This window comes from Allobosea sp. 05T439, from assembly GCF_056396005.1.
Genome location: NZ_JBFTKP010000022.1, coordinates 57,672 through 107,253, shown reverse-complemented (window position 1 = coordinate 107,253; position 49,582 = coordinate 57,672). Strand labels below are relative to the sequence as shown.

The 49,582-nt window shown below is 65.8% G+C and carries 45 protein-coding genes (1 of these 45 running past the window's edge); 8 read left to right on the top strand and 37 right to left on the bottom strand.

Annotated elements, in window-relative coordinates; genetic code table 11:
• The first annotated feature begins 200 nt into the window (after window positions 1-200).
• Window positions 201-952, top strand: a protein-coding gene (locus AC1DIO_RS23000; protein ID WP_476854120.1) for an IS5 family transposase whose coding sequence is annotated in 2 segments (ribosomal slippage) — window positions 201-537 and window positions 537-952 — 753 coding nt in all. Because the reading frame shifts where the segments join, the coding sequence is not laid out codon by codon here.
• A gap of 13 nt (window positions 953-965) precedes the next feature.
• Here AC1DIO_RS23000 and AC1DIO_RS22995 read toward each other — a convergent pair.
• Window positions 966-2,141 (bottom strand): hypothetical protein, encoded by a 1,176-nt coding sequence (locus AC1DIO_RS22995; RefSeq protein WP_441507917.1) that lies wholly within the window; start codon window positions 2,139-2,141, stop codon window positions 966-968.
• A gap of 269 nt (window positions 2,142-2,410) precedes the next feature.
• Window positions 2,411-3,298 (bottom strand): YghX family hydrolase, encoded by an 888-nt coding sequence (yghX, locus tag AC1DIO_RS22990; RefSeq protein ID WP_441507918.1) that lies wholly within the window; start codon window positions 3,296-3,298, stop codon window positions 2,411-2,413.
• Between the two features lie 520 nt (window positions 3,299-3,818).
• Here yghX and AC1DIO_RS22985 point away from each other — a divergent pair.
• Window positions 3,819-4,385 (top strand): manganese efflux pump MntP, encoded by a 567-nt coding sequence (locus AC1DIO_RS22985; RefSeq protein ID WP_441507919.1) that lies wholly within the window; start codon window positions 3,819-3,821, stop codon window positions 4,383-4,385.
• A 3-nt stretch (window positions 4,386-4,388) separates the two neighbouring features.
• On the opposite strand, the gene AC1DIO_RS22980 is transcribed toward AC1DIO_RS22985, so the two are convergent.
• Window positions 4,389-5,282, bottom strand: coding sequence for a LysR substrate-binding domain-containing protein (locus tag AC1DIO_RS22980; protein ID WP_441507920.1), 894 nt, complete (start codon window positions 5,280-5,282; stop codon window positions 4,389-4,391).
• A 467-nt stretch (window positions 5,283-5,749) separates the two neighbouring features.
• Between AC1DIO_RS22980 and AC1DIO_RS22975 the strand changes: the two genes are divergently transcribed.
• Window positions 5,750-6,919, top strand: coding sequence for a mandelate racemase/muconate lactonizing enzyme family protein (locus tag AC1DIO_RS22975; protein WP_441507953.1), 1,170 nt, complete (start codon window positions 5,750-5,752; stop codon window positions 6,917-6,919).
• A gap of 155 nt (window positions 6,920-7,074) precedes the next feature.
• The gene (locus AC1DIO_RS22970) at window positions 7,075-8,892 is read left to right on the top strand and encodes a chloride channel protein (protein WP_441507954.1); all 1,818 of its coding nucleotides are present in this window, start codon (window positions 7,075-7,077) and stop codon (window positions 8,890-8,892) included.
• A 142-nt stretch (window positions 8,893-9,034) separates the two neighbouring features.
• Here AC1DIO_RS22970 and AC1DIO_RS22965 read toward each other — a convergent pair whose 3' ends face one another.
• From AC1DIO_RS22965 to AC1DIO_RS22940, 6 genes are all read right to left on the bottom strand, one after another.
• Window positions 9,035-9,916, bottom strand: coding sequence for a hypothetical protein (locus AC1DIO_RS22965; protein ID WP_441507921.1), 882 nt, complete (start codon window positions 9,914-9,916; stop codon window positions 9,035-9,037).
• Between the two features lie 341 nt (window positions 9,917-10,257).
• The gene (locus AC1DIO_RS22960) at window positions 10,258-10,620 is read right to left on the bottom strand and encodes a hypothetical protein (RefSeq protein WP_441507922.1); all 363 of its coding nucleotides are present in this window, start codon (window positions 10,618-10,620) and stop codon (window positions 10,258-10,260) included.
• 299 nt (window positions 10,621-10,919) lie between these two features.
• Entirely contained in the window at window positions 10,920-11,051 is a 132-nt protein-coding gene (locus tag AC1DIO_RS22955) for an ABC transporter (protein WP_113517473.1), read from the bottom strand.
• A gap of 456 nt (window positions 11,052-11,507) precedes the next feature.
• On the bottom strand, window positions 11,508-11,945 hold the full coding sequence (locus AC1DIO_RS22950) for a GNAT family N-acetyltransferase (RefSeq protein ID WP_441507923.1): 438 nt from the start codon (window positions 11,943-11,945) through the stop codon (window positions 11,508-11,510).
• Between the two features lie 147 nt (window positions 11,946-12,092).
• Window positions 12,093-14,183 (bottom strand): catalase, encoded by a 2,091-nt coding sequence (locus AC1DIO_RS22945; protein ID WP_441507924.1) that lies wholly within the window; start codon window positions 14,181-14,183, stop codon window positions 12,093-12,095.
• 335 nt (window positions 14,184-14,518) lie between these two features.
• Entirely contained in the window at window positions 14,519-15,595 is a 1,077-nt protein-coding gene (locus AC1DIO_RS22940; RefSeq protein WP_441507925.1) for a D-alanine--D-alanine ligase family protein, read from the bottom strand.
• Window positions 15,596-15,842: 247 nt separating this feature from the next.
• Here AC1DIO_RS22940 and pdxR point away from each other — a divergent pair, with 247 nt between their 5' ends.
• Complete coding sequence (gene pdxR / locus AC1DIO_RS22935) at window positions 15,843-17,348, top strand: MocR-like pyridoxine biosynthesis transcription factor PdxR (protein ID WP_441507926.1); 1,506 nt, start codon at window positions 15,843-15,845, stop codon at window positions 17,346-17,348.
• 39 nt (window positions 17,349-17,387) lie between these two features.
• Here pdxR and AC1DIO_RS22930 read toward each other — a convergent pair whose 3' ends face one another.
• The 3 genes from AC1DIO_RS22930 to AC1DIO_RS22920 all read right to left on the bottom strand — a co-directional run bounded on the left by AC1DIO_RS22930 (window position 17,388) and on the right by AC1DIO_RS22920 (window position 19,324).
• The gene (locus AC1DIO_RS22930) at window positions 17,388-17,789 is read right to left on the bottom strand and encodes a GFA family protein (RefSeq protein WP_441507927.1); all 402 of its coding nucleotides are present in this window, start codon (window positions 17,787-17,789) and stop codon (window positions 17,388-17,390) included.
• Between the two features lie 92 nt (window positions 17,790-17,881).
• Window positions 17,882-18,142 (bottom strand): hypothetical protein, encoded by a 261-nt coding sequence (locus AC1DIO_RS22925; RefSeq protein ID WP_441488374.1) that lies wholly within the window; start codon window positions 18,140-18,142, stop codon window positions 17,882-17,884.
• A gap of 309 nt (window positions 18,143-18,451) precedes the next feature.
• On the bottom strand, window positions 18,452-19,324 hold the full coding sequence (locus tag AC1DIO_RS22920; RefSeq protein WP_476769754.1) for a DMT family transporter: 873 nt from the start codon (window positions 19,322-19,324) through the stop codon (window positions 18,452-18,454).
• A gap of 152 nt (window positions 19,325-19,476) precedes the next feature.
• Between AC1DIO_RS22920 and AC1DIO_RS22915 the strand changes: the two genes are divergently transcribed.
• Window positions 19,477-20,094: a TetR/AcrR family transcriptional regulator gene (locus AC1DIO_RS22915; RefSeq protein WP_476769755.1), complete on the top strand. Its 618-nt coding sequence runs from the start codon at window positions 19,477-19,479 to the stop codon at window positions 20,092-20,094.
• Window positions 20,095-20,183: 89 nt separating this feature from the next.
• Here the strand turns inward: AC1DIO_RS22915 and AC1DIO_RS22910 are convergent, their stop codons facing one another.
• The 9 genes from AC1DIO_RS22910 to AC1DIO_RS22870 form a co-directional block, all read right to left on the bottom strand.
• On the bottom strand, window positions 20,184-21,671 hold the full coding sequence (locus tag AC1DIO_RS22910; protein WP_441507930.1) for a mannitol dehydrogenase family protein: 1,488 nt from the start codon (window positions 21,669-21,671) through the stop codon (window positions 20,184-20,186).
• Between the two features lie 4 nt (window positions 21,672-21,675).
• Window positions 21,676-22,434 carry a glycerophosphodiester phosphodiesterase family protein gene (locus AC1DIO_RS22905; protein ID WP_476854118.1) on the bottom strand — a complete coding sequence of 253 codons (759 nt, stop codon included), beginning with the start codon at window positions 22,432-22,434 and terminating at the stop codon, window positions 21,676-21,678.
• Between the two features lie 31 nt (window positions 22,435-22,465).
• Window positions 22,466-23,356, bottom strand: coding sequence for a sn-glycerol-3-phosphate ABC transporter permease UgpE (gene ugpE, locus AC1DIO_RS22900; RefSeq protein WP_476854117.1), 891 nt, complete (start codon window positions 23,354-23,356; stop codon window positions 22,466-22,468).
• 15 nt (window positions 23,357-23,371) lie between these two features.
• A complete protein-coding gene (locus AC1DIO_RS22895) occupies window positions 23,372-24,376 on the bottom strand; it encodes an ABC transporter permease subunit (RefSeq protein ID WP_441488380.1) in 1,005 nt (334 codons plus the stop codon).
• Window positions 24,360-25,673, bottom strand: coding sequence for an extracellular solute-binding protein (locus tag AC1DIO_RS22890; RefSeq protein ID WP_113517495.1), 1,314 nt, complete (start codon window positions 25,671-25,673; stop codon window positions 24,360-24,362). The genes AC1DIO_RS22895 and AC1DIO_RS22890 overlap by 17 nt, the downstream gene beginning before the upstream one ends.
• A gap of 185 nt (window positions 25,674-25,858) precedes the next feature.
• Window positions 25,859-26,806: a sugar-binding transcriptional regulator gene (locus tag AC1DIO_RS22885; protein WP_441507932.1), complete on the bottom strand. Its 948-nt coding sequence runs from the start codon at window positions 26,804-26,806 to the stop codon at window positions 25,859-25,861.
• A 6-nt stretch (window positions 26,807-26,812) separates the two neighbouring features.
• Window positions 26,813-27,487 (bottom strand): HAD family hydrolase, encoded by a 675-nt coding sequence (locus AC1DIO_RS22880; protein ID WP_441507933.1) that lies wholly within the window; start codon window positions 27,485-27,487, stop codon window positions 26,813-26,815.
• A 76-nt stretch (window positions 27,488-27,563) separates the two neighbouring features.
• Complete coding sequence (xylB, locus tag AC1DIO_RS22875; RefSeq protein WP_441507934.1) at window positions 27,564-29,024, bottom strand: xylulokinase; 1,461 nt, start codon at window positions 29,022-29,024, stop codon at window positions 27,564-27,566.
• Window positions 29,025-29,233: 209 nt separating this feature from the next.
• Window positions 29,234-30,274: a zinc-dependent alcohol dehydrogenase gene (locus tag AC1DIO_RS22870; RefSeq protein ID WP_441488384.1), complete on the bottom strand. Its 1,041-nt coding sequence runs from the start codon at window positions 30,272-30,274 to the stop codon at window positions 29,234-29,236.
• A gap of 216 nt (window positions 30,275-30,490) precedes the next feature.
• Here AC1DIO_RS22870 and AC1DIO_RS22865 point away from each other — a divergent pair, with 216 nt between their 5' ends.
• Window positions 30,491-31,438, top strand: a complete 948-nt coding sequence (locus tag AC1DIO_RS22865) for a sugar-binding transcriptional regulator (protein ID WP_476854116.1) — start codon at window positions 30,491-30,493, stop codon at window positions 31,436-31,438.
• A gap of 20 nt (window positions 31,439-31,458) precedes the next feature.
• Here the strand turns inward: AC1DIO_RS22865 and AC1DIO_RS22860 are convergent, their stop codons facing one another.
• Window positions 31,459-31,695, bottom strand: a complete 237-nt coding sequence (locus AC1DIO_RS22860) for a DUF1127 domain-containing protein (RefSeq protein WP_441488386.1) — start codon at window positions 31,693-31,695, stop codon at window positions 31,459-31,461.
• A gap of 127 nt (window positions 31,696-31,822) precedes the next feature.
• Between AC1DIO_RS22860 and AC1DIO_RS22855 the strand changes: the two genes are divergently transcribed.
• Window positions 31,823-33,337 carry a winged helix-turn-helix domain-containing tetratricopeptide repeat protein gene (locus AC1DIO_RS22855; RefSeq protein ID WP_441507935.1) on the top strand — a complete coding sequence of 505 codons (1,515 nt, stop codon included), beginning with the start codon at window positions 31,823-31,825 and terminating at the stop codon, window positions 33,335-33,337.
• Window positions 33,338-33,365: 28 nt separating this feature from the next.
• On the opposite strand, the gene AC1DIO_RS22850 is transcribed toward AC1DIO_RS22855, so the two are convergent.
• The 15 genes from AC1DIO_RS22850 to AC1DIO_RS22780 form a co-directional block, all read right to left on the bottom strand.
• Window positions 33,366-33,755 (bottom strand): GFA family protein, encoded by a 390-nt coding sequence (locus AC1DIO_RS22850; protein WP_441488388.1) that lies wholly within the window; start codon window positions 33,753-33,755, stop codon window positions 33,366-33,368.
• Window positions 33,756-33,829: 74 nt separating this feature from the next.
• Window positions 33,830-34,621: an inositol monophosphatase family protein gene (locus AC1DIO_RS22845; protein ID WP_476854115.1), complete on the bottom strand. Its 792-nt coding sequence runs from the start codon at window positions 34,619-34,621 to the stop codon at window positions 33,830-33,832.
• Window positions 34,614-35,459 (bottom strand): phosphodiesterase, encoded by an 846-nt coding sequence (locus AC1DIO_RS22840; protein ID WP_476854114.1) that lies wholly within the window; start codon window positions 35,457-35,459, stop codon window positions 34,614-34,616. Before AC1DIO_RS22840 ends, AC1DIO_RS22845 begins: the two co-directional genes overlap by 8 nt.
• 92 nt (window positions 35,460-35,551) lie before the next feature.
• On the bottom strand, window positions 35,552-36,823 hold the full coding sequence (locus AC1DIO_RS22835) for an ABC transporter substrate-binding protein (RefSeq protein ID WP_441488391.1): 1,272 nt from the start codon (window positions 36,821-36,823) through the stop codon (window positions 35,552-35,554).
• A 108-nt stretch (window positions 36,824-36,931) separates the two neighbouring features.
• Complete coding sequence (locus tag AC1DIO_RS22830) at window positions 36,932-37,696, bottom strand: carbohydrate ABC transporter permease (RefSeq protein ID WP_441488829.1); 765 nt, start codon at window positions 37,694-37,696, stop codon at window positions 36,932-36,934.
• Window positions 37,697-37,806: 110 nt separating this feature from the next.
• On the bottom strand, window positions 37,807-38,730 hold the full coding sequence (locus AC1DIO_RS22825; protein ID WP_441507937.1) for a carbohydrate ABC transporter permease: 924 nt from the start codon (window positions 38,728-38,730) through the stop codon (window positions 37,807-37,809).
• 2 nt (window positions 38,731-38,732) lie between these two features.
• Window positions 38,733-39,914 (bottom strand): ABC transporter ATP-binding protein, encoded by a 1,182-nt coding sequence (locus AC1DIO_RS22820; RefSeq protein WP_476854113.1) that lies wholly within the window; start codon window positions 39,912-39,914, stop codon window positions 38,733-38,735.
• Window positions 39,915-39,989: 75 nt separating this feature from the next.
• Window positions 39,990-40,811: a metallophosphoesterase family protein gene (locus AC1DIO_RS22815; protein WP_441488394.1), complete on the bottom strand. Its 822-nt coding sequence runs from the start codon at window positions 40,809-40,811 to the stop codon at window positions 39,990-39,992.
• Window positions 40,812-41,318: 507 nt separating this feature from the next.
• Window positions 41,319-42,296, bottom strand: a complete 978-nt coding sequence (locus tag AC1DIO_RS22810) for a M24 family metallopeptidase (RefSeq protein ID WP_476854112.1) — start codon at window positions 42,294-42,296, stop codon at window positions 41,319-41,321.
• Complete coding sequence (locus AC1DIO_RS22805; protein ID WP_441488396.1) at window positions 42,293-43,513, bottom strand: M20 family metallopeptidase; 1,221 nt, start codon at window positions 43,511-43,513, stop codon at window positions 42,293-42,295. The genes AC1DIO_RS22810 and AC1DIO_RS22805 overlap by 4 nt, the downstream gene beginning before the upstream one ends.
• Window positions 43,514-43,530: 17 nt before the next feature.
• Window positions 43,531-45,153 (bottom strand): dipeptide ABC transporter ATP-binding protein, encoded by a 1,623-nt coding sequence (locus AC1DIO_RS22800; RefSeq protein ID WP_441488397.1) that lies wholly within the window; start codon window positions 45,151-45,153, stop codon window positions 43,531-43,533.
• Window positions 45,154-45,157: 4 nt separating this feature from the next.
• On the bottom strand, window positions 45,158-45,982 hold the full coding sequence (locus AC1DIO_RS22795; protein WP_441488398.1) for an ABC transporter permease: 825 nt from the start codon (window positions 45,980-45,982) through the stop codon (window positions 45,158-45,160).
• The gene (locus AC1DIO_RS22790; protein WP_441488399.1) at window positions 45,975-46,922 is read right to left on the bottom strand and encodes an ABC transporter permease; all 948 of its coding nucleotides are present in this window, start codon (window positions 46,920-46,922) and stop codon (window positions 45,975-45,977) included. The genes AC1DIO_RS22795 and AC1DIO_RS22790 overlap by 8 nt, the downstream gene beginning before the upstream one ends.
• An 89-nt stretch (window positions 46,923-47,011) precedes the next feature.
• Window positions 47,012-48,568, bottom strand: coding sequence for an ABC transporter substrate-binding protein (locus AC1DIO_RS22785; protein ID WP_441488400.1), 1,557 nt, complete (start codon window positions 48,566-48,568; stop codon window positions 47,012-47,014).
• A 34-nt stretch (window positions 48,569-48,602) separates the two neighbouring features.
• Window positions 48,603-49,582: the 3' portion of a M20 family metallopeptidase gene (locus tag AC1DIO_RS22780; RefSeq protein WP_441488401.1), read on the bottom strand. It continues 379 nt past the right edge of the window; only the last 980 of its 1,359 coding nucleotides appear in the window; its start codon lies beyond the right edge, outside the window — the gene reads right to left on this strand; the stop codon is at window positions 48,603-48,605.

The following is a 49,582-nucleotide window of genomic DNA, read 5'->3' as shown; positions in this document are numbered from 1 at the left end:
CCCTTGAGCAGCGGCCCCAAGGCACAAAACCCATAGGCGCTCGCGCCGGCGGCTTCGTTCAATCCGGCTTCAATGAGGTCGCGCGCCGCGCCTCGCTCCACGATCAGTGCCGCGCGACCTCACAGAACCCTCCAGATTCACAACTGGCGCGATGTCTGATTCATGGGGTTCCGTGTTGAGACGCGGAGCCAATGATGGGGATCAAGCGCTACGAGCTGAATGAGGCGCAATGGCTGCGGATTGCGCCCTTGCTGCCMGGCAAGTCGAGCGATCCAGGTCGGACGGGCTCGGATAACCGCCTGTTTGTGAACGGTTGTCTGTGGGTTCTGCGCTCTGGTGCCCACTGGTGTGACCTGCCCGAGCGCTATGGCAAGTGGAAGACGGTGCATCGGCGTTTCAGTCGCTGGTGCCATACCGGGGTGTGGGAGGCGGTGTTCAACGCGCTGACCGCCGACCGTGATAACCAATATCTGATGCTCGACAGCACCATCGTGCGCGCCCATCAGCAAGCGGCGGCGGGAAAAGGGGGGCCAAGGACCAGGCGCTGGGGCGTTCCAGAGGGGGACTGACCACCAAGGTCCACATGCTCGCCGACAGGCTCGGTCGGCCCTTGCGGTTGCGCATCACGCCCGGCCAGGCCAGCGACATCACAGCCGCTCCCGATCTCCTCGCAGGTCAGGAAGCCGATGCGGCGCTCGCCGACAAAGCCTATGACAGCAACGATTTGCGCAACCAGATTGCCGCAATGAAGGCACAGGCGGTGATCCCGTCCAAGCGCAACCGCAAGGTCTTCATCCCTCACGACGGCGAGATCTACAAACACCGCAACCGGATCGAGCGATGCTTCAATCGCCTCAAGCACTTCCGCCGCTTCGCCACACGCTACGACCGCAGAACCATCCACTTCACAGGCTTCGTCCACCTCGCCGCAGCAATGATATGGCTACGCTGAATGTCGATCCGCTCTAGAACTCGTAGGAGATCTTCAATTTGGCCTGGTGACGGGCGAAGTTGTCGAGATCGAGCCGCCGGCCTGGCGTGGCTTCCGACTTCCCGGCAATCTGGGCGGAGTAGGCCGCGGAGATCGACACGGTCTCGCTGAGCTTGGCGTAGAGGGTCGGGCCGACGAAGACGGCGTGTCCTTCGAAGCTGTTCAACCCGAGCCCGGCATAGGAGCGCAAATAGCGAACCTCGCCGCCGATAAAGACATTGGGGTTGATCTGGATCGCGAGTGCTCCCGAGAGCCCGAGGAGAGAGGACCGCTCCGCTGACTTGCGCCGCGCGGACGCGACGCATGTCTCCAGGGCGTCGTCCTCGGCATAGGGCTGGCACGGCCCGGATAACACGCCTTCCAAGGGCTCGGCTTCGCCATTGAACAGGTTTACGCCGCGCGGGCGGAATTTCTCCAATTCGTAGATCAGGTTGAGTCCACCGAACAACCTCCTGGGAACAAGTTCGGCATCAAGCGCGATCCGCCCCTCCAGCCCCACGCCCCGGCCACGCCCGCCAGCCTCCGCGTCGCGAAAGCTCGCGCCCGGCTCGACGATAAAGGTCAGGCCGACGGGCGAGGCGTCTCCCCGCTTGATAGCCTGCCATTTCAACTCGGCGGCAAAGCCACCGAAGCCGCCGCCGTGGCGATTGTCCAGTCCCGGTACGTCGCGGATCGAGACGCGGTTGCCGACCGCCCCCAACTCGATGCTGAGCCCGTCGACCGGGGCGAACGCAAAGCTGCCACCCAGGCCTCCCGTCCGATACCGGCCGAGGCGCTTGCCGAATGCACCCTCGCCGGCGCCGGAGATTTCGAACTTGCCCTTTTCGAGGATGCTGGTGCCCTCCGTAAAGCCGAACATGTCCTCGGTTTCGGCGCCCTCCTCGGCGTCATCGTCATCCCGGCTGCTCTTGCCGCCGCCACTGGCGCTGGCCTTGAGGACCCCGACACAGTCGTCGAACTGGCGTTCGCCKGCCTCCCGCTCCGCCCGGCGCAGCGTGCCGAGAAGTGTGTCCCGGTCGGGAGGGGCAGGTCTTGCAGCAGTCGCGCTGCGCAGGCGCGCGATGCCGGCGAGGCACTCGCTGCGCTCATCGGCATGGGTTGGGAGAGCCGTGAACAGAAGAGCGGCAGTCGTGGTCAAGACAAGGCGCATGGGACCTCGCGGGAACGATAGGCTGCAGCGCTCGGGATCATGAGGCTGATTCGGCTATAAACCGAGCCCAAGCGTCACGAACAGAATGTGCGCTCTCGCGGAGCACGTCCCCGAACAGCGCGTGCCCACCCTTGGCCCTTGCACGCCCAGGCGCAGTACTCCGCGCAGAGCGAACGGCCCATGGCCGTCCTACCCCGTGCGGAGACCGCGAATTCTGGCGCGCCCCGGTCGCTCTCACCCACGCTCGGGCGGGATGAGGCTCCGCTCGTTCAACTCAGGTAGCGCTTGAACCAGGCGATGGTCCGGTCCCAGGCCAGCTTGGCGGCCGCTTCGTCATAACGGGGGGTGGAGTCGTTGTGGAAGCCATGATTGGCGCCTGGATAGATATAGGCCTCATAGGTTTTCCCGCCCGCCTTCAAGGCCGCCTCATAGGCCGGCCAGCCGGCATTGATGCCGGTGTCGAGAGCGCCGTAATGGATCAGGAGCGGCGCCTTGATCCGCGGCACGTCCTCGGCGCGGGGCTGACGGCCATAGAACGGCACGGCCGCGCCGAGTTCGGGATAGGCGACGGCAGCCGCGTTGGCGACGCCACCGCCATAGCAGAAGCCGGTGATGCCKACCTTGCCGGTGGTCTGATCGCTCTTCATCAGGAATTCGATGGCCGCGAAGAAGTCATTCATCAGCTTCTCCGGATTGACCTGCTGCTGCAGTTCTCGGCCCTTCTCGTCATTGCCGGGATAACCGCCGACGGAGCTCAGGCCATCCGGAGCAAGCGCGATGAAGCCGGCCTTCGCGACCCGGCGCGCGACATCCTCGATATAGGGGTTCAAACCGCGGTTCTCATGCACGACGACCACCGCGGGGACGCGGCCGGATAGTTTTGCCGGACGCACCAGATAGCCGCGGACATCGCCATTCCCCTTCGGCGAGGGGTAGGTGAGGTAACTGGCGGTGATATCGGGGTCCGTGAACGAGATCTGTTGCGCGAGCGCGTAGTCGGGGCTCATCGAGGCCAGGATCGACGCCGCCGTCATGCCACCCACGGCGAATTTGCCGGCGCGATCGAAAAACTCGCGCTTGGTGATCCGTCCGTGCGCATAATAGTCGTACAGTTCGAGCAGTTCCTGCGGAAAATCCTTGGCGGTCAGGCGCGGCACAGTCGTTCTCCCCTGTGGTGTTATTGGCATCACGCGGCCGATCCTACGCGCCGGACCATTCCTGTCTTGGGAATTCCGGTTGCTGCCGTTTCAAGATCGCGTGTTTGACGTCCGGCAGGGACAGGACTGGTGCAAGCGCGATAGTCGAGAGGCACGAAATCGGCCTGGCGGATGTGCCCCTCCCCGCGTGATCTCACCAGCCGTAGCCTTCGACGCAGAGGTCGTCGAGCGCGCCCGGCGTCGCTTCGGCAGGGCCGCGGCATTCTTCTACATGCAAATGCGTCTCAATGCTAAGAATTTGAAATCGTTATCGAATTGACATCATGAGCGTGATTCACTAGGTGCAGACGCATCGGGGAGTAGCGGCGTGCTTCGGCGCGCGATCGCATCAACACGCTCGCGGCGAGGACTGCGTGGTGCGATCAGCCGGATGATTTCGGCCAAGCGAGACCGTGACGGAGAGGCCTTGCGGACAAGGCCCGAGATCCGTCTGGTCCTCCGTCCGCAATTTGAGACTGCCATGTCACCTGCTTCTATCGCCGTGCTCGCCGTGGGCATGTCCGTCGACGCCCTGCTGGCCTCGATCGGGCGGGGCGCCGCCTCCAGCCGCCCGCGTTTCACGCAGGCGCTTCGCACCGGTGTGGTCTTCGGCATCGTTGAGGCCATCACGCCGCTCATAGGCTGGGCCGCGGGGTTTGCCGCAAGCCAGTATGTCGCGGCCGTCGACCACTGGATCGCCTTCGTTCTGCTCGGCATCGTCGGCGGGCGCATGCTCCTGCATTCCATGAAGCCTGCGGCCGAGCGCAATGATGCTGCGCATGGCAACTCGCTCTGGGCCCTGATGGCGACCGCGATCGGCACCAGCATCGATGCCATGGCGGTCGGCGTGTCGCTCGCCTTCCTGGACGTGAACATCTTCGTCGTCGCGCTGGCCATCGGCTTTGCGACATTCGTGATGTCGACGGGGGGCATGATGGCCGGCAACCTGGTCGGCGCCAAATTCGGGCGCTGGGCCGAGCGGATCGGCGGTCTCGCCCTCATCGGCCTCGGCACCTCGATCCTGTTCAGCCACCTGATAGCGGGCTGAACCTCAACCCCGCTCGAATGCGGCCCAGACGGCCTCGGCAACGGGCCCCTGACGGGCCATGGGACGAAACAGCCGGATCTCAATCGGTATGGCCAGGCCGGGATCACCGGCCTGGACCAGTCGGCCGAGCGACATATCCTCCTCCGCCAATGTTCGGGGCAGCCATGCGACCCCGTCTCCGGCGCGCGCCATCGAGAGCAATGTGGCGGCGAGGTGCGATGTAAAGACCGTCTCCAGCGCAACATTTCGATCTGCAGCGCGCCGAAGCCCGGTAATGATCCGCCCCAGGCCGGACTGCTCGCTGTAACCGAGATACTTGACMGGCACAGTGCGCTCGAGCCGCCAGCGCGGCGCCCCATCCTGGTCGGGCGCACAAAGCGGCACGAGCGTATCGGCCCCGACCACGATGCTCTTGAACTGGCTGGTTTCGACCCGGCTGCCAATGCTGGGGTGATGGTGGCAAAGCAGGAACTGCACATCCCCCCGCAGCATCATCTGCTCGCAGGCCTGCATGCTGTCGGAGATCAGGTTGAGGGTCCCAAGGGCCAGGATCTTCTCATTTCCACGAACCCATTTCGGAAAGAACGTGAAGGAAAGGGCGTGGGTTGCCGCGATAGACAACGGACCGGCGCCACGTCCGGCAACCTCCAGGGTATCGCGCCGCAACTGATGCAACGCGCGTGTCAGAACCTCCGCCTGATTGCGGAACTGCTCGCCTGCCGGTGTCAGCGCGACGCTATGCGTGGTGCGGATGAACAAGGGCGCACCGATCCAATCCTCAAGCGCGCGGATCCTCCGGCTGAAGGCCGGCTGGGTCACGTGCCGTGCAGAAGCGGCCCTGGAGAAATTCAAGGCATCAGCCAGCGCCAGGTAATCCTCAAGCCAGATCAGTTCCATTGGTAATGCCTAAAACGCATGATCAATTCCGGCAACAGCATTGGCGTTTGCCGCAAAGCAGTTCTAACCGTCGCTCCCGTCGTCATCTGCGGCTGTTCCCGCCCCTCAGCGGAGGTTCCGCCGGACGGCGCCCGAACAGAGGCAAGCAAGCGCCTCGCGGAACGGAATGGGGCGCCTTATCGAATGGAAAACTGGTCAATAATCAGCAGGATCAGCGAATTCTGCCTCCGGCGTCGATCGACCTTCGAGCAGGTTCGGACGGGCCTCGCCCAAGGTCGACACCAGCTTGCAGCGGATCGCCCAGGCTTCACCAGGCGAGCGAATGTCCCCAGCCTCCCCTCTTCGGAAACATTCGCTGTCGGCATAGCCAAGCCGAGCGGTCCCACGGAGGCCAGCAGGCCGGGATCGCGCCGGGCCTGGCGCATTGACGCTCCACCAGCACAAAATCCAGAACCGAACGGAAGGACCTGACCATGCGTATCGTCGATGTCGTCGAGATCACGAAGCCCATCGCCTCTCCCATCCGCAACGCCTATATCGACTTCTCGAAGATGACGGCGAGCCTTGTTGCCGTCGTGACCGATGTCGTGCGCGACGGCCGACGCGTAGTTGGATACGGCTTCAATTCCAACGGGCGCTATGGCCAGGGCGGCCTCATCCGAGAGCGCTTCCGCAATCGCATTCTCGAGGCCGAGCCGAAGAGCCTGCTCGATGATGCCGGCACCAATCTCGATCCCCAGCGCGTCTGGGCAGCGATGATGTCGAATGAGAAGCCGGGCGGACATGGCGAGCGCTCCGTCGCGGTCGGCACTCTCGACATGGCGGTCTGGGATGCGGTCGCGAAGATCGCCGGCAAGCCCCTGTTCCGCCTTCTGGCCGAGAAGAAGGGCCGCGAAGCCGATCCGCGTGTCTTCGTCTATGCGGCAGGCGGCTACTATTATCCAGGAAAGGACAACTCGGCGCTCCAGGCGGAGATGCGGGGCTATCTCGATCGTGGCTACACTGTCGTCAAGATGAAAATCGGTGGGGCCCCGATCGACGAGGACCGCGAGCGCATCGAGGCGGCGCTGAAGGAGATCGGATCGCAAGCCCAGCTGGCGGTGGATGCGAATGGCCGTTTCGACCTGGAGACCGGCATCGCCTACGCCAAGATGCTGCGGGATTATCCTCTATTCTGGTACGAGGAAGTMGGCGATCCGCTCGACTACGCCCTCCAGGCCGCCCTCTCGGAATTCTATCCGGGGCCGATGGCGACGGGCGAGAACCTCTTCTCTCACCAGGACGCACGCAACCTGCTGCGCTACGGCGGCATGCGCCCGGATCGCGACTGGCTTCAGTTCGACTGCGCCCTGTCATACGGGCTTGTCGAATATCTCAGAACGCTCGATGTCCTCCAGCAATTTGGCTGGTCGCCGTCCCGCTGCATTCCCCATGGCGGGCATCAGATGTCGCTGAATATTGCGGCTGGCCTCGGCCTGGGCGGCAACGAGAGCTACCCCGATCTCTTCCAGCCCTATGGCGGCTTCCCGGATTCGGTTCGTGTCGAGGACGGCCACATCGTCATGCCGGACCTGCCGGGAATCGGATTCGAGGGAAAATCCGACCTGATCAAGGTCATGCGAGCGCTGGCTGAGTGAGCGCGCGCTGATGCAGCCAATGCAGCGCGATCGTCAGGGGCAGCGGATCGACGAGAACCGTCGGCGGGTTGACGCGCAGGGGGCGGGCCATCTAGCACGCGGCAGGTTGACACGGCCGGGGCGGCTCGATGCGCCTCGTCGTGGTTCCCAGCCGAATGCGGCTAGCTGGGGTGACAGGCGTGGTGGAGCCAACGGTCTTCGGAACCCTCGGTCGCAACCGTCTGCGCCGCAACGCGCGTGCGGCCTGGCTACGCTTCAGACGGGACCTGCCACGGCGGCTGCGCAGCGACGAGATCGCGCTCGTCGTCTTCGCCGGCCTGGTCGGCATCGCGGCCGGCCTGCTCGTCGTTGCGATGGTCGGGGCTTCGAAATTCCTGCACCTGTCCTTTTTTGCGACCCATAAGGGCGACGTCAGCGGCGCAGCCCTGGTCGATCCGCTCCGCGCGGTCGCAATACCTGTCCTGGGGGGCCTCTTGATGGGAGTGCTCGGCGTGGTGCTGGCTCGCCGCAGGCGGGGCTCCGTCGTCGACCCGATCGAGGCCAATGCTCTCCACGGCGGGCGCCTGTCGCTTCGGGACAGCCTGATCCTCGTGGCCCAGACGCTGGTCTCGAACGGTTTTGGCGCGTCCGTTGGCATGGAGGCCGGCTATACGCAGGGCGGTGCCGCCTTCGCCTCCAAGATCGGACGCCTGCTGCAGGTCCGGCGCGCCGACTTGCGGGTGCTGGTCGGCTGCGGCGCCGCCGGCGCGATCGCCGCGGCCTTCGATGCGCCGCTGACCGGCGCCTTCTACGCCTTCGAGCTCATCATCGCGACCTATACCGTCGCGATGCTCGCCCCGGTCGTCGTCGCCTCGCTCTGCGCCATAGGCGTGACCCGGCTCTTCCTGACGCCGATGCCGTTCCAGGTCGACATCACCGCGCCGCTCACCGGGCAGGACTATGTCCTCGTGATGGTGATGGGGGCACTCTGCGCCGGCCTCGGCATCCTGCTGATGCGGGGCGTATCGCTGGCCGAGTACCTGTTCAGGCAAAGCCGACTGCCGCTCGCCCTGCGTCCCGCCATCGGGGGGTTGATGGTGGGCCTGCTGGCCCTGCTGACGCCGACCGTCCTGTCCTCGGGACACAGCGCGCTGCATGTCGGCTTCGCCGCCGACTACACGGCGTCCTTCCTCCTCACCGTGATCCTGCTGAAATCGATCGCCTCGGCGGTCTCGATCGGCTCCGGCTTTCGCGGCGGCCTGTTCTTCGCCTCGCTCTTCATCGGCGCCATGTTCGGCAAGCTGATGGCTCTGGCCTGGACCGCCGGGTTCGGGATTCCGGCCGCTTCGACGGTCTTCGCCGTCGTCGGCATGAGCGCGATGGCAACCGCAGTCGTCGGTGGCCCGCTGACCATGGCCCTGCTCGCCCTGGAGACGACGGGGAGCCTGCCGCTCACGGTGGCGGTGCTCGCCGCCTCGGTCGTCTCCTCGATCACGGTGCGCCGCACCTTCGGCTATTCCTTCGCGACCTGGCGCTTCCACCTGCGCGGCGAGGCGATCCGCAGCGCTGCCGATATCGGCTGGGTTCGCGACCTCGCCGTCGGGCGCATGATGCGCCGGGATGTCCGGACGGTCGCGGAAGGCACATCCCTCGAAGGCTTCCGCCGCGCATTCCCGCTGGGCGCGAACCAGCGCGCCGTGCTGGTCGATGGACAGGGCCGCTATGCCGGCCTGGTGCTGGTATCCGAGGCGTATGGCGCCGATCTGGAGGTCGCCACGGTCGCTGAACTCGCCCGCAACCAGAAGGACGTCCTGCTGCCTTCGATGAATATCCGCGAGGCTGCGGCGCTGTTTGCCGCATCGCAGAGCGAGGAACTCGCCGTCGTCGACAGTCGCGAGACGCTGCAAGTGATCGGCCTTCTGACCGAGCAGTTCGCCCTGCGCCGCTACAATGCGGAGCTCGATCGCCAAAGCCGCGACCTGACCGGCGGCTGAGCGCAACCCAAACAGGGGGGCTCCCGCCCCTCCGCTGCCGCGATTGCGGAGCCCCTGGGCCCGAGAACGCAGAAGGGCCGCCAATCCCGGCGGCCGCTTCATCCCGAAACCCGGCGGGCTTCGACCTGTGGGAACGCCTGGATCAGAGACGGCGCCGGCCCCAACCCGGCATTTCGCGCTGCTCGTCACGGTGGCCACCTCCAAGCACCGCCCCGAACCAGCCCGCGGCAGCACCGACGAGAAGCACGGCGGCCGTCAGGAAGGCCGAGATGATGCCGACCTTCCGTGCCTTTTCGGCGGCCTGCTTCGCCGTCTCCTTGGCCTGGTTCAGTTTTGCCAGCGTGTCATCGACACGCTTTTCCGCCTCGGGCTTGCCGATCCCGGCACGGCTTGCCATGCGGGTCGCGATATAGTCGCGGTCCGCCGGATCGAGCGTGCCATTCCCCATCGCCGTCGACATCAGCCGGCTCAGCTCCGAACGCTCTTCGGGCGTCACCGGCGCACCGGCGCCGGGCGCCCGCAGGATGCCATCGATGGCCGAGCCGAGCGGATCCGGCTGCAGCTTCAGGAGCGAAGTCGCCCCCGAGGTTGCGGCTGCCGCGCCCTCAAGGGCTGTGCGGCCCGCGCCAACAGCCGATGACGTCGCGATGAAAGCCAGCAGGAGCGCCCCCGTTGCCCAGACCAGGAGGCCATGCGCTCCGTCACGCATCTCCCGTTCGTGGGCGGTGGCATCGGGAACAGGGCGCCGCATCCGGCCGGCCACATAGCCGCCGGCAATGCAGGCCGAGACGGTGACCCAGAGCGCCCATAGCGCTGCTGCGATGCCGAGCACGGCGAGCGAAGAGCTGCGCGAAGGCTCCGCCGAAACCAAGGAAAGCCCGATCGCCGATCCGAAGGCCGTCATGATCGAGGAGATGGCGGCTGCGAGCACCGCTCCCCCCAGGATGGGGGCCCATTCCAGATAGGAGGACGGAGCCGGCGCGACCGCGATCGAGACATCGGTTTCTGTGGGAAGAACAGCCATTCTCGCCTCCTCTCAACGCAGACCAAGGAACGAGAGGATGGCCATGACCACCACAATCAACCCGACGAGATAGATGATACCGTCCATTGCCCCCTCCTCCTGATTGCCCGTGGCCAGCGCCACAATCGAGCAACCTCCGGTGGGGCATTCGGTTCCCTGCGCTATGGGGCGGCCTCTCAGGCCAGCGAACGAGCGGCTACCATTGCTCAGGACGACCGGCTGAAGCTGCGCCGTGACGTCGCGATGCTCCCGGCTCCGCAGCGTGCTCTGTATTTCTCGTCCACGGGCATGTTGGGCTGATCCGCCCGCTCGTTGCTCCTCGCCCATACGATCGCGCGCAATTACGACCCCTGCCCGCACTTCGCGCCAATAAATCGTTTGGTCGATGCGGCGAGATGCTCGGTGCCTCGGTGGAAATCTCCGTCGTATAAAAATTCCTTGCTGCCCATGTGGAGAATAAATCTGCGGTATCCMACATAGGCGCCGAAGCTATTCTTTGAATCGATCCATCCGCAAAGGTATACGTTCTCAGACACAGGCCTGACATTTCTGATTTTAGTCGAAGTACCGTCGTTCATGTGCAGATCGATAGCCTCAATCAGGGTTGCTCGGTCTATCGGCTCCAGCTTGGCCAAACTGCCATCGATATCTTCGAATGCGACGACGCCTGTCACGAGCAGCGCCGCAATGACCACAATGGACATTCGCAACATCTGGCTTCAATCCTCTATGACAGGCCAAGTTCGCTGAACAGCAGGGTGTCGTTGCCAGCAGTTCGGATCGCGCGGTCGGCAGCCGATCATCCACCCCGCCCTCGATTATCGTCAACACCCAGCGGACGAGGCGCTCGGCCGTTMGGCAGCGGGTGCCACGCGCGGCTCGCTGTAGCGGCAGGTCGGGCCGATCCGCGGCAGGACCGGCACAGGCAGACAAAAAAAGACCCGCCGCCCCTTTCGGAGCAGCGGGCAAACTCGGGCGACCCGAGGGTCGCTGGATTCGGGCCTCAGCCCTTGGTCACGATCGGCGAAGCCACCGGCGGCGGGGCTTTGCCTTTGCCCTTGCCGTACATATCGGCGGCACAGCCACCAATGCCCATCAGCCCCACAGAAACGGCCAGAACCAGTATGGTTTTCATATCGGTTATCCCTCGTTGCCAGGACGACGACGCCGCCCATCCAATGTAGCATGACGGAAGGGAAATTCCCATTTCCCCGATCGGTTCCATCGATTGAGGAAGTTATCGTGCGAAGGTTAACGAAAAAGACCCACCATCTCTCTCGGGATGGCGGGCCAGTTCGTGGGAATCCTCGCGGATCACTGTGAAACGAACGGGCATCCCTCCGGTTCCCGATGGGCCGCCCTGGGCGCCCCGGTCGCCCGCGTCCTGGCCGGCACGGTGCCGGGACGCGACTGCTGACGGGTCAAGCGCAGGCCGGCTCTGCACATGCCGGATTGGCAAGGTTGCAGAGGCTAGACGAGCGATCCGAACCTTGTTGCCCGCGAATTTCATGAATTTCGTACCGAATTCAACGGCACCGGCTGAGCGCTCCGGAGACGGGCCAGTCGGCGGCGATCCGATGCCAGCGCGCGGCTAGAGCGTCTTGCGAAGAACCCATTCGCCATGGCGCGTGGTCTCATTCGCCTCTGTAAATCCAAGCGACAGGTAAAAGCCCAGCGGGCTGTGCTGGCCCAGAACAACGCTGGTGATCAAGGTATCGAAGCCGAGCGCACGCCATTCCGTAAAGGCCAATTCCATCGCGGCACGCGCATGGCCTTTTCCCTGGTGCTTCCTGTCGACCATGAAGCGCCAGAGATAAGCCGATTTCGGCTGTTCCCCGCTGCGCCACAGGATGAAGCCCACGGGCTCGTCATCCGCATAGATCGCTCGAAACATCGATGTCGGCTCGAAATGAGCCTGAGCTATCGATACCGCTACAGGCGCAACATAGGTGCGCTGTTCGTCGGCGACCTCCAGGCTGCAGATCGATCGAACGGTTGCGGCGGTCACTTCGCGCAGCTCGACGCCCATGCTTCGCCTATCCGCGTCCCACCCGATCTGCCGCATTCCTAGCAGCAAACCGCTTTGACGCCTCCTGCCCAACGGAAAGACCCACCACCGTTCTGCATGGTGGGCCCATCCCGCAGGCCGAGCCTTGCGGGTTCCCGACCTTCCGGCTCAAGCCAGGGTACGAACCTTTGGCTCGCGGCCCCATTGGCGCGTGCAGGCGGGGGCAAGAAAGGCCTGAGCCTTGGCACCGAGCTCCACGACGCCCGCATCCGCGACGATGCCCGCCTTGTCGAGGAGCGGTTTCGCTTCGGCGCTGAAGCCGATCGCCTTGAGATGGCCAAAGGCGTCCTTGGCGAAATCGATGGCTGCGCCCTCGCTGAGCAGGGCTGCGCAACCTGCTTCGGACAGCACGAGGGCGATAGCGTCGAACATCACCGACGGCGTGCCCGCCAGTTGACCGTCGGCCTTCAGCGTCCTGCCGCCCTTCAAGGTCACGCCGCCGATCCTTGGCGCGACGATCTTGACCGTGCCGCCCTCGCCCTCGACGGCCTTTCCAAGCATGTCGATCAAGGCTCCGTCCGCCCCGTCCGAAACCAGGACACCGACCACCCGGCCCTTCAGCGTCTCGGGATACTTGCCGACGATGCGCAGGGCTGGCGAAACCTCCATGTCCTGCGGGGCCACGGCCGGCGCCGATGCCTTGGGCAGCGCCATGTTCATCCCGTCCGCGACGCGACCGGCCAGTGTCTCGTCGACATTGCGTAGATTGGAGAGAACCCGCAAGCGGACATGGTCGAGCGAGACCTTCGACAGCTCGAAGACCAGCGCGCTGGCGATGTGGGCCTGCTCGATCTCCGTCTGCGATCGAAAGAACAGTCGGGCGTGCGAGTAATGGTCGGCGAAACTCTCCGAACGCAGCCTGAGCTTCGTCTCCTCCACCGGCAGGGCGAAGGTCCGGAAGCCGCCGTTCGGATCCTCGCGCGGCCCGCCGTCCTCGCCGGCCTCGCTGAGGCTGTTGGGCTCGTAATTCGCGCGCCCCGTGAACACCTTTGTCTGCATCTGCCCGTCGCGCTGCAGATTCTGGAAGGGACAGCCCTTGGCCTTGTTGATCGGGATCTGGTGGAAGTTGACGGTGCCAAGGCGCGAGAGCTGCGTGTCCTGATAGGAGAAAAGCCGCCCCTGCAGCAGCGGATCCTCCGAGACATCGATGCCCGGCGGCATGTTGGTCGGCAGGAAGGCGACCTGCTCCGTCTCGGCAAAGAAGTTGTCCGGGTTGCGATTGAGCACCATGCGGCCGATGAAGCGGATCGGCACGAGCTCCTCGGGTATCAGCTTGGTGGCATCGAGAATGTCGAATGGCAGCGCGTCCGCCTCCTTCTGGCTCAGGAGCTGGACACCGAACTCCCATTCCGGAAAATCACCCGCAGCGATGGCTTCATGCAGATCGCGACGGTGATAATCGGGATCGGCACCGGCGATCTTCACGGCCTCGTCCCAGCAAGTCGATTGCGTGCCGAGCTTCGGCCGCCAGTGGAACTTGACGAAGGTCGGCTCATCCTTGTCGTTCAAAAGCCGGAAGGTGTTGACTCCAAAACCCTCCATCATGCGCAACGAACGCGGAATGGCCCGGTCCGACATCGCCCACATGATCATGTGGGTGGCCTCGGGCATCAGGCCGATGAAATCCCAGAAGGTGTCATGGGCGCTGGCGGCCTGCGGATATCCGCGATCGGCCTCCATCTTCACGGCGTGAATGAGATCGGGAAACTTGATCGCGTCCTGGATGAAGAAGACCGGGATGTTGTTGCCGACGAGGTCCCAGTTGCCCTCCCGGGTGTAGAACTTGACCGCAAAGCCACGCACATCGCGCGGCGTGTCGACAGAACCGGCGCCGCCCGCGACGGTCGAGAAGCGCGTGAACAGCTCCGTCTTGACGCCGACTTCGGTGAGGATCCTGGCGCGGGTGAATTCGGCCAGCGACTCAGTCAGCTCGAAATAGCCGTGCGCCGCCGAGCCGCGTGCATGGACGATCCTCTCGGGAATGCGCTCGTGGTCGAAATGCTGGATCTTTTCCCGGAGCACGAAATCCTCGAGCAGGGTCGGGCCACGCCGCCCCGCCCTGAGCGAGTTCTGGTTGTCGCTCACCGGCACGCCGTGGTTCGTCGTGATCCGCTTGTCCGGAGCAGAAGCAGTCTGGTGCGTCTCGCCCCCGTTGCCGGGGTTTGCCCTTGGCGTTCCCGTCGATCTTGATTTGCTCATGATGGCTGCCCGTCGCTGGCTTGCAAGTCGTCGGGGCCAGGTTTGGCGCCGCCCGGATCTTGCATGTGCGGCTCCAACGTCCGAGCCGGCCGCCCGTTCCCACCGAGACCGCTCCCGAAGCCCTGGTCCGGCGCCGACAGCGCGGGATCGAGTGCTCGCCTGCGCTGACGGTTGCTCGCCCCGGTTCCTTGCCAAAAGCTCGCCCTCAGAGGTATCGAACTGCCGAACGGCGGCCAGAGTTGTCGGCAATGATCCGCTGAGAACAGCGACGCCGATCGGTCGGTTGCTCCAACCGCTGCTCGCCTCGGCCGCCCCGATCCCGTTCACCGGCAATGTCAGCCGGCCCGACCGGCGCGCGCCAGGCCATGCGAGACGAGACGATCGATGATTTCGGCATAGCTCACGCCGCTGGCGGCCATCGCCTTGGAATACATGCTGATATTGGTGAAGCCCGGAATCGTGTTCACCTCGTTCACGAGAGGCTGCATATCCGCCGTCAGGAAGAAATCGACGCGCGCCATGCCATCGCAGCCGAGAGCCCTGAATGCCCTGGCGGCCATCTCCCGCATCTGCGCCTCGACCTCTGCGGGCAATTCCGCCGGTACCTTCAACGCCGCACCGTTCTCGTCGATATATTTGGCGTCGTAGCTGTAGAAGCCATGGCTCACGGCCGGAACGATCTCTCCGGGCCGGGATACGAACAATCCGCCCCTTTGATCTTCCAGCACACTGAATTCKATCTCGCGCCCCTGGATGAATTCTTCGGCAAGCAACTTGCGGTCATGCCGGAACCCCTCGCTCAGCGCCGGCCTGAATTCCTGGCTTCCGGAGACCTTTCTGACGCCGATCGAAGAGCCCTGCCGCGCCGGCTTGATGAAAAGCGGTAGCCCAAGTTCTCGTTCCAAAGCAGGAAGGTCAGGTGCAGCATCGTCGCTAATGGTCACGGATCGGGCGACCGGAAGGCCGGCTGCCCGCAGCAGGCGCTTGGCGATATCCTTGTCCAGCGCCGCCGCAGAGCCGAGGATGCCGCAGCCCGCGAGCGGCACGCGCGCGACTTCCGCAAGCCCCTGTATCGAACCGTCCTCGCCATAGAGCCCGTGCAGGACGGGAAACAGGATGTCGATCGTCCCGGCGTCGACCATCCTGCCGCCGGCCTCGATCGCGATCATTCGCCCGCGTCCGCCCGGGACGAGGGAGACCTCCGTACCGCTCTCGGGTTTGGCGAGCATGCCCCCCTCGAGGCGGCTCAGCAGCCATTGCCCTTCGCGCGTCACGAAAATCGGTACCGCGTCATATTTCGCGGGCTCCAGGGCATTCATCACATTGGTGGCCGACAGCACGGACACGTCATGCTCGGCAGAGCGTCCGCCGAACAGCACGGCAATCCGCAATCGGGGCGAAGACATCGACATCAGGAACTCCAGGAGATTCGCTTTGCAGAAGGCTCAAAAACCGACCGCGAAGCCGTGATGGGCGAAGACGCGGTCGAAGAGGGCCTGCAGCGGCGTGGCGCCTGCATCTCCATCCCTGCTTCTCCTCGTCGATCTGCGGCGGCACTTTGAAAGTGGCTCAATCAGAATGCATTATTGATTCATTTTACAGAGCCACTATACGATTCCACCCTGAGCCACTTGGTGAGCCATTTGGATGGGAGGCTTGATGAACCTGAAGCGGCGCAGGGAAAGCCCATCGGCTCGCTTTCAGCCGGGTATCAATCCATCCTCCCCGGCATCCCTGGCGCGGCAGCTCTACCTTGCCCTGCGCGGTGCGATTGCCGACGGCCGGTTGGATGCGGGACAGCGCCTGCCCTCGACCCGCCTGGCGTCGCAGGAGTGGAAGCTGTCGCGCGGCACCATTGCCGAGGCCTATGAGATCCTGATCGCCGAGGGCTATGCCATCGCCCGCCACGGGTCGGGCACCTATATTTCTGCAGGCGTTCCGGATGGGCTCTTGAGAGCCGGTGAACGCAAGGAGCCAGCGGCTCATGCGACCAGCCGCGCGCTCTCGCAAGCGGTCACGCGGGTTCTGACCTGCGGACCCAGCCTCGAACCACAAAAGCCCCTGCCGTTTGTGACCGGCCGGATCGCCCATGATGAGCGGACCGCAGGCCTCCTGAGCCGCATTGCCGGCCGGCACATGAACTACGCCTTTGAAGGCTATGGCGATATTCAGGGGGAGCCCGCGCTTCGGGCCGCGATCGCCGCTCACCTGGCCGTTTCGAGGGGGGTGCGCTGTACGCCTGATCAGTTGTTCATCACGGCCGGAACGCAGCAGGCGCTCGACCTGGCTTTTCGCGTGCTGGCCTCACCTGGCGACAGCGTCGTTGTCGAGGACCCGTGTTATCCGCCGGCCAGACAATGCCTGACTCTCAATGGCGCGCAGATCGTCGGCCTGCCCGTGGATCACGAGGGGGTCATGACGGAGGTCTTGGCGGCCGGCTCGCTGCAACCACCGGCGCTGTTCTATGTGACGCCGTCAAACCAGTATCCGGTCGGCTCCGTTCTTTCCCTGCCGCGGCGGCTCGAGCTTCTCGCCTATGCAAGGGGGCATGGCTGCTGGATTGTCGAGGACGACTATGACAGCGAATTTCGCTATGACGGTCATCCGATCGCCTCGCTGCAAGGCCTGGATCAGGCCAATCGTGTCCTCTACACCGGCACGTTCAGCAAAGCCCTGCTGCCGAGCCTGCGGCTTGGCTATCTCGTGGTCCCGGCCGATCTGGTGCCGGTGTTCCGGGCGGTGCGCCCGGCGCTTGACCGCTGCCCGCCGACTTTCCAGCAACGCGTCGTCGGCGATTTTCTCAATGAGGGCTATTTTCCAGCCCATCTGCGCCGCCTCAGGGAGCGACTGCGCGCGTCGCGGGATCTGCTGACGGGCCTCCTGAGGGACCGTGCCAGCGAGCATCTTGCCGTCGTCGTTCCCGATCAGGGCATCAATCTCACCGCACGCAGCACGGGGACCTGGAGCAACGACAGGGCTGTCTCCGCGGCCGCCCTGGCGAAGGGCGTCGTCGTCATGCCGCTGTCCCGGATGAACGTCGCATCCTCCGATACATCGAGACTGCTGTTCGGATTTTCCGGGCTTTCCGAGGCGGAAGCCGATCTGGGAACGCGGCTTCTGGCGGAGGTGCTCGACGGTACGGATTTTCGCAAGGCGCCCGATTGAGGCGGCAATCCGGGAGGCGCGAGGCCGGTATCCGACCGCTCAGTCCGGGTCTCGCGGAAACGCCTGGATGCCGGTGGGCAGCGCAACCCATCCATGCCGCCGGATGTCGTAGACGGACACCTGGGGCAGCGGGAAATCCGGGTCGCCGAAGGCGCCGACAGCAACCGAGACCGCCCCGGTCGCCCCCTCCTCGCTGTGGAAGAGATTGCTCCCGCAGACCGGACAGAAGCGGAATTTGAACGCCGCTCCCTGGTCGCCGGTACGAACATATTCGAACGCCCGCCCGGACACCGTGTAGGGAGCGGCAAAGCTGGCCAGATAGGCGAAAGCGCTTCCCGTTCGGCTCTGACATGCCAGGCAATGGCACAGGCCGACCCCACGCGGCTCGCCTTCGACGGTGATGCTCAGCTGGCCGCATGTGCAGGAGGCGACGCGTTGCATGGGATCTCCCGAGCGTCAGAGCCACCTGCACGCAGCGGATGCCCGTTCGCCGCGTGGCATCCTGTTGCAGCGCGCTACGCGCCCGCGGGGGCTCAGTGCTTTGACGACCGGTGCTGGCCCGACTGGCGCTGCATCTCACCGGCCAGGCTTGTCTCGGAAGGGTGCCGCGTATCCGTCAGGGGCCTGCCGTCCCGCACGCAATAGCCCTGGGCCCGGCCGGCCAGTATCCATTGCTCGATCTGCTTGCCCAAAGCGTCGCCCTCGTCGTCATGGCCTGCGAGATAGTGCTCGCGCTGGGTTCGCTCCATGCGCTCCAGCACGGCCATCCAGTCTGTGTAGGTGGCTTTCGTCATCCCGGCCTCCCCTGCTGCAATCCCCGCGAAGCATGAATTGTGCCTGTCCGATATTCCTCCAGCCCGCCCGCGATCGAGCGCCGCAATCCATCCCATCTTTGCCCATTCCCGGACGACAGGGTCTGCCATATCCGACCACGCGTCCACGCCCGGTCAAACAAAAATCCGTGTTGGTTCATGGCCCGCCGATCGGGCTCGCTGATCACCGGACATTCCAGGGCCTCGGGATGATAAGGGGCCCGATCCGCAAGCGTAGCCAGACCCGGCGTTTCGAGCCGACCTGAACGACCGGGCTGGCCGCATGTCACATCAGGAACGGCTCAGCCGGCGGGTCCGCGTCAATTCGATCGCCGTATGGCAGACGACCGCTGCGAAGATGACCGCGCCCCCGATGACCGTGGCAACCGGCGGTTTCTCGGCCAGCAGGAGCCAGACCCACAAGGGGGTCATCACGATCTCCGTGGTCCCGATGAGCGCCGCCTCGGCCGGCGGCAGGTGACGTGCGCCCATGATGAAGAGCACCAGGGCTATCGAGAAATTCGTGGCGCCGAAGGCCGCGAGCACGACCCAGTTATGGAGGTCGAGCGAACCAGCCGAGCCGAAAGGGGCAAACAGCACGAAGGTCAAAAGCGCGCTGACGATGATGGGCGGCAGCGCCGGCAGGTCCGGGTTAAGCCTTGGCAGCACGATGACCATTGCGAACGAGGCCGTCATGACGAGGGCAAGCAGGTCTCCGACGACCCGCCCGCCGCCGATCGACGACGCCATGATGATGCCGACCCCGACCAGGCAGACCAGGCCCGTCGCCAGCGTACGCCAGGACGCGCGCTCCTTCAGGAGTAGCCAGCCCAGGAGCGCGGCAATGAACGGTGCGGTTGCATAGATGGCGGCGACGTTGGCGACGCTGGTCGTGTAGTAGGCGCCGATGAAGCTCGCCTGGCTGATCGTCTGGCAGGCGATCATGGCCAAACCCGCCGGCTGCACGACCGCCCGCCAGTGCCGGCGCGACAGGCCGCCGCCGAGCATGAGCAAGGGCCCAATCAGGAAGAGACCGGCGAACAGGGAGCGCCATCCGATCGCCGTCCAGACATCGGTGGTCAGCAGGCGCGAATAGAGCCCGCTGGCGCTCCAGCAGATCGTCGCCGCCAGGACGAGGAACGTCCCCCTGGAGCGCTCACTCATGTGTGTCGAATGCTGGGTCAAGCGCTGTGTCTGCCGGTGCGTCGGGTTCGGGGTCGTGGCGGGTCTTGTGGCGCGGGACTATGCGATTGTATAGCTACTATGCAAGCGCATAATATTGATCTGCTGACCCTGACTGCATCGGAGGCACAGTGATGACGGCGACATTCAGGCGGGCCCCCGACTTCAACCGACGCGCCGACCTGATCGAAGCCGCGCTCGACTGCATCGCGGAGCTCGGCATCCAGGGCACGACGGTACGCGCCGTGGCTGCCCATGCCGGCGTCAGCAACGGCCTGATCCGGCACCACTTCGCGTCGAAGGACAATCTGATGGTCGAAGCGTACCGTCGGACGATCGAGATCATCACCGGACCGCCTCTCGCGATCGTCGAGACGGAGGGCAGCGCGCATGAGAAGCTGCGCCGTTTCATCCTCGCGAGCATCAGCGGGCCGGTCGCCGATCCTCGCGTCCTGTCGCTATGGGCGACCTTCATCAGCCAGGTTCCGATCAACCCTGCCTTCGCCGAGGTGCATCGCGACAAATATCTCGCCTACCGATGCGCCTGCGACCACCTGATCGGAGAAGTGCTGACGGCCGAGCAGCGCAATCCAGGCCCATCCGAGCGGCAACGCCTCAGCATCGCGCTCAACGCCGTGATCGACGGCCTCTGGCTTGAAGGATGCCTCAGCGCAGAGGAGATCGACGAGAGGCTCCAGGCGGAGACCGGGATCAGGACGATCGAAAGCCTGCTGGACATCAAGCTTGCCTGATAAGCCAGATTCCCGCCCCGTTCCGCGAACCGGACTAGCCTGATGCCCCGAGTGTAGCCTGGCAGCGCGGCGCCCGAACGCCGACGCGCTCAGCCCTGGGCGCTGCGGGCCAGATAGTGGTCGAGGCTCGCCCGCGTGCCGACGTGCCAAATTCGTTGCAGGGTCTGACCAAAAGCCTCCCGGAAGCGCGCGTCGTCCGCCAGATCGCCATAGACATCCCGCATCGCGAGCCAGGACTCCGGCTGGATTCTGGCCTTGCGGGCCTGCTCCGTCAGCCTTTGCCAGCTCGGATCGTTCGGCGCGATCGCCTGCCCGCTTTCGGTTTCGCCATAGCAATAGCGGCACCAGAGCGCGGAGACGAGCGCGAGACCGTCGATGGGGCGGCCTGCCCCGAGCGCGTCGCGCAGCGTCGGCAGGATGAACTTGGGCTGGCGGTTCGACCCGTCCAGGCAAAGCCGGCGGATCGTGTCGCCGATCTTCGGATTGGCGAAGCGCCGCTCGATCGTCCGCCGATAAGCCCCGAGGTCGGTATTGGGCACAGGGGGCACGAGCGGGATGATCTCGTGATCGAGCAGGGCCCGGAGGAAACGCGCGATCTGCGGGTCCTCCATCGCCTCATGTACGAAATGGATATCGAGCAGGCCGGCGGGATAGGCGATCGCCGCGTGCCCGCCATTCAGGATGCGGATTTTCATCAGCTCGAAGGGCGCGACATCGGCGACGAATTCGACACCGACCTGTTCGAGCCGCGGCCGCCCGGCGGGGAAGCGATCCTCCAGCACCCATTGCCGAAAATCCTCGCAGAAGACCGGGCGCCGGTCGTCGATGCCGAAATCGCTGCGCAGGGCCGCGCGCTCGCGCTCCGAGGTCGCGGGCGTGATGCGGTCGACCATCCCGTTGGGAAAGGCGACGCTCTCGCGGATCCAGTGCGCGTCGGAACGGTCGACCAGTTCCACCAGCCCGGCGACGGCATTCTCCGTGACATGGCCATTGCCCGGCAGGTTGTCGCAGGACATCACCGTGAAGGGCGCAAGGCCGGCGGCGCGGCGCTGCAGAAGGGCGGCGCCGATCAGCCCGAAGGCGGTCTTTGGAGAGGCGAGCCTATCGGCGGCATCCGCAATGATATCGGGGTGGTTCGCGTCGAAGGCCTGCGTCGCCGGATCGATGTAGTAGCCGCCCTCGGTGACGGTGAGCGAGACGATCCGCGTGCGGGCATCGACGAGGCGAGCGAGCAGCCCTGCCCTGTCGCCGGGCGGGATGAAATCGATCATCGCACCGGTGATCCGCGCCTGCGCGGAGGTCGCTTCCTGCGCGACGACCGTGGTCAGGAAGTCCTGGGCGGCAAGCTCGCGCCCCATCGCCGCATCGCTTTCCTGCACGCCGGTGCCGATGATCGCCCAGTCGCGATCGAGCCCGCTCTCGAAGAGTTCGTCGAGATAGCAGGCCTGATGCGCGCGGTGGAAATTGCCGACGCCGAAATGGACGATGCCGGCGCTCAGATCCTCCGGCCGATAGCGCGGCCGGGCGACCGCGCTGCCGATTTCGCCGAGCCGGGCCCGCGACAGAGTGACGGCCATCGCCTCACCCAGCCTTCGCGGCCAGCAATTGCAGGGCGAGATCGGGGCGATCGCTGGTGATCTGCGCGATCGGCTGCCCCAGCCAGTAATCAAGCTCGCGCAGGGTGCTCGGCACCCAGACACCGAGTTTCTCGCGCCCGACAATGCCCAGCGCACGATCGAGTGCCAGCCGCAGCAGCGACTGCTCGACCGCGATGATGCAGCCGAGATCGACGAAGCGCCGCAAGGTGGCATCAACGCCGCCGAAGGCTTCGCAGGAGCGGCGATCGACCGAAGCGAGGCGGCGCATGTGCGGGGCCTTCGCCCGGATCTCCTCGATGACCTCGGGAACGAAGCAGGTCAGGACGACGCGCGAGGCCATGCCTCTGGCCTCGACCAGGGCGATGACCTTCTCCAGCAGTCCCGCATGGGGATTGCCGAGCGCGTCCATCTTCATCTCGATCTCGAGCTCTATGCCGGTCGGCGCGAAGACGTCGAGCACGGCCGCCAAGGTCGGGATCGTCTCGCCCAGCGTGTCGTTGAGCCGAACCTTGCGCAGCGCCTCGCGGGAGAGCCCGGCGACCGGCCCCTTATGGTCCGTGGTGCGCTCGAGCAGCGGATCATGGATCACCATGATCTCGCCATCGGCGGAGAGATGCACATCTAGTTCGACCGCGTCGACCTTGAGGTCGCAGACGTTCTTGAGGTCGCAGACTTGCCGGAAGCCGCTGAGACTGTTCTCCGCCCAGATATTGCGCGCGCCGCGATGTCCGATGATCCGCATGATGGTCGCCTTGGTTTTATGGTGCTGGCCGCTACTTGCCGCTGTCGACAAGTCCCTTCACGAACCAGCGCTGAAGGAGAAGGATGACGAGGGTCRGCGGCAGCATCGTCAGCAGGGCCGCGTTCATCAGGAGATGCCAGGTCGGCAGCGAGTCGGCCTGCGGCATCAGCTTCTTCAGCCCGATCACGGCATTGGCCATGGCGGGCTCGGTGGTGAGCAGCAGCGGCCAGAGATACTGGTTCCAGCCCATCAGGAAGAGGATGATCGCGAGCGCGACGATGTTGGAGCGCGAGAGCGGCAGCAGGATCAGGCGGAAGAACTGCCAGGGGCTGGCGCCGTCGATACGGGCGGCCTCGCAGAGTTCGTCCGGAATGGTCAGGAAGAACTGGCGGAACAGAAAGGTCGCGGTGGCCGAGGCAATCAAGGGCAGGATCAGGCCGGAATAGCGGTTGACCATGTTCCAGTCGAGATCGACCAGGACCTGCATGCCGAGCCATGAGCCGAGGATGTTGAGCGGCAGGGCGACATTCGCCGCCGATTCATAGGTCGGGACGATGCGGACCTCGATCGGCAGCATCAGCGACATGAAGATCAGCCAGAACACGGTCAGCCGGAAGGGAAAACGGAAATAGGTGACGGCGAAGGCCGCGATCACCGAGACCGAGAGTTTTCCGATGGTGATGCCGCTGGCGATGATGAAGGAGTTGAGCAGGAGCCGGCCGAAATTGGCGCTGCTCAACACGGTCTCCAGATTCGTGAAATAGGCGTCGCCAGGCAGCCAGGACATCGGCACCCGCATGACCTCCTGCTGGGTCAGCGTTCCCGTGACGAAGACGAAATAGAGCGGCAGGCAGACGAGTGCTGCGCCGACCAGCAGGATGAGATGGCAGACGACGTCAAGGACGGGCGTGCGCTCGTTCATGCTCAGGCGCTCCCCTTACACGCTGTAGTTCACGCGCCGCTCGATGAAGCGGAACTGCGCATAGGTGAGGAGCAGGGCCAGCCCCATCAGGATCACGGACTGGGCGGCGGACGAACCGAGATCGAGCGTGACGAAACCGTCCTGATAGACCTTGTAGACCAGGATCGAGGTCGCTCCGGCCGGGCCGCCGCGCGTCGTCGCGTCGACGATGGCGAAGGTCTCGAACAGCCCGTAGACGAAATTGATGACGATCAGGAAGAACAGCGTCGGCGCGATCATCGGCAGCGAGATGCGCAGGAACCGCTGGATCGGCCCGGCCCCGTCGAGATAGGCGGATTCCAGGATCGAATGGGGCACCGAAAGCAGCGCCGCGACCAGGAAGATGTAGTTGTAGCAGATGTGTTTCCAGGACGCCGCCATGACGATCAGGGCGAGCGCATGCGAGGAATTGCGGTTCGGATCCCAGTCGAAGCCGAGCCCCTGCAGCATATGGGCGACCGGGCCGACGCGCGGGTTGAACAGGAAGGCGAGCATGATGCCGGCGATCGCGGGCGCGATCGCATAGGGCAGCAGCAGGATGGTGCGGTAGGCACCGCGCCCGCGCAGGATGTGGTTCGAGGCGAAGGCGAGCAGCAGCGCGAGCGACAGCGTCAGCACGTTCTGCGCGACGGTGAACACGACCGTGACCTGGACCGAGGACCAATAAACGCTGCTGCGGAACAGCCGCTCGAAATTCTGGAAGCCGACCCATTGCGTCGTCGCGCCGAACGGATCGGTGAGCTGGAACGCCTGGATCAGCGCCCTGACGGAGGGGATGAAGAAGAACAGCAGGAGGATGAAGAGCTGCGGCGCCAGCAGCCAGAAGGGCAAGCGCCATTCCGTGAAATGGGCCCGCTTCAACCCGCTCTCGGCCTGCCCGTCGGAGAAAGCCGGAGCAGTCCGGCGCCGCAGCGGCCAGCGCAAGCGCCAGCCGCCGGCAGCCGCCGCGGGAAGCTCCGCCGCGCTATTTCTTGCCAGCATTGAGCTGCTCGTAGCGGCGCAACGACTCGTTGCCGCGCGAAACGGCATCGTCGAGCGCCTGCTGCACCGGCTTGCGGCCGAGGAAGGCGGCCGAGACCTCTTCCATGATCGCGACATTGATCTGGTTGCTGTTGCCGATACGGAAGCCCAGAGAATTGTCGCTCGGCGTGCCGCGCATCAGCTGCACGACCGCGATCTCGCGCGTCGGGTTCTTCTGGTAGTAGCCCTGCGCCTTGGCTGCGTCATAGGCAGCGACCGTGACCGGCACATAGCCGGTGGCCTGGTGCCACCAGACCTGCGTGTCGGTCTGGGCCAGGAAATTGTAGAAGGCGCCGATCGCCTTGTACTTCTCCGGCGTGTGCCCCTTCAGGGTCCAGAGCGCCGCGCCGCCGATGACGCTGTTCTTCGGCGTCACACCCTGCTCGAAGGGCATCTCGGCCGCGCTCCAGTCGAATTTGGCAGCGGCGACGACGGCGGCATGCGAGGCAGTCGAGGCGATGATCGTCGAGCATTCACCCGAGGTGAAGAGCTGGATCGGGATGACGCCCTGCCCCGCGAGCTGCATCACGCCGGGGCCGATCAGGCGCTTCATCCGCTCGACCTGGCCGACGAGCTTGCCCTTGTTGAAGACGAAGCTGGTGTCGAGCCCGTCCATGCCGTTGCGCTTGGTCGCATACGGGATGTCGTTCACGGCGCTGTAGTTTTCCAGGAAGCTCCACTCGTAGTCGCCCGGCAGCACCATGGCGCATTTCGACACGCCCTTGGCCTTGATCGCTTCGAGCTGCGGCTCGAGCTCCTGCCAGGTCGCGCCGGGCTTGTCGAAGCCCGCGGCTTTGAAATGGTCGCGGTTGTAGAACAGGATCGGCGTCGAGGAGTTGAACGGCATCGCCTGGAGCTTGCCGTCGATGGCGTAGTAGCTGACGACCGGCGCGATGTATTTCTTGACGTCGATCGGCTGGCCCTGCTGGGCCATCAGTTCGCTGGTCGGGATGATCGCCCCCGAATTGACCATGGTCAGGAAGGAGCGCTCGTTCGACTGCACGATCTCCGGCTGGCGCTTGGCCCGATAGGCGGCGATCGTGCCGTTCAGGACCTCGTCATAGGTGCCCTTGCCGACCGCCTTGACGACATAGTCCTTCTGCGAGTCGTTGAACTTCTTGACCAGCTCGTCGACGCGTTCGCCGAGCGTGCCGCTCATCGCATGCCAGAACTCGATTTCGGTTGCCGCCTGGGCGCAGGACAACCCCGCCAGAAGCATCGCACCCGCACCAGCGAGCGCACCAAAGACAGGTCGCATTCAAAGCCTCCCTCGTCGGTTTATATGAGCATCTGCTCTTGATTGAAGCATATGCTCGCACACTCCGCTTCTATGTCAACCATCGATGACAAAGCGATGACGGCCGCCGGCAATCGGGGGGCACGGGCCGGACATCAGGACGAAGCGGGAGTGACGCGATGGACGCAGGGAGCTGCTGGCCGGCCTCAGAGCGCCAGCAGGGCGCGCGCCGTATCCTCGTCCGTGACGAGGCCATTGATGAGACGACCGCTGAGCGCGGCACGCAGAGGAGCGACCTTGGCGGTACCCTGTCCGATGCAGATCCGCAGCCGGTCGCTGCCGGGCTCCGGCGGCACGGAGGTGACCCGCAGATTGGTACCGCGGTCGAGCAGCCTGCCCTCACCGTCGAAGACCCAGCCGGTAACCTCGCCGACCGCGCCGTGGCGCACCATTTCGAGCAATTCGCTGCGCGTCATGAAACCGTCCCGATAGAGCACGGCGTCCTCGCCGATCTGGCTGATGCCCATTAGCCAGAGATCGGCCTCGCCGGCGATCGCGCGGATACGCCGGATCGCCTCGATCTCGATCAGCTGCGCCCGCTCCTCGGGGCTCGAGACATAGAGCGGCAGCGGCATCGGGAAATGCTGGGCCTTGGTGATCTCGGCGAGCTTGACCAGCGTGTCGAACGGGCTGGCGGAGCCATCCGGCGAGATCGTGCCGACCAGCGAGACGAGCCGGTGCAGCGGGCAGGACATCGGCGACACCCGCTCGATGCTGGCGCGCATCGAACGCCCGGTACCGAGCGCCATGACCAGCGATTTGCGCGAGCGCAGCCAGCGCTCGATCAGCACCCCGCCGAGCGAGGCGACGCCGGCCGCAGCCGTCTCGGCCGAGCCGTCGGAGGGCGCGATCTCGCAGTGCTGCAGCTCGAAACGATCGCGCAGCCGTGCCGCAAGCTCCATGCAGGCGCCGATCGGATGGTTCATCTGGAAGCTGATCAGCCCCTCGCTGCGGCTGAGCGAAACCAGCCGCTGCGCGGCGGGGCGCGAAATGTTCAGGATCCCGGCGATGTCGTCCTGGGTGCGGCCGGCAATGTAGTAGAGCCAGCCGGCGCGGGCGGCATCGTCGAGGCGCGCGCTGTCATTATCGGCCATGACGCCTCAGCCCGCCGTTGCAGGCAGCGCGAGCTCGCGCCAGGCGCCGAGCAACCTGTCGGCGCCGGCCTCGACCAGCGCGCGCCGCTGGTCCAGCACCGCAAAATGACTGCCTGCGGTCAGGCCATAGGCGGTCATTCCCGCCGCCTTGGCGGCAAGCACGCCGCTGACGCTGTCCTCGATGACGAGGCAACGCTCGGGCGCTACGCCGCGCTCGCGCGCCGCAAGCAGGAAGAGGTCGGGCGCGGGCTTGCCGCGCTGGACGCGCGTCGTGCTGAAGATCCGCCCCTCGAACAGATTCCAGAGCTCCACCTTGCGCAGGCAATGCTCGATGCGCTCCTCGTCGCTGGAGGACGCGACGCAATAGTCGACATCGAAGGCCTCGACCGCCTCGCGCACGCCGGCAACGGGTTGCAGCGCCGCGCTGAAGGCGGAGAAGAGCCGCGCCCGCCAGTCCTGCCTGAAACTCTCCGGAGCCGGCCGGCCGGTCATGCGCTCATAATCCTCGACGACTGCGCTGGCGGGGCGCCCGAGATAGCGCCGCATCACCGCTTCCAGATCATAATCCGGGTCCAGTGGCGAGAGAATATCGACCAGGGTGCGGCAGCTGATCGTCTCGCTGTCGACGAGCACGCCGTCGCAGTCGAGGATGATGAGGTCGAAGCGTGGAAGCGGAGCCATGAGACAGCAACAATCTTGAACGGATGCTCCGATCAAGAGCATCCGCTCGCATTCCTGTCAAATCCTGCAACCGCGCCTACTGCAGCGCGCGACTGAATTCAGCGGCGCTCTGCCAATCGTCGTAGCGCTCCCGATAGGCCGCAACGAGATCCCGCTGCGGATTGAAAATCTCGGGGCTGCCCAGGGGTTGGGTACAGATTTCGCCGGAGTTCTCGCCGGTGCAGGCCAAGCGGGCGAGCCGCGCCGCCCCGAAGGCGGCGCCGGTCTCGGTCTGAGGATAGCGATGCAATCTCATGTCCAGGACGCTGGCGAGGATGGAGAGCCACAGGCCCGAACGCGCGCCGCCGCCAATGACCACGGCTTCCATGATCGGCCCGCCCGCGCTTTCCAGCGCCGCCTTGCCGTCCCTGAATGCGAAGGCGACGCCCTCCAGCACCGCCTGCGTCATGGCATTGCGGCCGGTTTCGTGACCGAGACGGGCGAAGCCGCCGCGCATCTGCGGGTCGTTATGGGGCGTGCGCTCGCCGGAGAGATAGGGCGTGAACAACACCGGCGATGGCGCCGTGACGGTCTCGCCGAGCGCCGCCAGCAACTCGGCCTCTGTATGCCCCGTCACGTTCGCCCACCAGTTCAGGCTCGCGGCGGCGGAGAGATGGACCGACATCTGGTGCCAGAGGCCGGGCAAGGCATGGCAGAAGGCATGAACGGCCCTGTCAGCCCGCGGCTCGAAACCGGCGGTGGTACGCCAGAGCACACCGGATGTGCCGAGCGACAGGAAACTCGCCCCGGCGGCGACGGCGCCCAAGCCAACCGCGCCGGCCGCATTATCGCCTGCCCCTCCGGCAAAGAGCGGCGGTGAATCAAAGCCGAGTTCGCGGGCGAGATCCGCGCGCATCCGTCCGGCGGGCTGCGAGCCCTCGACGAGGGCTGGCATCTGGCTGCGATCGAGCCCGGTCGCAGCAAGCATCCTCTGCGACCAGTCGCGGGAACCGACATCGAGCCAGAGCGTGCCTGATGCGTCCGACATCTCCTCGATCGCTTCCCCCGTCAGCACAAGGTGCAGATAGGCCTTCGGCAGCAGGACTTTTCGGATGCGCCGGAAGAGAGCGGGCTCATGCCGGCGGACCCAGAGCAGCTTTGGCGCGGTGAAGCCCGGCATCGCGATGTTGCCGGTGATGGCGCGCGAGGCCGGCTCGGCCGCCTCGAGCGCGGCGCATTCCGCGCTGGCGCGGCCATCATTCCAGAGGATGCAGGGACGCAGCGGCCGGTCGGCCTCGTCCAGGAGTACGGCGCCATGCATCTGCCCTGACAGGCCAATGCCCCTGCAGAGACGAAAGGCGGAGGGCGCAGCGTCCCTCAGGTCGTGCAAGGCGCCCAAGGCGGCGGCGACCCAATCGCCCGGCTCCTGCTCCGACCAGAGCGGCTGCGGACGATGCACGGTGAGCGCGCGCGCCGTATCGGCGACGACGCGTTGTTGCCCGTCGACCAGGATGGCCTTGAGCGACGAGGTGCCGAGATCGATGCCGATGAAGCTCACGTCAGGCGCCACCTCGCCAGTGTCGGACGCCCGTCATGTTTCCACGAGCGCTTCGGTCATCGGACCGGATATCGTGTCCGGTCTGATGATCTAAGCTTATGTGTTTGCATCGGCTTTCCCGAAAACCGCGATCCACTTTTCGGGCCGATGCTCTTATGTGCTTGCATCGGCTCTTCCGAAAACCGCAATCCACTTTTCGGGCCGATGCCTTAGCGCGCGTCATCAGCGGGCCCTCGCGGGTAGATCAGGCTCTTCACCATGCCGGGCTCGTTGGCGGCGTGGCGACGAAAGGCGTCGGGCCCGTCGGCAAGCGAGAAGCGGTGGCTGACGACCGCATCGACATCGACCTTGCCCTGCGCGACGAGTTCGATCGCCCGGGGATAGACATGGCCCATGCGCCGCGAGAACTTGATGGTGAGGCCGCGCCGGCGGGCTTCGGCGGCGGGAACGACATAGCTGTCGCCATCGGGAATACCGACGAGCACGACCCGCCCGCCGATGCGCGCGGCGCGAATGGCATCGCGAAAGCCTTCCGGTGCATTGGTGGCCTCGACCACCAGCGGCATGCCCTCGCCCTTCGTCCAGTCCGCGATCTCGGCCACGCTGGCGCCGGCCTTGCTCGCGCCGAGCTTGAGCGCCAGCGCGCGCCGATGCTGCTGCGGATCGCAGGCCAGAATCTCGCCGACGCCGACGGCCCGGAGCACCTGCAGGATCAGGAGCCCGATCGGGCCGCAACCAATCAGCGCGACGCGTTCGAGCAGGCGGGGCTTGGCGAGGTCGACCGCGTGGATCGCGACGCCGAGCGGCTCCAGCATCACGGCATCGCTCGGCGTGAAGCGTTCCGGCACGGGAACGATCTGCGATTTCGGCACCCAGATCCGCTCGGTCATCGCGCCATCATGCGGGGGCGCACCGATGAACACGACCTCGGGGCAGAGATTGGGGTGGCCGTCACGGCAATGCTGGCACTGGCCGCAGGCCTGATTCGGATCGACCGCGACCAGTGCGCCCCGCGCCAGGCCAAGCTCCGGCAGGTCCTCGGTCAGCCAGCCGCTGAACTCGTGGCCCGGCACGAAAGGGGTGGCAATCACGGCCGAACCGATGCCGCCATCCTTGTAATAGTGCAGATCGCTGCCACAGAGGCCGACGGCCGCGACATCCAGCAGGGTTTCACTGGCAGCCCCCTCGCGCAGGTTGAACGGCGCGAAGCGCGCGTCACCCGCGGCGTGAAGAAAGATGGCGTGGGACATTCTGCAACGCACTCCGGCTTCGCTGGGTCTTCTACAAATGTATTTGTGTATTTACATTAGTGAAGGTCAAGGCAAATCCGCAGCGGCAGGCCGCATCGCTGTGCGTTGTCGCAGCAAACGAAAGCGATGTAAGCCCGGTGCAGGAACGCAATCTCGACCGATTCCGCCGCGAAGGGCTGGCGGTCTCGACGCCGCTCTCGCCCTTGGGATGACGCGATGCCGGAGGATCCGCAAACCCAGGTCAGGGCCGCCTGGCTCTATTACATGGAAGGCCTGACCCAGGCGGATATCGCCGACCGGCTGAAAATGACGCGGCTGCGGGTCAACCGCCTGCTGAACGAGGCGCGCAGCAGCGGGCTCGTGAATATCACGATCAATTCGCGGCTGGAGAGCTGCGTCAGGCTGGAACAGGCGCTGGTCGAGGCGTTCGGCCTCAAGGACGCGATCGTCGTGCCGACGCCGAGCGACCCGGCACAGATCTCCGCGCAGATCGGCAAGGCGGCCGGCGAGCTGGTCTCGCAGATCATCGACGAGCATCCCTCGGGCGTCTTCGGCGTCGGCTGGGGCGGGACGCTGCGCGAGACGATCCGGCATGTGCGGGCCGGCCAGTATCGCGACCTGACCGTGACCTCGATGATGGGCGGGCTGACCTATGGCATCGAAATCAACACGTTCGAGATCGCCAGCCATTTCGCCAGGCTCTGGCAGGCGGAGTGCCATTATCTGGCGGCACCGATCTATGCCGGCACGCCGCAATCGCGCCACACCATCCTGGCGCAGGACGTGTTCGAGGCCGCCTTCGCCCGCATCCGCGCGACCGATGTCGCGATCCTCAGCGCCGGTGATCTGAGCGAGCGCTCGCTTTTGGTGCGCTACGGGCTACCCGGCGATGTCGGCCCCAGGGAATTGGCGGAGCATGGTGCGGTCGGCGACATGCTCGGGCAGTTCATCGACGCTGAGGGCAACGCGATCGACCACCCGATCAACCGCCGCGCCATCGCCCTGCCCCTGGACGGCCTGCGCCGCATCCCGACCGTGATCCTGGCATCCGGCGGCACGAACAAGGCCGCGGTGATCGCAGCCGCACTCCGCGCCAGGCTGGCGTCCGTGGTGATCACCGATGAAGACGCCGCCGCGGCGGTGCTGGCGCTGCATCGTGGCTGACGCGTGAGCGCGCGAGGCGCTCATCGCCGCCAGAAGGGCTTGGCGATCTCGGCCTCGACCTGCCATGTCGTCAGGCCGATATCCCTGATCAGACGCGGATTCTCCTGCAGGTTCCGCGCGAGCTGCCAGCGGAAGCGCAGCCGCCAGCGCCAGGTCGTGAGAATGCTGCGCAGGCTCGCCAGACTGGACTGCAAACGCGACATGCCCGGCGGCGCGGCCCGGTGCGGGACTGAGGCAAGGGTACAAGATCCGTCCATGACAACCTCCATCCGGTTTGAGGGGTCGGGAGCCCTCGGCCTGAATGAGGTTGAAGACTGCGGGAGACGAGCAGCGTCGTACTTAAGCCAGCCCAAATAGTTCCAAAAACTTCCAAACGGGCTATAAATGCGCCGCATGCAGGGATCGCGCTTTGCCTTTGGTCCGTTCGTGCTTGATTCAGGTGCGGGAACGCTGCTTCGCAACGATGTCCCCGTTGCCCTTGGCCAGCGCGGGCTGAAACTGCTTGCGGCGCTCGTCGAGCGGCCCGGCGAAATCCTGGAGAAGGCCGCGCTGATGGATGCGGCCTGGCCGGGTACGGCCGTCGAGGAAGGCAATCTCACCGTCCAGATCGCGCAGTTGCGGAAGCTGCTGGGCCCGGGCGCCGATAGCGGCGAATGGATCGTGACCGTTCCGCGCGTCGGTTACCGCTTCACGGGGGCGATCGAACAGCTTGACGGCGCGAGGCGCGCCCCTTTGGCGCTGCCCGGGAAACCCTCGATCGCCGTTCTGCCCTTCGTCAATCTCAGCACCGATCCCGAGCAGGAATCCTTCGCCGATGGCTTGACCGAAGACCTGATCACCGACCTGTCCCGCAATGCCGGCCTGTTCGTCATCGCCCGCAACTCGGCCTTTGCCTATAAGGGCAAGGCGATGGATGTGCGCGCGATCGCAAGCGATCTTGGCGTGCGCTACCTGCTGGAGGGCAGCGCCAGACGCGCCGCGGGCCGCGTGCGCATCAACGCACAGCTGGTCGACGCGGTGAGCAGCGAACATCTCTGGGCGGAGCGCTTCGATCGCAGCCTGGAGGATATCTTTGCCGTCCAGGACGAGGTCACCGGCAAGATCGTCGAGGCCCTGCTCGGCCGGCTCAGCGCCCCGCCGCCGCGCAACCGGCCCAAAAACCTCGAGGCCTATGACCTCTGCGTGCGGGCGCGCAAGCTGATCGATGAATCCCCGCAGACGGCGCGGGAAGCGCATCTGATGCTGACGCGCGCGGTTTCGCTCGATCCGGACTACGCCGAGGCCTATCGCTGGCTGGCCATGAACCACTGGATGGGCTGGGTGCATTGGGGCGAGCCGATGGAACCCGCCCGCAGCACCGGCCTGGCCCTGGCGCGCAAGGCGGTGGCGATCGACCCCAATGATGCCGGCTGCCGCTGGGTCCTGGCCTATCTGCTGGCCTATGACCGCAGCTTCGCCGAGGCGGATGCGGAATTCGCCCGGGCGATCGAACTCGACCCGAACGAGGCCGATATCTTTGCGACATTATCCGACATCGCGGTCCTCGCCGGGCGGACCGAGGACGGCCTCGCGCATATCGGCAAGGCGTTCCGGTTGAACCCGTATCCGGCGGGCTGGTACTATCTGACGCTCGGCCAGGCGCAATATGCAGCGGGCGACTACGAAGCCGCCGTCGAGACGCTGCGCAAGGACGAGACCTATCGCACGAGCTCACGCCGCTTCCTGGCGGCAAGCCTGGCCCAGCTCGGCCGGCTCGACGAGGCCGGCTCCGAGGCCGCGCTGTTCCTCGTCGGCAATCCGCATTTCACGACCAGGCACTGGGCCGCGACGGAGCCCTTCCGCGACGCCCGGACGCTCGCGCATTTCGTTGATGGCTTCCGCAAGGCCGGTCTGCCCTGACGTCGCTGGCGTGCACCGTTCCTGCGCCCTATTCCTCACGCCCCGGGGCGTCGCGATCGCGCTCGTAGCGTCTCGCAAGCGGAAAGGGCGGCAACCAGGATTCGCGCCGGATGATCCAGCTTTCATAGGTCGGCATCAGCTGGTCCGGGGCATCGAGCGAGCCCAGATTGACTTCGATTTCATCGCCGCTGCGTCCGAACAGGGGCGAACCGCAACGGGGGCAGAAGAAGCGCCCGCGATAGTCGCGGGTTTCGCCCTCGACCGTCACCGCATCCTCAGGAAACACCGCGGACGCATGGAACAGGGCGCCATGATATTTGCGGCAGTCGAGACAATGGCAGAGGCCGACGCGGTAGGGGCGGCCCGAGGCCACGATCCGGACATTGCCGCACCGACAGCCGCCCGTGAAACGGTCCATGCTGCGTCTCCTCGCGAGGTCAAGCCGCCGGAATGGTTACAGCGATCCCTGGGAAGCGTCCATGCGAGTGGGGCTCAGGCGCCCCTGATCGCCTCCAGGAGCTCCTCATGGATCAACCCGTTCGAGACGACCTTCTCCAGGTCCTCGTCGCGTGAATCCTGTCCGCCGACCGTCGTGACCTTGCCGCCGGCCGCGCGCACCAGCGGCATGGCGGCGGCGTGCGAGACGATGTCGGCCTTCAGCCCGATGAAGGCATCGAGCCGGCCTGCCGCCACCAGCGACATTTCAAGCCCGCCGGAGACGATGACGCGCACGCCGCGGCAGAGGCCCGACAGCCGCCGGATGACGGCGCAGGTCCGCTCCGTATCCTCAATCGAATAATGCGAGGTCAGGCAGATCGAGACGACCGCGTCGGCAAGGCTCTTGGTCCGGGAGACGGCGGCAGGCTCTCCATTGATGCTCGCGACGGAACCTTCGGCATAGCGCGCGACCAGCCCGGCGAGCGGGGCATGGGTCAGGCCGAGCACGGTGCGGCCCTCTTCCTGATAGGCGAGCGTCACCKAGAACCAGGGCAGGCCGCCGGCATAGTTCACCGTGCCGTCGAGCGGGTCGATGATCCAGCAGGGCGCGTCGKACGCGCCGGAGAAGCCGGCCTCCTCGGAGAGGATCGCCGCCTCCGGCGTCAACCGGCGCAGGCCCGCGATGACGAGACGCTCCGAGGCGAGATCGGCGGCGGTGACGACATCGCGCAATTCCTTGCGCGTCACGGAAAGCTGCTCGCCCTGCATCGCGACCAAGAGATCGGCGGCCTCGCGCGCCAGCGCGCCGGCCTGTTCGAGAAGGGAAATCAGGCGCTGGTCAGACATGGGCTGCCACCGCCTGCTGCTTGCCGGGATAGGCGGGGTCGAGCACGAAGGGCCGGCGCGGGCCGAAATCGCCGATCGGCTGGAGATGGCTGACCAGGCCGGTCTCCGGTTTCCAGACATGGATCGCGAGCGCGGGCGGCTCCATGACGAACCAGTTCTCCGTGCCCGGGCACAGGTCGAGCGCGACCTGATGGGCGGTGCCCGGCGCGACAAAGCCGATCGTGCCGGCGAAACGAAGCTGGATCGGGCGATGGTAATGGCCGCAAAGCACCCGCTCGATCTCGGGATGACGGGCGATCAGCGCGACAAAACCCGGCGAGACCCGGCAGGGCATGATGTCCATGCCGTCGACGCCGACCGCGAAGGGCGGGTGATGCATGAAGATCAGCGTCGGGCGGCCGCGCCCCTCGGCAAGGCGCTCAGCGAGCCAGGCCTCGCGCTCGGCACAGATCTCGCCGCCATCCTMGCCGGGAATGACCGTATCGAGCCCGATCAGCCGGACCGGGAAGTCCTCGATTACGTAGTGCAGGAAGCCGCTCTTCGGCAGGTAAGAACCGCCCTCCCCGAGCACGGAAGCGAAGACCTCGCGCCGGTCATGGTTGCCGGGCACGGCATAGACCGGCATCGGCAGCCGCGCGAGCTCGGCGCGGACGATCTCGTATTCCTCCGGCAGCCCGCAATCGCAGAGATCGCCGGTGACGAGCACGCAATCCGGCCGGGGCTCCAGCGCCAGCACCGCGTCGATCGCCCGTCGCGTCGCAGCATTGGTGTCGACGATGCCATAGGCCGGCTGGCCATGCGGGCGCACATGGAAGTCGCTGAGCTGGGCGATGATCATGAGGGCTCCGTAGGGCCAGGCAAGGATGATCGAAAGGATTTGCCGCCCGGCTGGCGCCGGGCGGCGTGGAGCGAAGCGTCAGGCGCGCCTGTTCACTTCATCAGCGCTTCGGTCTCGGAGACGATGCGCTCGATGCCGGCCTTGGGCTGGATGTCGCCGCGCATCACGCCGGAGATCACCTCGCGCTGTTGGCGCCAGATGCGGACCGAGTTGCCGCCGGGATAGCCTTCCCAGGGAGCAGCGCGCTGGACCTGGCCGTTGATCGTCCGGAAATTGGCGTTGTCCTTGTAGAACGGACCGAGATACGCGTCCCCGCCGGCGCGCAGGTTGGTCGGCATGTAGCCGGCGGTCTCGACGACGATCTTCTGGGCCTCGGGGCCGGTCACGAACTTGATGAATTCCCAGGCCGCCTTCTGCTTGGCTGAATCCTTCGCCGTGATCAGCGCGGCGTTGCCGCCGGTCGGCAGCTTGCCCTTGGCCTTGTCATCGACCGGGAAGAGCGCGGTCTTCAGGGTGAAGCGGTCGCCGATCAGGTCGGTGACCTGGCGCAGCCGTGCCGGCGTGTCGAAGAAGATGCCGATCTTGCCGGCGATGAACTGCTGGCGCGACTGGTCCCAGTCGATCACCGGCATGCCGCCTTCCGTGACGAGACTGCGCAGCAGGCCCAGCGTCTTCTCGCCCACCTCGCCGCCGAAGGCGACTTTCTTGCCGTCGGGCGACAGCATGGAATGGCCGCCCTGCAGGATCACGCCGCGCCAGAGCCAGTCGTCGGGCCAGTCATGGATATTGTAGGCGAGACCGGCGGTGTCGCCGCTACGGATCTTTTTGGCGAGCGCAACCACCTCGGCCCAGGTGTCGGGCAGTTTGTCGGGGTCGCCGCCCGCCTTCTTCACCAGCTCGGCATTGACATACATCAGCGGTGTCGAGGCGTTGAAAGCAAGGCCAGCCTGCTTGCCGCCGACCTGGCCGAGCGCGAGCAGCGCGTCGGAGTAATTCGCCTTGCGCCAGTCTTCCGGCTCCCCCTTCAGCAGCGGGCCGAGATCGACGACCTGCTTGCGCTTGTCGAGCGTCTCGACCAGTTCGCTCAAGAGATGGAAGCCGGAATAATAGACATCCGGCAGCTGGTTGGTGACGGACTGACGCAGCATCGCCTGATGCCCCTCGTCATAGCTCGCCGCCGGCGCGCGGAAATTGATCTTGATCTTGGGGTGCGCCTTCATGAATTCCGCGGCTATCGGCTCGTGGAACTTGGCGAAGGCCGGGAAGGCATAGAGCACGTCGAGCGTGACATCCTGGGCGCGGACGGCCGTGGATGCGACGAGGGCGAGCGCTGCCGCAGCAAGCGCCTTGCCAAAGGGTTTCATGTTTGATCTCCGTGACATGGACAGCGAAGCTGCCGGGTTGAATCGATGCGTCAGGCCTGAGCGTCTTGCGGTTGGAGCTTGGCAGTGCCGGTCCTTGTCGGAGCCTGCCTACTTCACCCCGGTCATCGTGATGCCGTCGATAAACCTCCGTCTGGCGATGAGGAAAGCGAGGACGAGCGGCGCGGTCAGGATCGTCGCCGCGGCAGTGAGCGCGCCGTAATTCGAGCCGGTCTCGGCATCGGCGAAGAACATCATCCCGAGCGGCGGCGGGGCGAGCTTGGCATCGGAAATGACGATCAGCGGCCAGTACAGGTCGTTCCAGTGCGCCACCGCCGAGAAGACCGAGAAGGCGGCGATGGCCGGCCAGGCGCTTGGCGTCACGATGCGCCAGACGATCTCGAACTCGCTCATGCCGTCGAGCCTTGCCGCGTTGATGATGTCGTCCGGGAAGCTGCGGAAGAACTGGCGGAACAGGAAGATGGCGAAGACCGAGAGGAAGAACGGCACCATCATCGAGAAATAGGTGTTGAGCAGGCCGAGCTGGGCGAGCGCGATATAGAGCGGCATGGCCGGCACCTGCACGGGGATGCAGAGCCCGAGCAGCACCAGGACGAAGAGCGCGTTGCGGCCGGGAAAGTTCAGCTTCGCCAGGGCATAGGCGCAGGGAATGGCCACCAGCAGTTGCACGACGAGGATGCCGGCGCAGAGGATGACGCCGTTCAGCGCGAAGCGGAGCAGCGGCGCCTTCTCCATCGCGAAACCGTAATTCTGCAGGCCGTAGAACTGCTTTGGCCAGAGCGAGATCTCGGCGCTGAAGATCTCGGCCGGCGGCTTGATCGAGGTCACCAGCATCCAGATGAAGGGCGCCAGCATGAAGATGGCGCCCGCGATCAGCACGCCATGGACCAGGGCGAGCGAAAGGAAACGGCGCAGCACCGAATGCACGGGCGTGACGGCGGCGGGGGCAAGCGCAGGAGCGGCCATCAGTAATGCACCTTCTTGTCCAGCGCGAAGGTCTGCACGGCCGAGAAGACGAGGATGAAGGCGAGGAAGATGAAGGTCAGCGCCGCGGCATAGCCGGTGTGGAAATACTGAAAGCCTTCGAGATAGATGTTGTAGAGCAGCACCTCGGTGGAGCCGACCGGGCCACCGCGCGTCATCACCGCCACCGTGTCAAAAATCTTGAAGGCGGTGATCATCGTGGTGACGAGCACGAACATCGTTGTCGGCCCGAGCAGCGGCCAGGTGATGGTAAGGAAGCGGTCGATGCCGCTGGAGCAGCCATCGATATCGGCCGCCTCGTAGAGATCGCGCGGGATCGCGGTCAGCCCGGCGAGGAACAGGATCATGTTGAAGCCGAGCAGCTGCCAGATGCCGATCACGGCCAGCGTCGCCAGCGCCGTCGATGGCTCGCTCAGGAAGGCGACCGGCGCAAAGCCGAGCCATTTCAGGAGACCATTGACCGGGCCGAGCGAGGGGTGGAGCAGGAACTGCCAGACGGTCGCCATCGCGATCAGCGTCGAGGTCACCGGCAGGAAATAGATCACCTCGTAGAAGGACCGGCTGCGGCGGCGCCGATGCACCATGACCGCGATCAGCAGCGCGCCGAAGACGCCGCCCGGCACGACGATCGCGACATAGAGCAAGGTGTTGACGACAGAGCGCCGGATGATCGGATCGGCCAGCGCCTTCTGGAAATTGGCGAGGCCGACCCAGTCCATGTCGACGCCGCCGAACTCGTAATTCGTCAGGCTGAGCAGCATCAGCACCGCAAGCGGCAGCAGGATCGTCAGCAGCAGCAGGATGAAGGCCGGCAGCGCGAAGCCGAGCCCGGTCAGCCGCTCGATCAAGGCCCGCCGGCGGGCGACTGGCGCGAAAGCGGCGGGCGATGAGAGGGCAAGCGTCATGCTCAGGCCCTCAGCGGCACGACGGAGGCGCCGCCCTGCCCGCGCGGCTCGAGCCTGTCGCCGTCGGCATCGAAGATATGGCTCGCCGCTTMATCGAAGCCGAGCGTGACCTCGGCCGCCTCGTTGACGCCGGCGGCGACCGCGGGGCTCGCGCGCATGGTGACGCCCGGTGCATCGCGCCCGGCGAGATCGAAATGCAGGATATATTCGGAGCCGAGATTCTCCTTGCGCCTGAGCCGCGCCGAGAACCAGGCGCGGCCTGCGCCGGCCGGCTCGCCATGGATAAGCGTCAGCGCCTCCGCGCGGATGCCGAGGGTGACCGCCTGCCCCGCCGCCGGCGCCACCGCAAGCGCCATTGGCCGGCCAAACAATTCGAGGCGGCCTGCAGTGCCGACCGTCGCGGGCAGGAGGTTGATCGCCGGGCTGCCGATGAACTGCGCGACCTTGAGCGAGGCCGGTTTCTCATAGAGCTGCGAAGGCGTGCCGAGCTGCAGAATCTCGCCTGAATCCATCATCGCGACGCGGTCCGACATCGTCATCGCCTCGACCTGGTCATGCGTGACATAGATGAAGGTCGCGCCCAGGCGCTTGTGCAGCTCCGCCAGCTCGGTGCGCATATGGACGCGCAGCTTGGCGTCGAGATTGGACAGAGGCTCGTCCATCAGGAAGACATCGGGGCTGCGCACCATGGCGCGCCCGAGCGCAACGCGCTGGCGCTGGCCGCCCGAGAGCTGGGCCGGCTTGCGGTCGAGCAGATGGCCGAGCTGGAGCTGGGTCGCGACCGCGTCGACATCCGTCATGATGCCGGCCATGGCCTTGCGCCGCTGGCCCGAGAGCAGGCGGAGCAGCGGCAGGCGCTGCCAGAGTTTCAGCCGCGCCATCATCAGCGGCAGCGCGATATTCGCCCGCACGCTCATATGCGGATAGAGCGCATAGGACTGGAACACCATCGCGACGCGCCGCTCATGCGGGCGCAGATGATCCACGCTGGCCCCGCCAATGGCGACGCTGCCGGAATCCTGCTGTTCCAGCCCGGCGATGATCCGGATCAGGGTCGATTTTCCGCAGCCGGAGGGGCCGACCAGCGTCAGGAATTCGCCATCGGCAATGTCGAGTTCGACCCCGCCGAGCACCTGTGTCGGCCCAAACGCCTTGGCGATGGAAGACAGTGCGACTGTGGCCATGTCGTTCGCCTCTTGAACTGTGAGGGATGGCGGGGCGGTGTCGAACGCGGCCGCGAGGCGCGGCCGACGGCGTCGTCAGGCGGCGCGCGGCGGGTAGACCTCGTGGATCACATCGTCGATCCAGAGCGTTGTCAGCGCGGGAATCTCATGGATCGCGGCGGTGAAATCCCGACCGTCGAAGCTATAAGTGACGGCGCCGAGCGTGCTTGAACCGGCCATGCCGGGCTGCAATTCGGGGCCGACGACGAAGCCCGAGGACGGCCCCCAGATGTAGCGCGTGCCATCGATCATGAAATCATGGGCCCGGTGCAGATGGCCGCTGGCGACGAAGGCGACGTCATGCCTCCGCACGAGATCGAGCAGATGGGCCCGGGGCCTCGGCGGCACGCTCCAATAGCCCTTGTCGCCTTCATCCGGCGTCTCGACGAAGAGCGGCCGGTGCAGGAACCAGCCGAGACGGCGCCCCTCGGCCTCGGCGATCTCGCGCTCGAGCCAGGCGAGCTGGCGCTCCTCATCCGCCTCGTCGCTGCCGAACAGCATGGAATTCAGGCCGATCAGCCTGAAGCCCTCGATATCGCGGCTCCAGAAATCCGCGCCGAGATGGCTGCGCCAGCGCGCGAGACGCTCTGCATTGACCGGCTGATGCGGATGCCAGGCCTCGCCGACATCATGATTGCCGGGAATGCTCAGCACCGGCAAGCCGAGCCCGTCCAGCAATTCGCGGCAATGGCGCATATCCTCGTCGACATCGGCGCCATCGACCGTGACATCCCCGGTATGAATGACGAGGTCCGGCCCCTGCCCCGCCAGCCAGGCTCTCAGCGGCTCCCAGTTGCAGGCAAAATGCGGCTTGCCCGGGCTGAGATGGGTGTCGGAAATCTGCACGAGCCGCTGCATGGTCCCCTCCCAAAGGGCGCTCCCGGTAGGAAGCGGCCTGCCGCCGTCAGATGCAGGGCAGTGCTTTTGCAGTGGATCATACAAATGAATGTTTTATGACACAAATGTATTTTGCGAGATGACGTGGCTTGCCGCGCGGGCGTTGTGCACCGGGCTGGAGGCGCTCGGTCACCGCAGGTTCGGCCGGCTGAGGGGGGGATCAGAGGGTGGCGCCGACCACGCGCCCCTCAGCGGCGCCTGCGCCGGACCGAACGCCCGGCCTTGATCTCTAGCCTACGGAACCGCACGCCTCGCCCACGCCAGAGATCGCCCACGCGGCGCGGGGACGAGCCGCCTTGCCCTCTCCGTTCGCAGGCGTTCGACTTTGCAGCCACACCCGTCCGTATTGCGTCAAGTTCCAACATTCGGCGCCTGTTGCTGAGCGGACATTCGCCGCAACATTGGAGCCAAGGGCACCTTACCAAATCGCAATCCGGACCCAGACCGAAACCGATGAAGGACGAAGCTTCAATGCACGGTGCTTGAGAGCAGCTTGCGGGGCAGCGAGCTCATTCTCCTGCAGCCATCGGTTTCGACTACGATGGTTTCGCACAAACCCTCACGAAGCACGGCTTCACGCAGCACGGCATCGATCTCGCAGGCCAGGGCGCCCGGACGCATGGCTGCGAACTGCTCGTCCTGGAGCGCGACCAGACGCTCGGCGAGCAGTGAAAGTCCACGCTCGTCCCCGCCGATAAGCACCGGACGCATCAGTCGGGCGCCGTAATTGCGCAGTTTCGGGATCAGTTCGACATGGAGGATGTCGCTCTCGCCGAGCGGCTGCGCCGTCATCACGCCGTGCAGGAATTCGTGGTCGCCAATGCCGGGCAGGATCGGGCCGGTTTCGCCTGTATCGGCGCCGTTCTCGAGAAAGCAGGCAGCGGCGACGGCTGAGGCTGCCCTTGGCGAAAGCCCGGGCCGCGCCCTTTCCGCGATTGACCTCATCGCCTTGTCGGCGATGCTGGCGGCCTGGCCGATCTGGTTGATCTCGGCCGGCGACTTCACGGCCCGGAGCAGGTCGCTCGCCTGCGGCAGGTCGACAAAGCGAGCCTGCGGCAGAAGCGCCGCGAACCGGTCGCGCGTCGCGGCCGTAAAGCCATAGGAGAGATGATCGGCGCCGATCCGCGCGTTGCCGAGGCCCCGTCGACGGATTTCATCGGCCATCACGGCGTGGGGCTCAGCCGTATCGGGAAACCCGACGATATCGGCAAACCAACAGGCGGCGCGGCAGGGCCCGGCGTCGAGCTCCCGCAGGACGAACCACGGCTCGCCCTCGAGCGGCAGGAAAGCCGCGCGATACATTGTCTCCGAGACCGTGAAGCCTGTCAGCCATGCCAGGCATTCGGCATGGTCGACCAGCAGAAGCTCCGCGCCGACTTCCGCCATCGCGGCGCGGGCACGCGCCACCCGCCCCGCAAATTCCTCGCGCGAGAAGAGCGGGCTCACGCCACCTCGCAGATATCCAGGATGGTCAGCATGTAGATGCGGACCATGTCGAGGAAGTCGCGGATCTCGACGCGCTCGTCGGGCATGGTGTTGTAGCGCCCGCCGGGCCCGCAGACGATGCCTTCCATACCGGCTTCGGCATAGAGATGGCCGGCATCGGTGCCGAAGAAGCCCGGCGGCTTGATCGCGCCGGTCGGCTGCTTTTCGCCGCGCACCGCCTCATAGGCCGCATTGACCGTCTTGACGATGCGCGCGTCCCTGGCGACCTCGAAGGCCGGCATCGACTGGTGGCCTTCCTTCTTCTCGATGCGGATCGTGGTCTTCAGGCCGGGGAAGCGGGCCTCCAGCGCGGCGAGCTCGCGCTGCATGTCGGCGAGCGCGCCTTCTTGCGTCTGGCCGGGCGCATAGCGGCCGGAACCCTTGAGCTTGCAATAGTCGGCGACCTGCGGCGCGCGCCACTCGTGCAGTTCCTTGCCGAGCGCGCCATGGACGACGCCGACATGGACGCGGTTGATCGATTCATGCTCGGCGGTCAGAGCGCCGGAGAAGGTCATGCCGTTCAGCCGCGGGATCAGGTCGCAGGCCGCCATGACCGCGTCGACCGCCTGCTCGCGCTTCGAGAGATGGCGCGTGTTGCCGACGAGTTCGATGACGAAGGAGAAGGCGCAGGCGTGCATGGTCACGGCCTGCACGTCGGTCGGCTCGCTGTTGACGAAATAGTCGGCGCGGATGCCGCTGCGGATCGCAGCGACGGTGCCGACCCCGCCCTGAAGCTCGCCGACGACATAAGTCAGGACGACGTCGCCCTTCAGCTTCACGCCGGCATCGAGCAGCGTCTTCACCGCGCAATAGGAGGCCGCGTCGCCCGCCTTCATGTTGGATACGCCGATGCCGTAGATGAACTCGTCGTCGACGAGCCCGCCCCAGGGATCGACCGTCCAGCCCTCGGTTGCCGGGTTGGTGTCGAGATGGCCGTTGAACATCAGGCTCTTGCCGCCGCCTGTCCCCTTCCAGCGCCCGATGGCATTGGCGCGGCGGCCCTCATCGAAGGCCTGCGCCTCCGCCTCGATGCCCATCGCCTTCATCTGGTCGACGACATGATGGACGAGCGCCCGCTCGCCGTCGGTCTCGGAATAGCTCTTGTGCCTCGCCCAGTCTGAGAGGAGCGCGAGGCAGGCCTTCTCATCGAGGGAATGGATCAGGTCGCGGGGATTCATCGTCAGGGCCTCGAATGTCAGGCTGCCGCCGCGGCCGGAGCCGGCACGGCGTCGAGCAGGGAGCGGGTATAGGGGTGGAGGGTTCCGTCGGTCAGCGCGGTGACATCGACGAGGTCGACGAGGTCGCCGCGATACATCACCGCGACCCGGTGAGCGATCTGCCGCACCAGGTTGAGATCGTGGGTGATGAAGAGATAGGCCGTGCCGAAGCGCTTCTGCAGGTCGACCAGGAGCTCGACCACCGAGGCCTGCACGGAGACATCGAGCGCCGAGGTGATCTCGTCGCAGATCACGAGTTTTGGCTTCGAGGCGAAGGCGCGCGCGATCGCGACGCGCTGCTTCTCGCCGCCGGAAAGCTGATGCGGATAACGGTCCGCGAAAGCGGCCGGCAGCCTGACCTGCTCCAGCAGTTCGCCGATAGCAGCCGCATCCTTGCGCGCGCCCGGCTCGCCATAGAGTTCGAGCGGCCGCGACAGGATCTCGCGAATGCGCTGGCGCGGATTGAGCGAGGAATCCGGATGCTGGAAGATGATCTGGACGTCGCGGCGATAGGCGCGGTCCATGTCGTGGAGCCCCGCGATCCGGCGCCCGGCGAAGCGGATCTCGCCCTCGAAGCGGTTGAGGCCGGTCATCGCCCTGGCGAGCGTCGACTTGCCCGAACCGGACTCGCCGACGATGCCGAGGATCTCGCCCGGCATCACCGAGAGGCTGACCTCGCGATTGCCGGTGAACTGAGTGTTGGCGCGCCCGAGCAGCCGGCCGAGAAAGGGTTTGCGGCCGTAATGGACGCTGACCTTCTCGACCTCGACCAGCGGCGTGCCGGCGGCAGGCTTCGCCGTCTCGACGAGGCGGTGGTCGGGCCGGGGCACGGCGGCGAGCAGCTTTTGCGTATAGGCGTCGCGCGGGCGGGCGAAGACTTCGCCGACCGCGCCCTGCTCGACGATCTTGCCGCGATGGATCACCGCGACCTTGGTCGCGATCTGCGAGACGAGCGCGAGATCATGCGAGATATAGAGCGAGGCGACGCCGGTCTCAGCCTGCAGTTCCTTGAACAGGTCGAGGATCTGGCGGGCCGTGATCACGTCGAGCGCCGTCGTCGGTTCGTCGAAGATGATGCATTCCGGCTGGCAGGCGAAGGCGGTCGCGATGACGACGCGCTGCTTCTCGCCACCCGAGGCCTCGTGCGGATAGCGTCGCATCATCTGGCCGGGCACCTTCAGGCCGACATGGGCGAGACGCTCCTCGCCCTCGGCCCAGGCCTGCCTGGGCGTCAGGCCGCGATGGCGCACCAGCACCTCGGCCAGTTGCGTACCAAGCGAGAGCGTCGGGTTAAGCGAGGTGCTCGGATCCTGGAAGACCATGCCGATGCGCTTGCCGCGGATCGCCTCGATCTCGTCTTCCGAGACCTTCAGCAGATCCTGCCCGGTCAGCCGGATGGCACCGGCCTCGCGCGCGCTCTTCGGCAGGTGGCGCATGATCGCCCAGGCGAGCGAGGTCTTGCCCGAGCCGGATTCGCCGACGAGGCCGAGCACCTCGCCCCGGGCGATGGAGAGCGTCACGTCGTCGAGCGCGCGGGTAAAGCCCGCAGGCGTCGCGTAGTCGAGGCCGTAGCCGGCAATGTCGAGGATCGGGGTCGCCATCACCTCAGCTCCTCGGGTTCAGCGCGTCGCGCAAGCCATCGCCGAGCAGGTTGAAACCGATCGCGACCAGCGCGACGGCAAGGCTCGGCCACAGGATCATCCAGGGGCTCAGATGCATGAAGCGGCGGGCCTCCGCGACCATCAGCCCCCATTCCGAGGCCGGTGGCTGGGCGCCGAGCCCAAGGAAGGAGAGCGTCGCAAACAGCATCACCGCGAAGGCGACGCGGATCGTCATCTCGACGACGATCGGGGCGACGACATTCGGCAGCATCTCGCGCCCGACGATATAGGCGGCGCTCTCGCCGCGCGCGATGGCGGCGTTGACATAGTCCTGCTTGCGCACGGCGAGCGCGACCGAGCGTGTCACCCGCGCCATGCCGGGCGCGAAGGCGAGCGCGATGGCGAGAAGTGCGTTCATGCTGCTCTTGCCGAGCAGGTTCACGATCAGCAGCGCCAGCAGCAGGCTCGGGATCGACATGATGGCATCGACAGTGCGCATGATCGCCTCGTCGCTGCGCCCGCCGAGAAAGGCCGAGACCGTGCCGACCACGGCGCCGACCAGCGTGCCGAGCGCAGTTGCGATCACCGCCATGACGACCGTGGCGCGTGCCCCATGCAGCAGGCGGCTCAGGATATCGCGGCCATACTGGTCGGTTCCGAGCCAGAACTGCGCGCTCGGCGGCTTGTAGCGCATCAGCGGCGCCATCTTCTCGGGGTCGTAGGGCGCAAACCACGGCCCGACGATAACGGCGAGCAGGATCAGGCCGACGATGATCAGGCCGAGCGCACCTTGCGGCGAACGCAGCATCCGCTTGAGGATCTCAATCATACTGGATCCTCCGGTCGAGCCAGGCATAGGCGATGTCGGCGAGGAAATTGGCGACGGCGTAGGTCGTCGCAAGGATCAGCGCGCCGGCCTGGATGGATGGCAGGTCGCGCGCCTGGATCGCGACGATGAGCTGGCGCCCGATGCCCGGCAGCGCAAAAATCTCCTCGACGACGATGACGCCGCCGAGCAGATAGCCGACATCGAGCGCGACGATGGTGATGGTCGGCAGCAGCGCATTGCGCAGCGCGTGCTTGAACAGCACTTGCCGCTTCGACAGGCCCTTGAGGCGCGCTGCGCGGATATAGTCGGAATGCAGCACATCGACCAGTTCGGAGCGCACCATGCGCGAGACATGGGCGATCAGGATCAGCGAGACGGTCAGCACCGGCAGGACGAGATGCCTGAGGCCGCGCAGCGGATCCTCGGTCAGCGGCACATAGCCCGTCGCCGGCAGCCATTGCAGCCAATCCGCCAGCACCAGCACGACGAGCGTGGCGGTGACGAATTCCGGAAGCGAAACACCGACATAGGAGAGAAAGCTCACCCCCAGATCGGCGGCCCGGCCGCGTCGCACCGCCGCGATAATGCCGAGCGGGATCGCCAGCACCAGCATCAGCACGATCGAGAACAGCGCCAGCAGCAGCGAGCGCCCGAGCGCCTCGAGCATTGCGGGCGCAACCGGCTGGCCGGTGCGCATCGAGAGGCCGAAATCGCCGTGCAGGACGCCTGCGAGCCAGTGCAGGTACTGCAGCCAGATCGGGTCGTTCAGCCCCATCTTGACGCGCAGCGCCGCGAGCGCATCCGGCGTCGCGTTCTCACCCAGCATCATGACCGCAGCATCCGCCGGCAGGATCTGGGTGATCGCGAAGACGATCAGCGACACGACCAGCAGCGTGTAGCCTATCAGCAGGATCCTTTTGAGGATATAGGCGGGCGACACGCGCTTATGCCTCGCTTTTCGCTTGGAGCCGGATCCGATCAGATTGAATCAATCTGATCGGTGAAGCCGTCTCTCGCTTTGGAACGGGCTCAGCCGCGCTTCGGCGCGTTGGCGCCGAGCGAGACGAAATCCAGCCGGAAGACGGCGCCGCGCGGATGCAGCTGGTAGCCCTGTACCCAATCGCGCTGTCCGCCGAGCAGGTCGAAGAAAGCGGGAATGATCGAGGGCACCTCGTCATACATCAGCTTCTGCGCCTGCGCGTAGAGCGCGCGGCGCTTGGTCTCGTCGACCGTGGCGCGCGCCTCGAAGATCAGCTTGTCGAAGGCGGTATTGTTCCAGCGCGTCTCGTTCCAGGCAGCGTTCGAGGTGTAGAGCAGCGAGAAGATGGCGTCGGCCGTCGCCTGCATGTTGTAGAAGCCGACATAGAACGAGCCCTTCTTCCAGACCTGGTCGAGATAGGTCGCGTGCGGCATAGTCTCGACCTTGATGTCGAAACCGGCGGGCTTGGCCATCTCGCGCAGGGCCACGGCCAGCTGCGTGCGTTGGCCCGGACGATCCGAGGCGATCAGCGTCGCTTCCAGCCCCTTGGGATAGCCGGCCTCCGCCAGCAGCGCCTTGGCCTTGGCGATGTCGGCCTTCTTCGCCGGCAGCTCGGCGAAGAAGCGATAGGCCGGGCTGAGCGGGGTATCGTTGCCGGGCGAGCCAAAGCCCTCGGTGACGAAATCGACCATCGCGGCGCGATCGACGGTGAGCGCCAGCGCCTGGCGCACGCGCACATCGTTAAAGGGTTTTTGGTCGCAGCCGAAATTGACGTTGCAGAACTGGCCCGACGGCACGCGCAGCGCCTTGACGCCCGAGGCCTTCTGCAGCCGGCCGAACTCGGTCGGCGGCGTGGTGCTGATCAGATCGGTATCGCCGGCGATCAGCGCCGAGGCTTCGGCACTGACATCGGGGAAGACCACGACCTCGACCTTGTCGAGATAGGGCCGTGCCTTGTCGTAATAGGCCTCGTTGCGGGCGACCACGATCTGCCGCTCCGGCTCGAAGGAGACGAGCTTGAACGGGCCGGTGCCGATCGCCTGGCGGTCAAGCTTCTCCAGCCCGCCCTTGATGACGGCAGCCGGCACGATCTTGGCGTTGGTATAGGCTAGCGTCACCGGCAGATCGGCGAAGGGCGCCGACAGGGTGAAGACGACGGTCGCGTCGTCCTTGGCCGCGACCTTGGCGATCGGCCCGACATTCTGGCGTGCTGGCGAGGCAGTCTTGGCGTCGAGAATGGCCTCGAAGGTCGCGACCACATCGGAGGCCGTGCAAGCCGAGCCGTCATGGAAGGTCAGGCCCTTGCGGAGCGCGAAGCTCCATTCGGTCAAATCGGCGGAATTCGTCCAGGATTCAGCGAGATCGGGCTCGGCGCTCATGTCAGGATTCAGGCGCGTCAGGCCGGAATAGAGCAGTTCGGCAACGAGATATTCCGGGTTCACCCGGGTGACGAGCGGGTTGAGCTTGGAGACGGCCTGATCGACGCTGACGCGCAAGGTGCCGCCGCGCCGGGGCGCATTCTGGGCGAAGGCCGGCAGACCGGTCAGGCTAAGCCCGCCGAAGGCGGCGGAGGCGGCGAGGAAATCACGACGGTGGATGCTCGGCATGGAACGCTCCTTCAGCTTCGGGATATGAGAGGGGTCAGGCAAGGTCGGGGTTGAGCTCGGGCCTGAACTCGGCGGCGAGATAGGCGAGCACGGCGCGCGCCAGCGCGATGATGTCGGAGACCGTCGTGTACTCGCCCGGCGCGTGGATATTGCGGTCGGGGCGGCCGAGCCCGCCGAGCAGCACTTCCGACCGGCCGGTTGCGCGCTGGACCCAGCCGAAATCAGAGCAGCTCGCCGCGCCCCAGCGGCGGAAATCCTCCGGCGCATAGCCGAAGCCCGCGCCGACGGCGGCCTGCCAGCGCGGCCAGTGCGGCCCGGCCGGATCGCTGGTCGGAGCGAGATGTCCGATCAGCGCCGTCTCGACGGTCAGGCCGGGGACGGAAGCGACGGCGCGGCGCACCGTCTCCTCGATCTCGGCCAGCGCGTCCTCAAAAGCTTCCTCCGGCATGTAGCGGCGGTTTAGCGTGAGTTCGAGCAGGGCCGGCACCTGCCCGCCGGCCGTGCCGCCGCCAATGGTCGCGATGTTGAGCTGCGCGGCCAGTGCCGGTTTTCCCGGCGGTGGCGGCAGTGCGGACAGGCGGGTCGCCACCTCCGCCTTGAGACCAGCCAGCGCGTTCAGCAGCGGCAGCGAACCCTCGATCGCGTTGAGGCCGCTGCCGCGCCGGTTGCCTTCGCCGGCATGGACCGCCTGCCCGCGGACCCGCACCAGCAGGTTGAAGAGCCCGAAGCAGCCGGCCCAGATGCGCGCCTCGGCGCTGCCGTTGAAATTGATGATGGGAGCGTGGAGCCTGCCCAGCTCGGCGCCGACAGGGCCGTCGAGCCGGCCCTGCTCTGCGAGATAGCGGATGCCGGGATAGAGGCCGCCCTCCTCGTCGGTGCAGAACAGCAGCATCGGATCATAGGCGAGTGCGATGTTGCGGGCCTTGGCCGCCCGCAGCGCCAGCAGCACGGCTGCGATGCAGCCCTTCATGTCGGCAGCGCCGAGGCCGATCAGGCGTTCGCCATCGCGGGCCA

Coding starts and splice junctions, on each gene's coding strand:
- AC1DIO_RS22785 (WP_441488400.1), bottom strand. CDS start 48,568: ATGCCGAGCATCCACCGTCGTGATTTCCTCGCCGCCTCCGCCGCCTTC.
- AC1DIO_RS22795 (WP_441488398.1), bottom strand. CDS start 45,982: ATGATTGAGATCCTCAAGCGGATGCTGCGTTCGCCGCAAGGTGCGCTC.
- AC1DIO_RS22865 (WP_476854116.1), top strand. CDS start 30,491: ATGCCGGAGGATCCGCAAACCCAGGTCAGGGCCGCCTGGCTCTATTAC.
- AC1DIO_RS22925 (WP_441488374.1), bottom strand. CDS start 18,142: ATGACGAAAGCCACCTACACAGACTGGATGGCCGTGCTGGAGCGCATG.
- AC1DIO_RS22885 (WP_441507932.1), bottom strand. CDS start 26,806: ATGGCCGATAATGACAGCGCGCGCCTCGACGATGCCGCCCGCGCCGGC.
- AC1DIO_RS22800 (WP_441488397.1), bottom strand. CDS start 45,153: ATGGCGACCCCGATCCTCGACATTGCCGGCTACGGCCTCGACTACGCG.
- pdxR (WP_441507926.1), top strand. CDS start 15,843: ATGAACCTGAAGCGGCGCAGGGAAAGCCCATCGGCTCGCTTTCAGCCG.
- AC1DIO_RS22860 (WP_441488386.1), bottom strand. CDS start 31,695: ATGGACGGATCTTGTACCCTTGCCTCAGTCCCGCACCGGGCCGCGCCG.
- AC1DIO_RS22950 (WP_441507923.1), bottom strand. CDS start 11,945: ATGGGCGTCGAGCTGCGCGAAGTGACCGCCGCAACCGTTCGATCGATC.
- AC1DIO_RS22910 (WP_441507930.1), bottom strand. CDS start 21,671: ATGGCCGTCACTCTGTCGCGGGCCCGGCTCGGCGAAATCGGCAGCGCG.
- AC1DIO_RS22945 (WP_441507924.1), bottom strand. CDS start 14,183: ATGAGCAAATCAAGATCGACGGGAACGCCAAGGGCAAACCCCGGCAAC.
- AC1DIO_RS22805 (WP_441488396.1), bottom strand. CDS start 43,513: ATGAATCCCCGCGACCTGATCCATTCCCTCGATGAGAAGGCCTGCCTC.
- AC1DIO_RS22815 (WP_441488394.1), bottom strand. CDS start 40,811: ATGCAGCGGCTCGTGCAGATTTCCGACACCCATCTCAGCCCGGGCAAG.
- AC1DIO_RS22895 (WP_441488380.1), bottom strand. CDS start 24,376: ATGCTGGCAAGAAATAGCGCGGCGGAGCTTCCCGCGGCGGCTGCCGGC.
- AC1DIO_RS22905 (WP_476854118.1), bottom strand. CDS start 22,434: ATGCGGATCATCGGACATCGCGGCGCGCGCAATATCTGGGCGGAGAAC.
- AC1DIO_RS22855 (WP_441507935.1), top strand. CDS start 31,823: ATGCGCCGCATGCAGGGATCGCGCTTTGCCTTTGGTCCGTTCGTGCTT.
- AC1DIO_RS22970 (WP_441507954.1), top strand. CDS start 7,075: ATGCGGCTAGCTGGGGTGACAGGCGTGGTGGAGCCAACGGTCTTCGGA.
- AC1DIO_RS22890 (WP_113517495.1), bottom strand. CDS start 25,673: ATGCGACCTGTCTTTGGTGCGCTCGCTGGTGCGGGTGCGATGCTTCTG.
- AC1DIO_RS22850 (WP_441488388.1), bottom strand. CDS start 33,755: ATGGACCGTTTCACGGGCGGCTGTCGGTGCGGCAATGTCCGGATCGTG.
- AC1DIO_RS22920 (WP_476769754.1), bottom strand. CDS start 19,324: ATGAGTGAGCGCTCCAGGGGGACGTTCCTCGTCCTGGCGGCGACGATC.
- AC1DIO_RS22965 (WP_441507921.1), bottom strand. CDS start 9,916: ATGGCTGTTCTTCCCACAGAAACCGATGTCTCGATCGCGGTCGCGCCG.
- AC1DIO_RS22830 (WP_441488829.1), bottom strand. CDS start 37,696: ATGCTGGCGCCCTTCATCTGGATGCTGGTGACCTCGATCAAGCCGCCG.
- AC1DIO_RS22915 (WP_476769755.1), top strand. CDS start 19,477: ATGACGGCGACATTCAGGCGGGCCCCCGACTTCAACCGACGCGCCGAC.
- AC1DIO_RS22985 (WP_441507919.1), top strand. CDS start 3,819: ATGTCACCTGCTTCTATCGCCGTGCTCGCCGTGGGCATGTCCGTCGAC.
- AC1DIO_RS22870 (WP_441488384.1), bottom strand. CDS start 30,274: ATGTCCCACGCCATCTTTCTTCACGCCGCGGGTGACGCGCGCTTCGCG.
- AC1DIO_RS22955 (WP_113517473.1), bottom strand. CDS start 11,051: ATGAAAACCATACTGGTTCTGGCCGTTTCTGTGGGGCTGATGGGCATT.
- AC1DIO_RS22835 (WP_441488391.1), bottom strand. CDS start 36,823: ATGAAACCCTTTGGCAAGGCGCTTGCTGCGGCAGCGCTCGCCCTCGTC.
- AC1DIO_RS22880 (WP_441507933.1), bottom strand. CDS start 27,487: ATGGCTCCGCTTCCACGCTTCGACCTCATCATCCTCGACTGCGACGGC.
- AC1DIO_RS22825 (WP_441507937.1), bottom strand. CDS start 38,730: ATGACGCTTGCCCTCTCATCGCCCGCCGCTTTCGCGCCAGTCGCCCGC.
- AC1DIO_RS22930 (WP_441507927.1), bottom strand. CDS start 17,789: ATGCAACGCGTCGCCTCCTGCACATGCGGCCAGCTGAGCATCACCGTC.